This is a genomic window from Pseudomonas sp. NY15181, assembly GCF_048068055.1.
Lineage (GTDB): Bacteria > Pseudomonadota > Gammaproteobacteria > Pseudomonadales > Pseudomonadaceae > Pseudomonas.
The window spans coordinates 57352-112405 of the sequence record NZ_JBLUPT010000001.1 but is presented as its reverse complement, the minus strand read 5'-3'; the positions used below and the strand labels follow the sequence as shown (position 1 = coordinate 112405).

The 55054-nt window shown below is 66.1% G+C and carries 55 protein-coding genes (1 of these 55 cut by a window edge); 19 read left to right on the top strand and 36 right to left on the bottom strand.

Translation table 11 applies throughout. The annotated features are described in order from the left end of the window. A protein-coding gene (locus tag ACNFBT_RS00525) for a DUF58 domain-containing protein (protein WP_416745484.1) crosses the window boundary here: on the top strand, positions 1-1199 show its 3' portion. Its footprint begins 133 nt before the window's first position; the window shows 1199 of its 1332 coding nt (coding positions 134-1332); its start codon lies off the left edge, out of view; its stop codon occupies positions 1197-1199. Positions 1200-1844: 645 nt separating this feature from the next. Here ACNFBT_RS00525 and ACNFBT_RS00520 read toward each other — a convergent pair. The 3 genes from ACNFBT_RS00520 to ACNFBT_RS00510 form a co-directional block, all read right to left on the bottom strand. Beyond that, the gene (locus tag ACNFBT_RS00520) at positions 1845-2204 is read right to left on the bottom strand and encodes a PilZ domain-containing protein (RefSeq protein WP_416745482.1); all 360 of its coding nucleotides are present in this window, start codon (positions 2202-2204) and stop codon (positions 1845-1847) included. Positions 2205-2264: 60 nt separating this feature from the next. Next, on the bottom strand, positions 2265-2687 hold the full coding sequence (locus ACNFBT_RS00515) for a DUF4124 domain-containing protein (RefSeq protein WP_416745480.1): 423 nt from the start codon (positions 2685-2687) through the stop codon (positions 2265-2267). A gap of 76 nt (positions 2688-2763) precedes the next feature. Continuing rightward, on the bottom strand, positions 2764-3135 hold the full coding sequence (locus tag ACNFBT_RS00510; RefSeq protein WP_416745478.1) for a tetratricopeptide repeat protein: 372 nt from the start codon (positions 3133-3135) through the stop codon (positions 2764-2766). Positions 3136-3234: 99 nt separating this feature from the next. On the opposite strand from ACNFBT_RS00510, the gene ACNFBT_RS00505 reads away from it, so the two are divergent. From ACNFBT_RS00505 to pyk, 3 genes are all read left to right on the top strand, one after another. Then, positions 3235-4047 carry a tetratricopeptide repeat protein gene (locus ACNFBT_RS00505; protein ID WP_416745476.1) on the top strand — a complete coding sequence of 271 codons (813 nt, stop codon included), beginning with the start codon at positions 3235-3237 and terminating at the stop codon, positions 4045-4047. A gap of 91 nt (positions 4048-4138) precedes the next feature. Beyond that, the gene (locus tag ACNFBT_RS00500; protein WP_416745474.1) at positions 4139-5047 is read left to right on the top strand and encodes a universal stress protein; all 909 of its coding nucleotides are present in this window, start codon (positions 4139-4141) and stop codon (positions 5045-5047) included. 80 nt (positions 5048-5127) lie between these two features. Next, entirely contained in the window at positions 5128-6579 is a 1452-nt protein-coding gene (pyk, locus tag ACNFBT_RS00495; protein WP_416745472.1) for a pyruvate kinase, read from the top strand. 519 nt (positions 6580-7098) lie between these two features. Here the strand turns inward: pyk and ACNFBT_RS00490 are convergent. From ACNFBT_RS00490 to ACNFBT_RS00480, 3 genes are read right to left on the bottom strand one after another with little or no spacing between them, the layout of a single operon-like run. Next, on the bottom strand, positions 7099-7872 hold the full coding sequence (locus ACNFBT_RS00490; RefSeq protein ID WP_416745470.1) for an enoyl-CoA hydratase-related protein: 774 nt from the start codon (positions 7870-7872) through the stop codon (positions 7099-7101). A 48-nt stretch (positions 7873-7920) separates the two neighbouring features. Next, positions 7921-8859, bottom strand: coding sequence for an iron-sulfur-binding ferredoxin reductase (locus ACNFBT_RS00485; RefSeq protein ID WP_416745468.1), 939 nt, complete (start codon positions 8857-8859; stop codon positions 7921-7923). Beyond that, complete coding sequence (locus ACNFBT_RS00480) at positions 8852-9970, bottom strand: diguanylate cyclase domain-containing protein (protein WP_416745466.1); 1119 nt, start codon at positions 9968-9970, stop codon at positions 8852-8854. Before ACNFBT_RS00480 ends, ACNFBT_RS00485 begins: the two co-directional genes overlap by 8 nt. Positions 9971-10209: 239 nt before the next feature. Here ACNFBT_RS00480 and ACNFBT_RS00475 point away from each other — a divergent pair, with 239 nt between their 5' ends. Then, complete coding sequence (locus tag ACNFBT_RS00475; RefSeq protein WP_416745463.1) at positions 10210-11733, top strand: fumarate hydratase; 1524 nt, start codon at positions 10210-10212, stop codon at positions 11731-11733. A 55-nt stretch (positions 11734-11788) separates the two neighbouring features. Here ACNFBT_RS00475 and ACNFBT_RS00470 read toward each other — a convergent pair whose 3' ends face one another. The 3 genes from ACNFBT_RS00470 to ACNFBT_RS00460 all read right to left on the bottom strand — a co-directional run bounded on the left by ACNFBT_RS00470 (position 11789) and on the right by ACNFBT_RS00460 (position 13307). Then, the gene (locus tag ACNFBT_RS00470) at positions 11789-12289 is read right to left on the bottom strand and encodes a hypothetical protein (RefSeq protein WP_416745461.1); all 501 of its coding nucleotides are present in this window, start codon (positions 12287-12289) and stop codon (positions 11789-11791) included. Between the two features lie 97 nt (positions 12290-12386). Next, a complete protein-coding gene (locus ACNFBT_RS00465) occupies positions 12387-12692 on the bottom strand; it encodes a ribbon-helix-helix domain-containing protein (protein WP_416745459.1) in 306 nt (101 codons plus the stop codon). A gap of 33 nt (positions 12693-12725) precedes the next feature. Beyond that, positions 12726-13307 carry a DJ-1/PfpI family protein gene (locus ACNFBT_RS00460; protein WP_416745457.1) on the bottom strand — a complete coding sequence of 194 codons (582 nt, stop codon included), beginning with the start codon at positions 13305-13307 and terminating at the stop codon, positions 12726-12728. Positions 13308-13779: 472 nt separating this feature from the next. Here ACNFBT_RS00460 and ACNFBT_RS00455 point away from each other — a divergent pair, with 472 nt between their 5' ends. After that, positions 13780-14235 carry a glycine zipper 2TM domain-containing protein gene (locus tag ACNFBT_RS00455; protein ID WP_416745455.1) on the top strand — a complete coding sequence of 152 codons (456 nt, stop codon included), beginning with the start codon at positions 13780-13782 and terminating at the stop codon, positions 14233-14235. Positions 14236-14352: 117 nt separating this feature from the next. On the opposite strand, the gene ACNFBT_RS00450 is transcribed toward ACNFBT_RS00455, so the two are convergent. From ACNFBT_RS00450 to ACNFBT_RS00410, 9 genes are all read right to left on the bottom strand, one after another. After that, the gene (locus ACNFBT_RS00450; RefSeq protein WP_416745453.1) at positions 14353-15783 is read right to left on the bottom strand and encodes an efflux transporter outer membrane subunit; all 1431 of its coding nucleotides are present in this window, start codon (positions 15781-15783) and stop codon (positions 14353-14355) included. After that, positions 15783-18959: an efflux RND transporter permease subunit gene (locus ACNFBT_RS00445; protein WP_416745451.1), complete on the bottom strand. Its 3177-nt coding sequence runs from the start codon at positions 18957-18959 to the stop codon at positions 15783-15785. Before ACNFBT_RS00445 ends, ACNFBT_RS00450 begins: the two co-directional genes overlap by 1 nt. A gap of 10 nt (positions 18960-18969) precedes the next feature. Then, positions 18970-20136 carry an efflux RND transporter periplasmic adaptor subunit gene (locus ACNFBT_RS00440; protein WP_416745448.1) on the bottom strand — a complete coding sequence of 389 codons (1167 nt, stop codon included), beginning with the start codon at positions 20134-20136 and terminating at the stop codon, positions 18970-18972. Positions 20137-20210: 74 nt separating this feature from the next. Beyond that, a complete protein-coding gene (locus ACNFBT_RS00435; RefSeq protein WP_416745446.1) occupies positions 20211-20822 on the bottom strand; it encodes a hypothetical protein in 612 nt (203 codons plus the stop codon). Positions 20823-20882: 60 nt separating this feature from the next. Beyond that, positions 20883-21206, bottom strand: a complete 324-nt coding sequence (locus tag ACNFBT_RS00430; RefSeq protein WP_416745444.1) for a hypothetical protein — start codon at positions 21204-21206, stop codon at positions 20883-20885. A gap of 62 nt (positions 21207-21268) precedes the next feature. After that, positions 21269-21772: a transcriptional regulator gene (locus ACNFBT_RS00425; RefSeq protein ID WP_416745443.1), complete on the bottom strand. Its 504-nt coding sequence runs from the start codon at positions 21770-21772 to the stop codon at positions 21269-21271. Positions 21773-22093: 321 nt separating this feature from the next. Then, positions 22094-24394 carry an Orn/Lys/Arg decarboxylase N-terminal domain-containing protein gene (locus ACNFBT_RS00420; RefSeq protein WP_416745441.1) on the bottom strand — a complete coding sequence of 767 codons (2301 nt, stop codon included), beginning with the start codon at positions 24392-24394 and terminating at the stop codon, positions 22094-22096. Positions 24395-24492: 98 nt separating this feature from the next. Continuing rightward, complete coding sequence (adiC, locus tag ACNFBT_RS00415; RefSeq protein WP_416745439.1) at positions 24493-25989, bottom strand: arginine/agmatine antiporter; 1497 nt, start codon at positions 25987-25989, stop codon at positions 24493-24495. A 167-nt stretch (positions 25990-26156) separates the two neighbouring features. Further along, complete coding sequence (locus tag ACNFBT_RS00410; protein ID WP_416745437.1) at positions 26157-26708, bottom strand: DUF2846 domain-containing protein; 552 nt, start codon at positions 26706-26708, stop codon at positions 26157-26159. A gap of 188 nt (positions 26709-26896) precedes the next feature. On the opposite strand from ACNFBT_RS00410, the gene ACNFBT_RS00405 reads away from it, so the two are divergent. Both ACNFBT_RS00405 and ACNFBT_RS00400 read left to right on the top strand, forming a co-directional pair. Next, positions 26897-27166, top strand: coding sequence for a CopG family ribbon-helix-helix protein (locus tag ACNFBT_RS00405; protein ID WP_416745435.1), 270 nt, complete (start codon positions 26897-26899; stop codon positions 27164-27166). Beyond that, positions 27157-27444, top strand: a complete 288-nt coding sequence (locus tag ACNFBT_RS00400; RefSeq protein ID WP_416745433.1) for a type II toxin-antitoxin system RelE/ParE family toxin — start codon at positions 27157-27159, stop codon at positions 27442-27444. Before ACNFBT_RS00405 ends, ACNFBT_RS00400 begins: the two co-directional genes overlap by 10 nt. Here the strand turns inward: ACNFBT_RS00400 and ACNFBT_RS00395 are convergent. Further along, positions 27438-28328, bottom strand: coding sequence for a carbon-nitrogen hydrolase family protein (locus ACNFBT_RS00395; RefSeq protein WP_416745431.1), 891 nt, complete (start codon positions 28326-28328; stop codon positions 27438-27440). The genes ACNFBT_RS00400 and ACNFBT_RS00395 overlap by 7 nt on opposite strands. Continuing rightward, the gene (locus ACNFBT_RS00390) at positions 28328-28921 is read right to left on the bottom strand and encodes a GNAT family N-acetyltransferase (RefSeq protein WP_416745429.1); all 594 of its coding nucleotides are present in this window, start codon (positions 28919-28921) and stop codon (positions 28328-28330) included. Before ACNFBT_RS00390 ends, ACNFBT_RS00395 begins: the two co-directional genes overlap by 1 nt. Positions 28922-29030: 109 nt before the next feature. Between ACNFBT_RS00390 and ACNFBT_RS00385 the strand changes: the two genes are divergently transcribed. Then, the gene (locus ACNFBT_RS00385) at positions 29031-29429 is read left to right on the top strand and encodes a nuclear transport factor 2 family protein (protein WP_416745427.1); all 399 of its coding nucleotides are present in this window, start codon (positions 29031-29033) and stop codon (positions 29427-29429) included. A 248-nt stretch (positions 29430-29677) separates the two neighbouring features. Here ACNFBT_RS00385 and ACNFBT_RS00380 read toward each other — a convergent pair whose 3' ends face one another. From ACNFBT_RS00380 to ACNFBT_RS00365, 4 genes are all read right to left on the bottom strand, one after another. Next, the gene (locus ACNFBT_RS00380; RefSeq protein ID WP_416745425.1) at positions 29678-30958 is read right to left on the bottom strand and encodes an acyltransferase family protein; all 1281 of its coding nucleotides are present in this window, start codon (positions 30956-30958) and stop codon (positions 29678-29680) included. Positions 30959-31002: 44 nt separating this feature from the next. Beyond that, on the bottom strand, positions 31003-32160 hold the full coding sequence (locus ACNFBT_RS00375; protein ID WP_416745423.1) for a phospholipase D-like domain-containing protein: 1158 nt from the start codon (positions 32158-32160) through the stop codon (positions 31003-31005). Beyond that, the gene (locus ACNFBT_RS00370; protein ID WP_416745421.1) at positions 32157-32732 is read right to left on the bottom strand and encodes a YceI family protein; all 576 of its coding nucleotides are present in this window, start codon (positions 32730-32732) and stop codon (positions 32157-32159) included. The genes ACNFBT_RS00375 and ACNFBT_RS00370 overlap by 4 nt, the downstream gene beginning before the upstream one ends. A gap of 111 nt (positions 32733-32843) precedes the next feature. Further along, a complete protein-coding gene (locus ACNFBT_RS00365) occupies positions 32844-33749 on the bottom strand; it encodes a LysR family transcriptional regulator (protein ID WP_416745419.1) in 906 nt (301 codons plus the stop codon). Positions 33750-33856: 107 nt separating this feature from the next. On the opposite strand from ACNFBT_RS00365, the gene ACNFBT_RS00360 reads away from it, so the two are divergent. Continuing rightward, the gene (locus ACNFBT_RS00360; RefSeq protein ID WP_416745417.1) at positions 33857-35356 is read left to right on the top strand and encodes an MFS transporter; all 1500 of its coding nucleotides are present in this window, start codon (positions 33857-33859) and stop codon (positions 35354-35356) included. A gap of 594 nt (positions 35357-35950) precedes the next feature. On the opposite strand, the gene ACNFBT_RS00355 is transcribed toward ACNFBT_RS00360, so the two are convergent. From ACNFBT_RS00355 to ACNFBT_RS00340, 4 genes are all read right to left on the bottom strand, one after another. Beyond that, positions 35951-36289, bottom strand: coding sequence for an amidase (locus ACNFBT_RS00355; protein ID WP_416745415.1), 339 nt, complete (start codon positions 36287-36289; stop codon positions 35951-35953). After that, on the bottom strand, positions 36286-37428 hold the full coding sequence (locus ACNFBT_RS00350) for a serine hydrolase domain-containing protein (RefSeq protein ID WP_416745413.1): 1143 nt from the start codon (positions 37426-37428) through the stop codon (positions 36286-36288). The genes ACNFBT_RS00355 and ACNFBT_RS00350 overlap by 4 nt, the downstream gene beginning before the upstream one ends. Before the next feature lie 235 nt (positions 37429-37663). After that, complete coding sequence (locus ACNFBT_RS00345; RefSeq protein ID WP_416745411.1) at positions 37664-38449, bottom strand: MBL fold metallo-hydrolase; 786 nt, start codon at positions 38447-38449, stop codon at positions 37664-37666. A gap of 111 nt (positions 38450-38560) precedes the next feature. Further along, positions 38561-39457 carry an acyl-CoA dehydrogenase gene (locus ACNFBT_RS00340; protein WP_416745409.1) on the bottom strand — a complete coding sequence of 299 codons (897 nt, stop codon included), beginning with the start codon at positions 39455-39457 and terminating at the stop codon, positions 38561-38563. Between the two features lie 146 nt (positions 39458-39603). On the opposite strand from ACNFBT_RS00340, the gene olsB reads away from it, so the two are divergent. Then, positions 39604-40359 carry an L-ornithine N(alpha)-acyltransferase gene (gene olsB / locus ACNFBT_RS00335; protein WP_416745407.1) on the top strand — a complete coding sequence of 252 codons (756 nt, stop codon included), beginning with the start codon at positions 39604-39606 and terminating at the stop codon, positions 40357-40359. Then, the gene (locus ACNFBT_RS00330; RefSeq protein ID WP_416745406.1) at positions 40359-41138 is read left to right on the top strand and encodes a lysophospholipid acyltransferase family protein; all 780 of its coding nucleotides are present in this window, start codon (positions 40359-40361) and stop codon (positions 41136-41138) included. Before olsB ends, ACNFBT_RS00330 begins: the two co-directional genes overlap by 1 nt. A gap of 134 nt (positions 41139-41272) precedes the next feature. Here the strand turns inward: ACNFBT_RS00330 and ACNFBT_RS00325 are convergent, their stop codons facing one another. Beyond that, complete coding sequence (locus ACNFBT_RS00325) at positions 41273-42136, bottom strand: universal stress protein (RefSeq protein ID WP_416745404.1); 864 nt, start codon at positions 42134-42136, stop codon at positions 41273-41275. Between the two features lie 78 nt (positions 42137-42214). Next, positions 42215-42808 (bottom strand): ACP phosphodiesterase, encoded by a 594-nt coding sequence (locus tag ACNFBT_RS00320; RefSeq protein ID WP_416745402.1) that lies wholly within the window; start codon positions 42806-42808, stop codon positions 42215-42217. A gap of 502 nt (positions 42809-43310) precedes the next feature. Between ACNFBT_RS00320 and ACNFBT_RS00315 the strand changes: the two genes are divergently transcribed. From ACNFBT_RS00315 to ACNFBT_RS00305, 3 genes are read left to right on the top strand one after another with little or no spacing between them, the layout of a single operon-like run. Beyond that, positions 43311-43628 carry an ArsR/SmtB family transcription factor gene (locus ACNFBT_RS00315; protein ID WP_416745400.1) on the top strand — a complete coding sequence of 106 codons (318 nt, stop codon included), beginning with the start codon at positions 43311-43313 and terminating at the stop codon, positions 43626-43628. Positions 43629-43677: 49 nt separating this feature from the next. Next, positions 43678-44841, top strand: a complete 1164-nt coding sequence (locus ACNFBT_RS00310) for an MFS transporter (RefSeq protein WP_416745398.1) — start codon at positions 43678-43680, stop codon at positions 44839-44841. 30 nt (positions 44842-44871) lie between these two features. Next, positions 44872-45921 carry an alkene reductase gene (locus ACNFBT_RS00305; RefSeq protein ID WP_416745396.1) on the top strand — a complete coding sequence of 350 codons (1050 nt, stop codon included), beginning with the start codon at positions 44872-44874 and terminating at the stop codon, positions 45919-45921. Between the two features lie 327 nt (positions 45922-46248). Here the strand turns inward: ACNFBT_RS00305 and ACNFBT_RS00300 are convergent, their stop codons facing one another. The 4 genes from ACNFBT_RS00300 to ACNFBT_RS00285 all read right to left on the bottom strand — a co-directional run bounded on the left by ACNFBT_RS00300 (position 46249) and on the right by ACNFBT_RS00285 (position 50083). Further along, a complete protein-coding gene (locus tag ACNFBT_RS00300) occupies positions 46249-46518 on the bottom strand; it encodes a FeoC-like transcriptional regulator (RefSeq protein ID WP_416745394.1) in 270 nt (89 codons plus the stop codon). After that, a complete protein-coding gene (gene feoB, locus ACNFBT_RS00295) occupies positions 46518-48812 on the bottom strand; it encodes a Fe(2+) transporter permease subunit FeoB (RefSeq protein WP_416745392.1) in 2295 nt (764 codons plus the stop codon). The genes ACNFBT_RS00300 and feoB overlap by 1 nt, the downstream gene beginning before the upstream one ends. Positions 48813-48817: 5 nt before the next feature. Beyond that, a complete protein-coding gene (gene feoA, locus ACNFBT_RS00290; RefSeq protein ID WP_370600035.1) occupies positions 48818-49045 on the bottom strand; it encodes a ferrous iron transporter A in 228 nt (75 codons plus the stop codon). 198 nt (positions 49046-49243) lie between these two features. Then, on the bottom strand, positions 49244-50083 hold the full coding sequence (locus ACNFBT_RS00285; protein WP_416745389.1) for an ATPase: 840 nt from the start codon (positions 50081-50083) through the stop codon (positions 49244-49246). Between the two features lie 255 nt (positions 50084-50338). On the opposite strand from ACNFBT_RS00285, the gene ACNFBT_RS00280 reads away from it, so the two are divergent. Next, entirely contained in the window at positions 50339-50608 is a 270-nt protein-coding gene (locus tag ACNFBT_RS00280; RefSeq protein ID WP_416747143.1) for a hypothetical protein, read from the top strand. A gap of 166 nt (positions 50609-50774) precedes the next feature. Here the strand turns inward: ACNFBT_RS00280 and ACNFBT_RS00275 are convergent, their stop codons facing one another. Further along, positions 50775-51764: an NAD-dependent epimerase/dehydratase family protein gene (locus tag ACNFBT_RS00275; protein ID WP_416745387.1), complete on the bottom strand. Its 990-nt coding sequence runs from the start codon at positions 51762-51764 to the stop codon at positions 50775-50777. Between the two features lie 191 nt (positions 51765-51955). Between ACNFBT_RS00275 and ACNFBT_RS00270 the strand changes: the two genes are divergently transcribed. Beyond that, positions 51956-53017: a saccharopine dehydrogenase family protein gene (locus ACNFBT_RS00270; RefSeq protein ID WP_416745384.1), complete on the top strand. Its 1062-nt coding sequence runs from the start codon at positions 51956-51958 to the stop codon at positions 53015-53017. On the opposite strand, the gene ACNFBT_RS00265 is transcribed toward ACNFBT_RS00270, so the two are convergent. Continuing rightward, a complete protein-coding gene (locus ACNFBT_RS00265; RefSeq protein ID WP_416747141.1) occupies positions 53004-53909 on the bottom strand; it encodes a LysR family transcriptional regulator ArgP in 906 nt (301 codons plus the stop codon). The genes ACNFBT_RS00270 and ACNFBT_RS00265 overlap by 14 nt on opposite strands. 93 nt (positions 53910-54002) lie before the next feature. Between ACNFBT_RS00265 and ACNFBT_RS00260 the strand changes: the two genes are divergently transcribed. Both ACNFBT_RS00260 and ACNFBT_RS00255 read left to right on the top strand, forming a co-directional pair. Continuing rightward, positions 54003-54410: an ACT domain-containing protein gene (locus ACNFBT_RS00260; protein WP_416745382.1), complete on the top strand. Its 408-nt coding sequence runs from the start codon at positions 54003-54005 to the stop codon at positions 54408-54410. A gap of 3 nt (positions 54411-54413) precedes the next feature. Further along, a complete protein-coding gene (locus ACNFBT_RS00255) occupies positions 54414-55016 on the top strand; it encodes a LysE/ArgO family amino acid transporter (RefSeq protein WP_416745380.1) in 603 nt (200 codons plus the stop codon). The last annotated feature ends 38 nt before the right edge of the window (positions 55017-55054 follow it).

The window sequence follows — 55054 nt, the reverse complement described above, 5'->3', positions numbered from 1 at the left end:
CCCTGGGCCTGCTCGCCCTGGCCGACGCCCTGTGGCTGCGCCGCTTGCCGTCGCCGCGCCTGGAACGGCAGATGAGCGGCAACCTGCCGCTGGGGCGCTGGAGCGAGGTACGCCTGCAACTGCACCATCGCTACGCACAGGTACAGCGGGTGACCCTGTTCGATCACCTGCCTGGCGCCATGGAGTTCGAGCACCTGCCGCAGGTGGTCGAGCTGCGCCCGGGCGAGCAGACCGAACTGGGCTATCGCGTGCGGCCCCTGTCGCGCGGGCACTTCGTCTTCCCCCGTTGCGAGCTTGAACTGTCCAGCCCGCTGCGCCTGTGGAAGGGCCGGCGCTACCTGGAAGAACGCAGCGAAACCCGTGTCTATCCGGATTTCGCGCGCATGTACGGCGCCGAGCTGATGGCCGTGGACCACTGGCTGAACCGCATCGGCGTGCGCGCCGGGCAGCGCCGCGGCCTGGGCCTGGAGTTCCACCAGCTGCGCGAATTCCGCGACGGCGACACCCTGCGGCAGATCGACTGGAAAGCCACCGCACGCAAACGCACGCCGATCGCCCGCGAATATCAGGACGAGCGCGACCAGCAGATTCTCTTCCTGCTCGACTGCGGGCGGCGCATGCGCAGCCACGATGGCGACCTGTCGCACTTTGACCATGCCCTCAATTCCAGCCTGCTGCTGGCCTACGTCGCGCTGCGCCAGGGCGATGCCGTGGGCCTGATGACCTTTGCCGGCGACCAGCCGCGGCACCTGCCGCCGGGCAAGGGCAGCGCGCAGTTGAGCGTGCTGCTCAATGGCGTCTACGACCTCGACAGCAGCCAGCGCGCGGCGGACTACGCGGCGGCAGTGCAGGCCGTGCTCACCCGGCAACGGCGCCGGGCCCTGGTGGTGATAATCACCAACCTGCGCGACGAGGACGACGAGGACCTGGTGGCGGCAGTGAAGCGCCTGGGCCGGCAACACCGGGTGCTGGTGGCCAGCTTGCGCGAGGAAGTGCTCGACCGCCTGCGGCAGGCGCCCGTGGAGGGCTACGAAGAGGCGCTGGCCTACTGCGGCACCGTGGAGTACCTGAATGCCCGTGCCGGGCTGCACGAGAAGCTGATCGCCCACGGTGTCCCGGTACTGGACGCACGGCCCAGCCAGCTCGGGCCGGAGCTGGTCAGTCGCTATCTGGGGTGGAAGAAGGCGGGAGCGCTGTAGGGCGAATAACGCTTCTGGCGTTATCTGCCGTCTTGCTCGGAGTTACTGCGCCGCTTCGGCGTGTGCTGAAAGATTTTGTTTCGCCCCCTCGGGCGAGTCCCTTTTGGGGACCCAAAAGGAACCAAAAGGTCTTGCCCCTGCATCCGGGTCCCGCTTCGCGGGACTCCCCTCGCTCCATCGAAGTTTCAGGGACCCGCCGCGAAGGGCCATCCCTGGCCCATCGCGGCTCTCGCGGCATCCATGCCGCTCAACCCCTGAAACTCCTATTCCACTCGGCCTCCTGAAGGGGCGCTCCGGCGCGCGCGGATGTTTCCCTGGAAACCGCTTTGGCTTTTCGCTTTTTGCTTTTCGTAGGAGCGAGCTTGCTCGCGAACCGCCCAGTATCGATGCCGTCTGGAAACACTGTTCGCGAGCAAGAACTGGGTGTCCCCCTCATTCCTACAGGTTGGCCGTCTGCAAAGGATAAGAAGGAACGTAGGGCGTACAACCGTTCGCGGTTGTACGCCGATACTCCGTGCTTCGCCGCCCGCGACAAAACCAGGCTCAAAGCACGTTCGGATCAAGGTTACGCCCTGCTCTGACGGCGGGAATGCCCCGGCGTCCTGCCTTCCGCTACCGTCAGATCGGTTCAGCGCGTCCTGCGCTTCAGACCGACTCCACCTGACGGCGAAAACTGAAATAACGGCGTAGCGCATCGACCAGCTCGACGTACTCCATCGGCGGCGCCACCAGGCTGAAGCCGGAGTCGAAGTTGCCTGGATTGACGTCCTCGCGGCACCACTGGCACGTCGCGGAGAACTCGATCAACTGCAGCTTGCCGTCATGGCCGGGGATTTTCAGGCGCATGTCGAAGCGGCCGCCCACCAGCATCGGCAGCTGGCTGATCAGCAACATCCCGTCCAGCGAGACGTTGCCCAGGTAACCCATCGGTTTGTCGGTGATGCTGTTGAACACCTTCAGGTAGTAGGGCAGCTGATGGCGCTCGATGTGTCGTGAATGGCGCATAATGGCGTTTCGCTATGAAATATCGTCCAGTATGGCAATGCCGCCCACTTGGGGCCAGTCCTAACGACAACCTTCCGCCAGGCGCGCTTCCAGCTCGCGACGGGCGGCGTCGATCTGTGCATCGCTGTAGTAGGTGCGCTTACCGTCGCTCTCCTGCGTGAAGTAGCGACCGCCCAGACTGAGGTTGTTCAGGCTCTGCTGCCACTGCGCGCACTGGGCGCTCAGCTTGGCCTGCTGCTCGGTCGCCTTGGCTTGCGCGGCGGCCTGCTCGTCACGACGGGCATCGTAGAAGCGGGCGGTGCGCTTCTCCCGCTCGCGGGTCGCCGCGTCACGCTCGACGACCTGGGGCTTCACTTCGATGCGCTGCGCCCCCGGCGGTGGGGTTTCGCTGAAATGCACCTTGCCCTGCGCGTCAGTCCAGCGATAGATATCGGCACTCGCCAACAGGGGGAAACACCAGACGCAGAGCCACAGGGCACGCATTCCAACCTCCTCCGTGAAGTCACTCCATGAGAGTAGCCAGCGATCGGGAGCGCTCAAGTTCGCCACCGACCGGCGGTCAGGGCGTGACCGGATAACTGCGCGCGGTATCGCCGGGCAGACGGCCATTCAGGCGCAGCGTTTCCAGCCGTGCCTTGGCGCGGTAAGCATACTCGCTGGTCGGATAGCGGGCGATGATGAACTGGTAGGTCTGTGCGGCATCGACGAAGAATTTCTGCCGCTCCAGGCATTGCCCGCGCAGCATGGAGATCTCCGGCTGCAGCCAGGGGCGCGCGCGGCTCTTGCGCTCGGTTTCCGAGAGTTCGAGCATGACCCGGTCGCAATCACCGTTCTTGTACGAGCGATAGGCATTGTTCAGGTGGTAGTTCATCGACCAGCTGGTGCATCCGGTAACACTCAGGAGCAACAGCAGGGTGGCCAGGGTTCGCATGGGCATATCCTCCGTTGGGAAGTGTATCGGCCCGTCTTGGCCGTACTGAAGCCCACCACTAGACTGGCGCGGATCACGCCCCGGCGCCAAGGAGATGCCATGCGCTCAGCTTTCGCCCTGCCCTTCGTGGTGCTCCTCCCCCTGCTCGCCGCCTGCGCCCCCACCACGCCGCTGTTCGTCGCCCAGGTCACCACCGGTGAAGTCGCCGAATACAAGCAGCTGAAGAACAAGCGCATGACCGCCGCGGTGGAGGATGAAGGCGACCTGCTGACCTACAGCGCCCAGGCCATCCGCGACAACAAGAGTGCCGAGGCCGAACAGCTCTACCTGACCGGCTACGACAACACCCGCTACAGCCCGGAAGTGCGCGCCATCGCGCTGTACCAGATCGGCCTGATCTACATGAGCCGCTTCAACGACCAGCGCGACGATACGAAGGCGCTGCAGTACTTCGAGCGCATCGACCGCGAATTTCCCGGCACCCAGGCCGCCGCCCACGGCGACGCGCGCATCCTGGTGATCCGCCAGCGCGCCAAGGACCCGGTGCAGAAAAACGCCCGCGAGCTGCTGGCGGAATGGAAGCCGCAGTACAACCTCGACCTGAACAAGCCCAGCCTCGACCCGGACATGACCCTGCTGTCGCGCCGCGCGGTGCTCAAGGACCGCGTCAGCGAAGCCGCACAGCTTTACCTGCTGGGCGCCAACGACCCGGCCATCCCGCCGGACATCCGCGAAAAGGCGCTGTACCAGCTCGGCCTGATGTACATGGCGCCGGACAACCCACACGCCGACCGCGACCAGGCCATCGCCTACCTGCGCCGGCAACTGGCCGAGTACCCCAACGGCGATCTCGCCGACAAGGCGGCGCGCCACCTCGATCAGGCGCTGAACCAGAACAGCCGGCGCAACTGAGGGCTGCTTCCCGTGCGCAGCGCTGACCCAGGTCAAGCGCTACGCGCTAGGCTTGGACTGCAATGGTCGCAGCCCGCGCGAGGAAGCCGACATGAAACTCCAGCACCTGCTCGTCGTCATCGACCCCACCCGCGAAGACCAGCCCGCGCTCACCCGCGCCCAGTGGATCGCCGAACGCAGCGGCGCCCGCCTGGAACTGCTGGCCTGCGAGTTCAACCCGGCGCTGGACAACAGCCTGCTGCTGGACCCGAACGACCTCGAACGCGGCCGGCAGAGCCTGCTTGAGCAACGCCTGACCTGGCTCGAACAACTCGCCGCGCCGTTGCGCCAGGCCGGCGTCGAGGTGAAGTGCCAGGCGCGCTGGGGCAAACCGCTGCACCGGCAAGTCGTCCTGCACTGCGAGCAGAGCCAGCCCGACCTGGTGCTCAAGTCCGCGCACCACCACAGCCTGCTCAAGCGCCTGGTGCTGACCAATCACGACTGGCAACTGATCCGCCATTGCCCGCAGCCGCTGTGGCTGGTGCAGCATGGCCAGTGGCGCGGCGAACGCCTGTGCGTGGCCCTCGACCCGCTGCACGCCAGCGACAAGCCGGCGGCGCTGGACCACCGCCTGATCGGCGTGGCCCGCGAGTTCGAGCAGCACCTGAAACTGCAGGCGCACTACCTGCACGCCTACGTCGCGCTGCCGCAAACCCTGGCGTTCAACGCCGAATTGCTGGCCAACTACGACGACTACGTGCAACGCACCGCAACGCATCATCGCGAAGCCTTCGACGCCCTGCTGGCGCAGTACCCGGCCATCGACCGCACGCGCACCCAGCTGGGCCAGGGTTTTGCCGAAGAGGTGATCCCCGCCTGCGTGCGCGCCAAGGGCATCGACCTGCTGCTGATGGGCGCGGTCGCCCGTGGGCAGCTCGACAATGCGCTGATCGGCCAGACCGCCGAACGGGTGCTCGAAGAAGTGGAATGCGACCTGCTGGTGATCAGACCTGTCACCTGAAAGAGAGTAAGATGGCGCCCTGGCCGTCCCGGACCTGCTCCGGGGCCGGCCTGACCGCTGCTTTCCCCTAGGAGTCCCGCATGTCCCTTCGCCGCACCAAGATCGTCGCCACCCTCGGCCCAGCCAGCAACTCTCCCGAAGTGCTGGAGCAGCTGATCCTCGCCGGGATCGACGTCGCCCGCCTGAACTTCTCCCACGGAACTCCCGACGAACACCGCGCCCGCGCCAAGCTGGTCCGCGACCTGGCCGCCAAGCACGGCCGCTTCGTCGCGCTGCTGGGCGACCTGCAGGGCCCGAAGATTCGCATCGCCAAGTTCGCCAACAAGCGCATCGAACTGGCGGTCGGCGATACCTTCCGTTTCTCCACCAGCCACCCGCGCACCGAAGGCAACCAGCAAGTGGTCGGTATCGACTATCCGGACCTGGTCAAGGACTGCGGCGTGGGCGACGAACTGCTGCTGGACGACGGCCGCGTGGTCATGGCGGTCAAGGAAGTGAAGGCGGACGAGCTGGTCTGCGAAGTGATCATCGGCGGCCCGCTGTCCGACCACAAGGGCATCAACCGCCGTGGCGGCGGCCTCACCGCGCCGGCCCTGACCGAAAAGGACAAGGCCGACATCAAGCTGGCCGCGAGCATGGACCTGGACTACGTCGCCGTGTCCTTCCCGCGTGACGCCAAGGACATGGAATACGCCCGCAGCCTGCTCACCGAAGCCGGCGGCACCGCCTGGCTGGTGGCCAAGATCGAACGCGCCGAAGCCGTGGCCGACGACGAAGCCCTGGACGGTCTGATCCGCGCCAGCGACGCCGTGATGGTGGCCCGTGGCGACCTGGGCGTGGAAATCGGCGACGCCGAACTGGTGGGCATCCAGAAGAAGATCATTCTGCACGCGCGCCGCTACAACAAGGCTGTGATCACCGCGACCCAGATGATGGAGTCGATGATCCACAACCCGATGCCGACCCGCGCGGAAGTCTCCGACGTGGCCAACGCCGTGCTCGACTACACCGACGCCGTGATGCTCTCGGCCGAGAGCGCCGCCGGCGAATACCCGGTCGAAGCGGTCCAGGCCATGGCCCGTATCTGCGCCGGCGCCGAGAAGCACCCGACCACCAAGAAGTCCAGCCACCGCCTGGGCCAGACCTTCGAGCGCTGCGACGAGAGCATTGCCCTGGCGGCCATGTACACCGCGAACCACTTCCCGGGCATCAAGGCGATCATCTGCCTGACCGAAAGCGGCTACACCCCGCTGATCATGTCGCGCATCCGCTCCTCCGTACCGATCTTCGCCTACTCCCCGCACCGCGAAACCCAGGCCCGCGTGGCACTGTTCCGTGGCGTGGAGACCATCCCCTTCGACCCGGCAGCCCTGCCGCCGGAGCGGGTCAGCCAGGAAGCCGTCGACGCGCTGCTGCAGCGCGGCGTGGTGACCAAGGGTGACTGGGTGATCCTGACCAAGGGCGACAGCTACACCACCCAGGGCGGCACCAACACCATGAAGGTGCTGCACGTGGGCGACTTGCTGGTCTGATCCCTCGCTGTCTGCATGTAAAGAAAAAAGGCCGCCTCTCGGGGCGGCCTTTTCATTTCGGGTTGCTCAAAGGACAACCAATGCGCTGAAACCCAGGCGCAGTGCGGCTTAGGCACCTTGGCCCCAAGCTTATCCACAGCACCCTCCACACCTTATGTGGGCAACCTGCCGGATGTCGCTCAAATACCGCTCAATCCCCTGAAGGCCACGGCTGACGTGGGGTAGCCGGGTTGCCCCAAAGCTTATCCACAGCGCGTTCCACAGATTGTGTGGGCAACCGGGTGCATCCGTAGGGCGTACAACCGTTCGCGGTTGTACGCCGATACACCTCACTCCGTCCCTGACGCCAAGGCCAAGCCCGAAGCGCACTGAGACCAAGGCCAAACGGCGGATAACGTCGAACGTTATCCGCCCTACGTTCAGCCGTAACCTGTAGGGCCAAGGGGGACGCCCAGTCCTTGCTCGCGAACAGATTTCCCGGCAGCACAGGTGCCAAGCGGTTCGCGAGCAAGCTCGCTCCTACAGGAACTTCGAGAAGTCCGGCTGGCGACGCTGGGTAAAGGCGCTCAGCGCCTCCTGTGCTTCCGGCGAGTGCAGGCGCTCGACGAAGAGTTGTCCCTCCTCTGCCACCACCTGGCGCAACTGCTCGATGTAGGGCGCCTTGAGCAGGCGCTTGCTCAGGGCCACCGCCGCCGGCGGGAGTTGCTGCAGCGCCAGGCAGACCTCGCGGGCACATTCGATGGCGGCGGCGCCGTCGGCCAGCGCTTCGTTGGCGATGCCGTACGCCACCGCCTGCTCGCCGGTGAAACCTTCACCGCGCATCAGCAGGCTGGCTGCCTTCACCGGGCCAACCAGGCGCGGCACCAGGAAGCTGGAGCCGAACTCCGGGCACAGGCCGAGGTTGACGAAGGGCATCTTGAACTTGGTGGCCTGGGCGACGAAGACCTGGTCGCAGTGCAACAGCAGGGTGGTGCCGATCCCCACGGCGGGGCCGGCCACCGCCGCGACCACCGGCTTGGTGAAGTCCATCAGCGCGCGCATGAAGCGGAATACCGGGCTGTCCGGGCCGCTGGGCGGCTGCTGGAGGAAGTCGACGATGTCATTGCCACTGGTGAAGCATTCGGCGCCGCCGGTGATCAGCACCACGCGCACAGAGCGGTCCGTCTGCGCAGCCTCCAGGGCCTCGGCCAACGCGGAGTACATGGTGCGGGTCAGCGCATTCATCTTGTCCGGACGGTTCAGGCGCAGGGTCAGCAGGCCCTGTTCACGTTCGACGAGAATCTGTTCGCTCATGGCAAATCCTTCTTATTGGACTTCTATTTGTTGGGGCCGCGCACCGCTTCAGGCGTGCGGTAGGAATAGGTCAGCCAGCGTCTGGCCGCGCGGTACGCCACAGAGGTAGAGGCGGCGGGCGAAGGCATCGACGCTGTCGGGGTGGCCGCAGAGTAAGGCGATGCTCCGCCGCGAAACAAGCCGGAGTTGCGCCAAAACTTCGGCCGACTCGGCCGTGGTCATCAGCGTCACCTCCAGCTCCGGGTGCGCCGCGGCAAGCTCGCGCAGCGGTTCGGCGAGGTAGTGGCCGGCGTTGTCATGGGCCTGGTGAATGACCCGTATCGGACCGGCGTGATGCTGGCGCAGCGCCTCGCGCAGCACGCCCCAGAGCGGCGCCAGGCCGGTTCCGGAGGCCATCAGCAGCAGCGGTCGCTCGTGCCATTCGGGATCATAGTGCAGGGCGCCGCCGCGCAGCTCGCCCAGGCGTACGCTGTCGCCCGTCTTCAACTGGCGGGCAAAGTCGCTGAAGGCGCCGGGCAGACGGCAATCGATGTGGAACTCCAGCCAGGGCTCGACGCCCGGCACGCTGGCCAGCGAGTACGGCCGCGCCACACCCTCGGCGCTCCAGAGGATCAGGTGCTGCCCGGCGCGGTAGCGCAACGGGCGCTGCGGCGTCAGGCGCAGACGCAGTACGTCCGACGCCGGCCAGTCCAGCTCGGCGACGCTGGCGGGCAGGCCGTCACGCTGCGGGTCGAAGACGTCCACGGCCAGGTCTTCGATGACCCGGCACTGGCAGGACAACCGCCAGCCCTCGTCGCGCCGTGCGGCTTCCAGCGCGTCGGGTTGCGCGTCGAGCACTTCGCCCCGGGTGCAGCGCACCAGGCAGGCGTGGCAGCTGCCGGCACGGCAGCTGTAGGGCACGGCGACGCCGGCCCCGTGCAGGGCATCGAGCAGGTTGACTCCGGGGGTTACCGAAAAGCGTTGCGATCCGGCCTGTATCTCAGGCACGCGTCCACTCCCATGCGGCATCGCAGCGGTTACGTCCGCTGCGTTTCGCACGGTAGAGCGCCTGGTCGGCCCGTTGCAAGGCCTCGTCGAGATCGTCGGTCGGCTCCAGCAGGGTCATCCCCGCCGAGAGGCTCAGCACTTCGATATTCACCCCAACCGGCTCGGCGGCGGCGTAGGCCATGCGCAGCCGTTCGCAGCAAGTGCCCAGGCGGTCAGCGTCGGCATTGGGCAGCAGCAGGACGAACTCCTCGCCGCCGTAGCGCGCCAGGATGTCACCCTCGCGCAGGCAGGCCCGCGCCACCGCGGCGAAGGTCTGCAGCACGCGGTCGCCGGTGGCGTGGCCGTGGACATCGTTGATGCGTTTGAAGTGATCCAGGTCGATCAGCGCCAGGCCGTGGCGCTGGCTCGGCTGCATCTCGTCCAGCGCGCGGCCGGCCAGACGCAGGAAGTGGCGGCGGTTGAACAGGCCGGTCAGCTCGTCGGTGGCCACCAGGTCTTCCAGCTGGCGCATCATCCCACGCAGCGTGTCCTGGTGGGCCTGCAGCGCATAGCGGCGCTGGCGCATGCGCTGGCGCAGCGCCTGGACATAGCCGGCGAACAGGCTGAGCCAGACCAGCACGATGAACAGCACCAGCAGTTGCAGAATCGCCTGGGCGGGCAGCTCCAGGCGCTGCTGGAAGGCCTCCCCCAGGTTCAGGCCGGCGAAAGCGATGAATGCCAGCGCCGCGCAGCGGGCGAACACCCTGGGCCGCAGCTGGAATACGCCGAACAGCAGAATCAGCACGTAGAACACCATCAGGGTGCCCCGTGCGGTGTCGACGTTGGCCAGGAACAGCGTGTGCCAGAGGAGCGCGACCAGCACCTGCGGCTCGGTCATGCTGGGGTCGGAGAAGCGCTGGTTACGCCCGGTGAGGAACAGCCAGAAGAAGATCAGCTGGCTTGCCACCACCAACAGGGTGCAACCCAGCGCGAAGAAGATGGTGCCGCGAAAGAACTCACCGAATACCGCCATCCAAAGCAGCAGCTGCACCATCGCGTAGGTGCCGACGGCCATGCCGAATCGCCTGATGAGTAGTTTTTGTAAGGCGCGCTGTTTCAGCAGTGTGCTCATGGGGCTCCGTCCCGTAATGGCACCTGGCCTCCACTCTACTATCAAAGCGCCCCGGCGCCTAGCCGATCGGAATGTGGGCGATCACAGTCTCCTGTGACCAAGGTCGGATCACTGGCGCGTGCGCGGCAAGCGGCCGCAGCGGTATACTACGGCGCCTTTTTTCGCCGGAACCGTGCCGGCGAACTCCCGACGTAACAGGCCTCGCGCCTGTAATACCTGCCTGAAGAGGACCGTGCTCCATGGCCGTGATCAAGCAAGACGACCTGATCCAGAGCGTCGCCGATGCCCTGCAGTTCATCTCCTACTACCACCCGGTTGATTTCATCCAGGCCATGCATGAGGCCTACCTGCGTGAAGAATCGCCGGCCGCCCGGGACTCGATGGCGCAGATCCTGATCAACTCGCGCATGTGCGCCACCGGCCATCGCCCAATCTGCCAGGACACCGGCATCGTCACCGTGTTCGTCCGCGTCGGCATGGACGTTCGCTGGGACGGCGCCACCATGAGCGTCGACGACATGATCAACGAAGGCGTACGTCGCGCCTACAACCTGCCGGAGAACGTCCTGCGCGCCTCCATCCTGGCCGACCCGGCCGGCGCGCGTAAGAACACCAAGGACAACACCCCGGCGGTGATCCACTACTCCATCGTCCCGGGCAACACCGTGGAAGTGGACGTCGCGGCCAAGGGCGGCGGCTCCGAGAACAAGTCGAAGATGGCCATGCTCAACCCGTCCGACTCCATCGTCGACTGGGTGCTGAAGACCGTTCCGACCATGGGCGCCGGCTGGTGCCCGCCGGGCATGCTCGGCATCGGCATCGGCGGTACCGCCGAGAAGGCCGCGGTGATGGCGAAGGAAGTCCTGATGGACGAGATCGACATCCACGAACTGAAGGCCCGCGGCCCGCAGAACCGCATCGAGGAACTGCGCCTGGAGCTGTTCGAGAAGGTCAACCAGCTGGGCATCGGCGCCCAGGGCCTGGGCGGCCTGACCACCGTGCTCGACGTGAAGATCATGGACTACCCGACCCACGCAGCGTCCCTGCCGGTCTGCATGATCCCCAACTGCGCCGCCACCCGCCACGCGCACTTCGTGCTCGACGGCTCCGGCCCGGCCGAACTGGAAGCGCCGTCGCTGGACGCCTACCCGGAAATCGTCTGGGAAGCCGGCCCGAGCGCGCGCCGCGTCAACCTCGACAGCATCACCCCGGAAGAAGTGCAGAGCTGGAAACCGGGCGAGACCATCCTGCTCAACGGCAAGATGCTCACCGGCCGCGACGCCGCGCACAAGCGCATGGTCGACATGCTGAACAAGGGCGAAGAGCTGCCGGTGGACCTCAAGGGTCGCTTCATCTACTACGTCGGCCCGGTCGATCCGGTCGGTGACGAAGTGGTTGGCCCGGCTGGCCCGACCACCGCGACCCGCATGGACAAGTTCACCCGCCAGATTCTCGAGCAGACCGGTCTGCTGGGCATGATCGGCAAGTCCGAGCGCGGCCCGATCGCCATCGAGGCGATCAAGGACAACAAGGCTGTCTACCTGATGGCAGTGGGCGGCGCCGCCTACCTGGTCGCCCAGGCGATCAAGAAGTCCAAAGTCCTGGCATTCGCCGAACTGGGCATGGAAGCGATCTACGAGTTCGAAGTCAAAGACATGCCGGTGACCGTTGCGGTCGACACCAATGGCGAGTCGGTGCACATCACCGGCCCGGCCATCTGGCAGAAGAAGATCGCCGAGAACCTGGCGGTGGAAGTGAAGTAACCCTTCACCTTCGCGCCATGAAAAAGCCCGGCCATGTGCCGGGCTTTTTCATGGCTCAAAGTGCGGTTTCCAGTGTCGACTGGATGGCCTCGGTGCGCTCCTCGATCTGGGTCGCGGCCGAGGCCGGCTTGAAGTTGATATTCAGCACGCCTGACTCGAAGGCCACGCCGGCCCGATAGTCGCCAGTCCCAGCGCTGCCGGCGTCGTAGCGTATGACGATGCGCTTGAGCTTGTCCTTCATCGCCTGTTTGCCCTGGGCATAGGAAGTCAGCATCTCCAGCGCCTCGGCAAGCGGTACGAAGTAGACGTTGGTCCAGTAATCCTCGGTGCCATAGTGTGCCGCCTGCCCCGGCAGAGCGATGCTGTCCCAGTCCACCTCGACGGGCACGGCAAAGCCGGCGGAAACATGGATATCCCGCAACTGGGAGACAAAGGCCCCGCGCTGGTAGGCGGCGATGGCTTCGCGCTCGACGGCGGTGGGCTCGGCGACCGAGAGGCCTGCGATGCCGCCACCCAGCAGCACGGTAGCGAGTAACGAACGTAACCTGGATGACATGGGGAACTCCCGGGAAGGTAGCGATGGCCGAGTCTAGAAAGGCCACGCCACATTCCGGGATCGGATAATTCGGCAATATCCGTGAGCGGCGACCGAATCAGGAGGCGCTACGTGCCACCAGGCTCAGCTCCGTCACCCTGTCGCGCCGCTGGGCGAGGAAGCGCGTGCAGCTCACCCGCAGGAAGGAGGCGAAGTTCACCACCTCCCCGCGGTAGTCCATCACTTCGTCGTAGAGCTTGGCGATCAGCTGGTTGGTGGTCATGCCGTCCACCTCGGCGATCTCCCGCAGGATGTCCCAGAACTGGTTCTCCAGGCGCAGCGTGGTGACCACGCCACGGATGCGCAGCGAGCGCGAGCGCGACTCGTAGAGAATCGGGTCGGCCTTTACATAGAGTTCGCACATGGACGGCTTCTCCAGCGTCGAGGACGGGCCAGTTTACAGGCTGATCCTGGTGCCCAGCACTTCGAGGAACTTCGCCAGCCAGGCCGGGTGCGCCGGCCACGCGGGCGCGGTGACCAGGTTGCCGTCGACGTGGGCGGCGTCCACCGGGATGTCCACATACTCGCCACCGGCAAGCTTCACTTCCGGGCCGCAGGCCGGGTAGGCGCTGCAGGCGCGGCCCTTGAGCACGCTGGCGGCGGCCAGCAGCTGAGCGCCGTGGCAGACGGCGGCGATGGGTTTCTTCGCGGCGTCGAAGGCTTTCACCAGCTCGATGACCTTGGCGTTCAGGCGCAGGTATTCCGGAGCGCGGCCGCCGGGGATCAGCAGCGCGTCGTAGTCCTCGGCGCGCACTGCGGCAAAGTCAGCGTTGAGGGCGAAGTTGTGCCCGGGCTTCTCGCTGTAGGTCTGGTCGCCTTCGAAATCGTGGATGGCGGTACGGATGCTCTGGCCGGCCTTCTTGTCCGGGCAGACGGCGTGGACGGTGTGCCCGACCATCGACAGTGCCTGGAACGGCACCATGGTTTCGTAGTCTTCGGCGTAGTCGCCGACCAGCATCAGGATCTTCTTCGCGGCCATCGTGGGCATCCTCCCGGCAGGGCCCGGCCGTGGTGACCGGGCATGCGGAAGAGCTTAGTCAGTCGCGAAGACAGCGGGTAATACGCCGCTACTACACCGCCACCGACAGTCGAGCGAGGCGCTGCTTCCGATGGTATGCCCCACCGGCCAGGGAGAGAAAAACGCCGCACATAGGGGCACCGACAAAAAACGGCCAGGCTCCTGCCTCGCAATCGGAACCTGACCCAAGATCCGAGGTAAGAACGCCACAGGAGCAACCGCTCGCCCTCTTGCATGTCCCGATCGACGTGCCCCTGCATGCCTGAGCGTTGCCTGACCGTCCGCTGCCGGAAGCGTCCTAGAGTCCAGCACGATATTTCCGGTACCCATCCACCCCGGAGTAATCCCTCAAGACTTCCCCTTAACCTCGCAAGACAGGCGCACCAATGAAGGTGCGCCTGGGCAACAGCTCCCATTGTCGAGGTACAAATAAATGAAACCAGCAACATCCTGGATCACCGCCCTCCTGCTCGCCTTTTCCCTCAGCGCCTGCTCAACGGTGGATGCGGGCAATGGCGGACCAGGCGAGATGGAAATCCGCACGGGTCGCATCGAACAGATATCCCGGACCCAGATGCAGACCAACCACGACAGCGGCGTTGGCGCCGTGCTCGGCGGCGTGGGCGGCGCGGCGCTTGGCAGCCTGATCGGTCACGGTACGGGCCGGGATGTGGCGATGGTCGCCGGCGCACTCGGTGGCGCACTGGGCGGCAACTACGTGGAGAAGAAGCGCTATGACCAGCCCAAGGAAGCCCAGCAGGTCATCGTGCGCATGAAGAACGGCGTGCTGGTCTCGGTGACTCAACCGGTCAACCCGAGCCTGGCAACAGGTATGCCGGTGTTCATCGAGGGCAGCGGCAACGAGGCGCGAGTCGTTCCGCAGAGCTGACCGGCCAGGGCGCCTCCTCGTGATATCCGAAGAGGCGCCGCAGCCAGCCCCCCTCATTACTCACGGCGTCGCCACGGAAGACTCGAACCTCCACGTGACGACACCTGAGCCATGGCACTACCGCCCGCGCACCGCTATCGGCTTGAAGAGCAACGACGCATCCGATCCCGGATCGCCACCGACTGCCAGATACAGCGCATTGAAGGCATTCAGCGCCGCCAGTCGGCTGTTCACCTCCTGCAGTTGTCCCTGGAAGAGCTTTTCCTCCGAAGTGGTGACGTCCAGGTAGGTCGAATATCCCCCTTCGTACAACCGACGCGCCTGCTGCGCATAGGTTTGCAGAGCAGTAATCTGCTGTTCGACAGCCGCCAGCTGGGCCGCCGACTCACGCGTGTCGACCAGTGCGTCGTTCACATCCGCCAACGCCGACTGAACGGCCCCCTGATAGGCCAGCACCGACTGCTGGTATTGGGACTTCGCCTGCTGGACCTGCCCGGAGATCGCGCCGGCATCGAATACCGTCTGGTTGATGCCCAGGGCGAGGTTCCAGATTTTCGACGCGCTCTCGAACAACTGCCCGCTCTCCCCCCGGCTGAAGCCGATCATCCCCGACAGGTTCAGATCCGGCAGGTACAGCGCTTCTGCCGCGCCAACCTGCGCGTTGCTCGCGACCACTACCTGCTCCGCTTGCAGCAGGTCTGGTCGCCGCGACAACAGGCTGGCCGGCAGAACCTTCGGCGTTGCCGGCGCTTGCAAGGAAGACAGGCGCTCCGTGCGCGCGACAGGCCCCGGTAGCCGACCGAGCAATACCGACAACGAATTCTCCGCCGCCGCAATCTTGGCCCGCAGCGGAGGAATCGCCGCCTGGGTCGACCAGTAATCGTTCTGCGCCTGGCTGAGCTCGATCTGCCGGATCACGCCCCGGTCATAGCGCTTCTGGAAGATATCCAGAGCCTCCTTGCGCGCCTGTGCCGTTTGCTCCGCGATGGCGAGCTGCTCGTCCAGCGCAAGCAGGTTGAGATAGCCCTCGCTGATCGAACTCGCCAGGCTGAGCGCCACGCCGCGCTGCGCATACTGCGCGCCCAGTAGTTGCGCGTTGGCTGCTTCGCTCTGCCGACGCAGCTTGCCCCAGAGATCGATTTCCCAGCTGGCGTTCAGGCCTGTCTGGTACTGATTGGCGATGCCATCGAAGTTGGAGAGTGGCGTATCGACGAACTGGTCGCTACGTGCGCGCTGGGCGCCCAGGCCCAGACCGAGCTGCGGAAACAGCCCGGCACGAACGGTCTTCAGTTGTCCACGGAACTGCTCGATGCGCACCGTGGCGCGCTGCAGGTCGAGGTTGTTGCTCAGGCCTTCGTTGACCAGGCCGGCCAGTGTCGGCGAGCCGAACTGCGTCCACCAGGGCCCAGCGACGCCGGCGGAGGTATCCACCAGGTGGGCCCGGTATGTAGAGGGCATGGCGACCTGCGGACGTTGATAGTCCGGCCCGACCATGCAGCCCGCCACGCTGGAGACGGCCACTGCCAACAAGAGTTTTCTGGCGTCCATCAGTGTGCCTCCGAGGCAGAGTCGCTGCCGCTTCCAGGGGGGGAGACAGGCACCTGGACATCCGCCTTCTGCTTCTCACGCCGCTCGCCAAGCCGTTCGACGAGGTAGGAGAACAGCGGGACGAACAGCAGGGCCAGGCTGGTGGCCGCGAGCATGCCGCCGACGATGCCGGTGCCGATCGAATGGCGAGAGTTGGCCCCCGCACCGGTAGCGATGGCCAGCGGTACCGCACCGAAGATAAAGGCCAGGGAGGTCATGATGATCGGGCGCAGGCGCAGCTCCGCAGCCTTCAGTACCGCGTCCATCGGCGACAGCCCTGCTTTGCGCTGGAGGATGACGAACTCCACAATAAGGATCGCGTTCTTCGCCGCCAGCCCCACCAGGGTGACCAGGCCGATCTGGAAATACACGTCGTTGGGGATGCCCCGCGCCCAGATCGCCACCAATGCGCCGAAGATGCCGAAGGGCACCGCGCTGAGCACCGTCAGCGGCAACGACCAGGACTCGTACTGCGCCGCGAGGATCAGGAACACCATGACGATGCCGAAGATGAACACCAGCACCGTGGTGTTGCCCGACTTGTTCTCCTCGAACGCCTCGCCGCTCCAGGCATAGCTGTAGCCCGCCGGCAGCTCCTGGACGGAAAGTTGCTGCATGGCACTGATGGCATCACCCGAACTGTAACCCGGCGCCGCACTGCCAGTGATCTTGGCGGCGGGGAAGTTGTTGAAGCGGGTCACCAGGCTCGGACCGGAGGTGAACTCGGTCTTCACCAGCGCGGAGAGGGGGATCATCTTGTCGTTCTTCTGCTTCACGTAGAGGTAGCCCAGGTCGGTCGGCGAGCTGCGGTACTGCGGCGCGCCCTGCAGGATCACCTGCCACACCCGGCTGCCCAGCACGTACTGGCTGACATAGGACGAGCCGAACTGGGTTTGCAGCGCGCCGTAGACATCCGCCATCGGCACGCCCAGCGTTTCCGCCTTCGAGTTGTCCACGGCGATGCGCATCTGCCGGGTGGAGGCCTGGAAGGTACTGATCAGGCCGGAGAGTTCCGGCTGTTTGGCGCCGGTTCCGATGAGTTTCCAGGTGGCCGCCTGGAGCTCCTTGGCATCACCGTTGCCACGGTTTTCCACCCAGAACTCGAAGCCACCCTGGGTGCCCAGGCCGGGAATCGACGGCGGATTGATAGGGATGATCCGTGCCTGGGGAATGCTTGCCAGCTTGGGGTACAGCGCACGGATCACGCCGTCGGCAGACAGTGCGAAGCCCTTGCGCTGCTCGGACGGTTTCAGGTTGATGAACACCGTGCCCATGTTGGTCTGGTTCTGCCCATCGATGAAGCTGTAGCCGGACACGGCGGAGGCATCCTGCACAGCCGGGTGCACGCGGAACAGAGCGGCCACCTGTTCGGTGGTGGCCTCGGTGCGATCGAGGCTCGCCGAGTCCGGCATCATCACGGCCACCAGCAGATAGCCCTGGTCCTCTTCGGGAACAAAACTGGTGGGTATCCGTGAAAAGAGTGTCCAGATGCACAGCAGCATCACCGCGAACAGCGCCAGGGCCACGACCATGCGCCGCACCACCACGGACACCAGGCTGACGTAGCCATGGGTCAGTTTGTCGAAGGCCCGGTTGAACCATTGGAATCCTGTCCAGCGTGCATGCTGGCCGGGCTTGAGAATCAGCGAGGCCAACGCTGGCGACAGCGTCAGGGCGACGAAGCCGGAGATGGCCACGGAGCAGGCGATGGTCAGGGCAAACTGGCGATACAGCAGGCCGGTGGTACCACTGACGAAGGCTACCGGGATGAACACCGCGCAGAGCACCAGGACGATGGCGATCACCGGGCCGGTCACCTCCTCCATCGCGCGCCGGGTCGCCTCACGGGCATCGAGCTTGAATTGCTCCATGTTCCGCTCGACGTTCTCCACCACCACGATGGCATCGTCCACCACGATGCCGATGGCCAGTACCAGGGCGAAGAGGGTCAGCAGGTTGATGGAGAACCCGAGCGCCAGCAGGGCCCCGAAAGTGCCCACCACTGCCACCACCACGGCAGCAATCGGAATCAGCGTGCTGCGCACGCTCTGCAGGAAGAGGAACACCACCATCACCACCAGTGCGATGGCGATCAGCAGGGTCACCACCACCTCATGGATGGAGGAGCGCACGAACTCCGTGGTATCCAGGGACACGACGTAGTCAATGCCATGAGGGAAGGACGTGGACATCTCGGCCAGGGCTGCGCGGACGTTCTTCGATACCTCCAGCGCATTCGAACCGGCCTGCTGGTAGACCGCGATCAGCGTGGCGGTCTTGCCGTTAATCGACGACCGCATGGTGTACTGGTTAAGGCCGATCTCGGCCCTCGCCACGTCGCCCAGACGGACGATGGCGGTCCCCGTGGAGTCGGCGCGCAGGATGATGTCTTCGAACTCCTTGGCCGTCTTCATACGCCCCGGAGTGACCAGAGGGTAGGTCAATTCCATCCGCCCCTGGGACGGCGCCTGGCCGATATTTCCCGCACCGAACTGCTGGTTCTGCTGGCTGACGGCGTTCTGCACGTCGGCCGCCGTTATCCCCAGATCGGCCATCCGGTCAGGCTTGAGCCAGATACGCAGGGCAAGGTCGGCGTCCCCCATGATCTGCGCCTGGTTCGCGCCCTGGATGCGCTTGATGGCATCCAGTACGTAGAGGTTCGCGTAGTTGCCGACGTATTGCTGGTCGAAGCTGTCGTCGGGGGAATAGATGGCCAACAGCATGAGGAAACTGGACGAACGCTTCTGCACGTTGACGCCGTTCTGCTGGACGGATTGCGGCAACTGCGCCAACGCCTGGCTGACGCGGTTCTGCACCTGGACCTGGGCGATATCGGGGTCGGTGCCGATGTCGAAGTACACGTTCAGGGTCATCTGCCCTGTGGGCGAGCTGACCGACTGCATGTACAGCATGTTGTCCACACCGTTGACCTGGGTCTCTATGGGGGCCGCCACCGTGGAGGCGATAGTCTGCGAGTCGGCGCCGGGATAGGTCGCCGTCACGGTGATCTGGATGGGAGTGATGTCCGGGTATTGCGCCACCGGCAGGGCGAAGATCGATACACCACCGGCGATGATGATGATCAACGACAGCACCATGGCGAAGATCGGGCGCTCGATACAGAAGCGGGAAAGCATGGTCGGTTCCTCACTCTGACTTCGCGGCGGGAGCGCCAAAGCTGTTGGCCTGGGCCGTGCTGGTCACCTTCAGCGGCGCGCCGGGCATCAGCTTCCCCGCGCCATCGACCACCACCTGCTCGCCACCCTTGAGCCCGTCCTCGACCCGCCAGAACTCCCCGGACGGTTCGGCCATCTGCACCGGACGCACCTCAGCCTTGCCATCGACGCCAGCGACATACACGAAATCGCCCTTCGGCCCGTGCATGACCGCGCGCTGCGGCACCTGGATGGAATTGGCGTAGCTCGCCCCCTTGAGCGTGATGCGCACGAACTGTCCCGGATGCAACTCACCCTTGGGGTTGGCGAAGTCGGCGCGAACCATGAAGGTGCCGGTCTGCTGATTGAACGAAGTCGAGGCGAAGGTCACCACGCCGGTGTGCGAATAACCGGAACCATCCGCCATCAGCAGGTCGGCCTCCATCCGCCCATCGGCCGGCATGATTAGTCGTCCGCTGTCGCGCAGGTTGCGTATGGCGAGGAACTGTTCCTCGCTCACGCTCAGCACCACGCGCATGGGATCCAGCGTCGAGACCGTCGTCAGCAGGCTGTTGCTGGTATTCACGTAGGTGCCGTCGTTCACCCTCGCATAGTCGCTGACGCCATCCACCGGCGAGCGGATGTAGGTGTAGGAGAGATTCAGTTCCTGAGTCCGTACCTGTGCCAACGCCGCCTGCATGGAGGCCTCCGCCGCCTTGGCGGTGCCGATGGCGTCATCGCGGTCCTTCGGGCTCAGGGCATTTTCGGCGGCCAATGGCAGAACCCGATCCAGGTTGGCCTTGGCCCGCTCATAGCTTGCCTTCTGCGCCTCGTACTCGGCCTTGGCCGAGGCCAGGTCGGCCAGGAACGGCGCATGGTCGATCTCGAACAGCAGTTGGCCGGCCTTTACCACGGAACCTTCGGTGTAGTTGCGTTTGAGGAGGAAGCCATTCACTCGCGCACGGATATCCACCGCCTGGGGACTTTGCGTCTGGCCGACGAAGGTGATGCTCGCCGGCAGGCTCTCGAGCTTTGTTGTCACAGTGGTGACATCGACCGGTGCGGTGCCGGCGGGAGACTTACCGTCCGGCCCGCAGGCCGTCAGGCAGATGGCGGCGAAGAGTGCTGCGAAAGGGCAGCCGAGATCAGTCAGGCGCATGCTGGGTTCCGAGGGAATCGCTAGAGAGCGAGAGAGCGAAGTCCGGAGTTCCCGCAGGAACTCCGGAGGGGAGGTCAGTTGGTGGATTTAGCCGCAGCCGCGGCCTGCGCCACCGGGTGGGCGGTGACGATCTGCAGGGTGTCCTCATAGGTTACGACCAGCATCTGGCCGACCTTCAGCTCACCCATCCTGCTGCGCAGCTTCGGCTCGTCGACGGAGACCGTCTTGACCGCGCCATCCGGCCCTTCGAAGGTCAGCTCATGCTTCTTGAGGTTGATACCGACGATCTTCAGCTGCACGCGCGCCATGCGGAACGCATCGCCGCCCGGATGCGGATTGGTCGGAGTGGCCAGGGCAGCACCCTCCGCCTCGATGCCGCCCGGCGCCTGGCTCTCCACCTTGGTGTCCAGATCGAAGGCGGCGGAGTGAATGACCAGCGCGGCGATGGCATCGCCAGCTTTCAGATGTCCCAGGTCCTGGGCGGCATCGGTGACCTGGACGGTGACCGGTTTGCCTGCGGCGTCCTCGACGACGATGCGGCGATCCTTGGCGTCGACGGAGACGACTTTGGTCACCACCTCATCGGCTTCGACCGCTGTTCCCAACGGAATATCGGCGGCCATCACGGGGGCGGCAATCGCAAGAGCCAGGGCGCTGATCATCGGCAGGGATTTGAGGATATGCATGGTTGAACCCTCCTTGGGCTCGGTGTTGTGGAAACGCAGGAGCAACAGGCGATTTCGCCGCTACTCGGTAACCCGGGCGGTATCGCTGATTGCGTTGCAGGTGCTGGGGTCCAGGCAGTAGGTGATGTACACCGCCTGACGACCACAGCCGCGGGCGCCGATGGTGTATTCGGTGCGGTTGTTCATGTTGGCGAACTGCACCTGAGTGACCTTGCTCGACAGCACCGAGGCCGTCACATCGGGACAGTTGAGTTCGAACTTCGCGCGGGACACCGTGGCGTCGATCGCCGCGCTCTGGTTCTGCGCGAGAAATTGCTGGTCGTTCATGCAGCCGCCCAGCAGGGCAGAGGCCATCAGCACAGCCAGCAAATAGCGTGTATTCATGGGGCAACCTCTAGTGATGTAAGAGCGGGCCCACCGTGGGGCGGCCGGGGAGCAGGAAGCGATCACTCCGCCAGCGGCAGCGAGCGGGTGGTCTGGATCAGCGCCAGGGCGTCGAGCTGGTTCTCGATCTGCAGGAAGCGCAGCGCGCGTATCGGCGAAACCTCCTTGGCGATGCGCGAGACGTAGGTCTCCTTGAGTTGCTGGCGACGATCCTCAAGCTCGAAGACCCGCCGCTGCAGTTCGCGCGCCTGATCCTCGCTCACCGTCCCCTTCTGCAGGCTGCGGAAGAAGTCCAGGTCCAGCGCCAGGGCGTCTGTGTCGGCCTTGTCCGCTTCCGCGCGGTAATCGTTGTAAACGCCCCAGAAGGCTTCAGCCTCCGCGGGCGCCAACTGGATGTTGCGTTCGACGACGCGGCGGCGGTTGTACTCGACGTCGGCCAGTTGGTTCTTGATTTCCTCCTGGTGCTGGTTCATCTCGTCGCGGGTTTGTTCGCTGGTTGCATCGGCGAAGGCGAACAGGGGCAGACAACTCAGGGTCAGGGTGGCAACAGCAGGACGAAGGTGCATGGCGACTCCTTGTTGGAAGCAGGTCACCTACGGAGTGTCGTGGCGGCTGGAGAAGCTGCGCCGGACGGGCTATCCGAGGCTGGAGTCGCTACCTTAATCGGCATCCAGGGCGCTGAAATGGGGGCGAAATCGATAAGGACAGGCCCCCTATCGTTTACGCCAATTTCCTACAGGATCTGATCAAAATCCTGAGGAACCGCTATGCGCGGGCGGCCTCACGGCATATCACTATGCATGCGCGGCCAGCACGGCGTGCCCCAAGCAGCAGTCCCGCTGGAGACGGCGGTGGAACGTTGTCCACCGCCGACCATGCATCGGCTGTCAGCAGTCCTTCAGGCAGGCGATGCGGTAAACACCGTCCTCGATCTCAACGCCGTGGGTGTCGTGCCCGAAGCCAGGGAAGCGCCGGTCAAACGCCTCCAGTGCCTTCAGGTAGCCCAGCACCGGACCTGCGGCGAGCCCCGCGTTCTCACCCGGCATCAGCAGCGGAATACCTGGCGGGTAAGGCACTACGCCAGTCGCCACGGTGCGTCCGCTCATTTCCTCCAGGGTCAGCCACTCCACCTGGTTCTTCACCAATCGCTCGTATGCCACGCTCGGGCTCAGGCACGGTACGGGCAGGAGCGAGAACGCCTGTCCCATCAGGGCGGTGGTGTCGAGTTCGGCCATCGCCTCGAACATCCGGTCGGCGAGATCCTTCAGCCCCATCTCGCCATAGCGCTCCGGCCAACTGGCCACGAGTTGCGGCAGCGCGCGTGACAGTGAAAGGTTTGCGTCGTAATCACGCTTGAAGGCCAGCAGGGCATTGATCAGGGTGCCCCATTTGCCCTTGGTCACGCCGATGGAGAAGAGGAACAGCAGAGTGAAGTCGGTGGTTTTCTCCACCACGATGCCCTGCTGGGCCAGGTAGGCGGTGAGCACCGAGGCGGGAATGCCCACCGGCATCAGGCCACCTCCGGGTGCAACGCCGGGGGTCACCACCGAGACCTTGATCGGATCGAGCATGCAGTAGTCGGCCTCGATGTCGCCGAAGCCGTGCCACTGCGCGCCGGGCGCCAGCGTCCAGCACTGCGGATCGCTGGCCAGCAGCTGCGCGTCGGCCTCGAAGAAGGCGACCTTGCGCCCCGTCCGGGAGTCGCGCACCTCGTCGGGTTGCCAGGCGTCGAAGAACCAGTCGCCCTTCTCGGCGAACTCGTTGTTCAACCGCGCCAGCAACTGGCGGAAGGCCACGGCCTCGCGGATCGAGTCGGTGGTCAGGGCAACCCCGCCCTGCCCGTCCATCATCGCCGCCGACACATCGTTGGAGGCGATGATCGCGTACTGCGGCGAGGTGGACGCGTGCATCATGAAGGATTCGTTGAAACGCGCATGGTCGATCGGATTGCGCCCATCACGGACATGGATGAACGACGCCTGGGACAGTGCCGCCAGCAGCTTGTGGGTGGACTGGGTGGCGAAGACCGTGGGCCGCTCCGCCGTGTGCTCGGCCGGGTCGCCGTGCATGGCATGGCGCTGGTGGTACAGCGGATTGAAGCGCGCGTAGCCATACCAGGCTTCGTCGAAGTGCAGGCGGTCGACGCTCTGCCCGAGCAGCTCCTCGACCCGCGCCACGTTGTAGCACAGGCCATCGTAGGTGGAGTTGGTGATGATCGCGTGGTGCGGCGTGGGATCGATGTCGCCACTCACCAATGGGTTGTCGGCAATGTGCCGCTTCACCGCCACCGCCGTCAGTTGCTCGGGACGGATCGGGCCGATCAGGCCGAGGTGGTTGCGCGACGGCATCAGGTAGGTGGGAATCGCCCCGGACATGGTCATCGCATGTTCCGCAGACTTGTGGCAGTTGCGGTCACACAGGGTGACCTGGTCGCGGGTCACGCTGGCCATCAGGATGACCCGGTTGGACGTCGAGGAGCCGTTGGTGACGTGGTAGCTGCGATGGGCGCCGAACACCCGGGCCGCGTAACGTTCGCTCTCGCCGATGGGCCCGCTGTGGTCGAGCAGCGAGCCCAGGTCGCCGACGGAAATCGACAGGTCCGAACGCAGCAGCTCCTCGCCGAAGAACTCGAAGAAGGCCCGCCCGGCCGGCGATTTCAGGAAGGCCGTGCCTCCGGTATGTCCGGGCGTATGCCAGGAGTATTCGTAGACGCGGGAGAACTTCATCAGCGCCTTGAACATCGGCGGCAGCAGGGTCTGACGATAGCGCTCGATAGCCGCGACGATACGCCCGCCGATGAAGTCGGCGGTGTCCTCCAGCAGCCAGATGAAATCATCCGACTGACGCAGTGCCTCCAGCCCGATGGACGCCGCATCGTTGCGTGAGGCCATCAGGAACGCCGGCATCGCCTCGTTGCGCTGGCGCAGCGCTTCGAGCACGGCGTGCGCTCCGCCTCGGCCGTCCTGCGGCAGGTCCCAGCTCAGCAGCAGGCATTGCACCGCCGGGTTGGAGGTGATCACCGCGCAGGCGTCCTCGGCGGAGGCTGCGGCCAGCACGACCAACCCACGGCGTTCGAGGTCATCGATCAGGGCCCGTACGGCTCTACCCGCCGCCGTGCCCCGGCCCAGTTCCTCATGAACCATCAGTACCACGGAATCGAGGGTGTTCTTGGTTGCGGATTCAGACATGGAAGCTCCTTGAATCGGCTTCCGGCTCGAGCCGGAAGCCAGGCAGGCGCCTGCCCCGCCTTCAGCGCCATCGGAGAAGGCGCGTGCAGGCGAAGGGATCAGTTGGGCGCTTGTGCCGGAGCGGAGGGGACAGTAGCAGCGGCAGGCTGGGGCACGCGCGGACGCAGATTGAGGTTGTCGTGGCGACCGACCGACACCCAGAACATCAGCACCAGCGCGACGATGGTCAGCGCCAGGGTGCCGAAGCGGATCCAGCCCGGCGACACACCGCCCGGATGAACGCCGGTTTCCTCGACCGTACGCATGCTGTTGATCGACAGCTCGTAGAAGATGATCGTGGAGACCACGAAGATCAGCGACCAGCGGGTCTGCTCGCCATCGGAGCCGACCATCGCCCAGAGGCTGTAGATCGCCGCAATGATGCCGACGAAGGTGTAGAAGCCGTACTGCCGGGCCGGCATTTTCTGGTAGCCGAGCACCTTGATGGCGATGGCCGAGTAGATGTACGGCAGCAACGTCATGATCACCGCTATCGAGGCGATCTTGCCGAACTGCTCGCTGGCGGTGGGCGACATGGTCGCCAGTACCTGGATGCTCATGATCGCCGCGACGATGGCCAGTCCGGCCGAAGGCACGCCCTTGGCATTGACCTTGGCGAACACCTTGCCGAACAGGCCGTCGTCCGCCGCCGCCTTGGCGGTCTGCCCGACCAGCAGCGTCCAGCCGGCCAGCGAACCGAGGCAGCCGATCGCCGCGCACAGGGCGACGACGTTGGCGGCGGTATCGCCCAGCGCCAGACGGGCCGCATCGGCGAAGGGAGCGCTGGAGACCAGCAGGTCCTTATTCGGGATCATGCCCATGATCGCGGTGGAGCTGAGCACATAGCACACAGCCGCGATCAGCACCCCGCCCACGGTGGCGATCGGCACGTTACGCGCTGGATCACGCACCACCCCCGCCGATACCGAAGCGCTCTCCACACCGATGAAGGCCCACAGCGTGTAGTTCAGCGTCGAGCCCACCGCCTCGAAGCCGCTCTTGCCGGACACGTTCCAGCCCGCCTCGTAGATGTCGCCGCTGAACCAGAACCAGCCCAGCAGCGCCATGCCGAGAATGGGGAAAAGGGCGAAGACGGTGGTGAAGGATTGCAGCTTGCCGACCACCGAGGGGCCGAGAATGTTGGCGTAGGTGAAGAACCAGATCACCGATATCTGCGCCAGGGCGGAAACCAGCGGGTCCTTCAGGCTGGGGAAGAAGTGCGACAGATAGCCCAGGCCCGCCACCGCCAACCCGACGTTGCCCACCACGTTGGCCAGCCAGTAGATCAGGTTGGTCTGGTAGCCCATGTAGTTGCCGAAGGACTTCTTCGTATAGGCGTAGGGCCCGCCCGCGGCGGGGTCGATCGCCGCCAGCTTGGCGAAGACCAGGGCCAGCGCGACCGCGCCGACGATGGTGATGAACCACCCGTAGAGGGCAATGCCGCCGGTGGTGGCCAAGTTGGCCGGGAGCATGAACACCCCCGACCCCATCATGTTGCCCGCCACCATCAGGGTGGCGGCTACCACGCCGATCTTGTTGCTGTCCTGCTGTTCCATCTCGTGACACTCCGACCAGAGAGTCACGATTCTTCTGCCGATTGAACGGGTCGGAATACCGGGCCGCTTCCCAAAGCCGGCGTTGAACTTTCTTACCCTACCCTCAACCTACGGAGTGCTCTACGACGGGCATATGGCAGGAGCCGGAATGACTCGAGAAACAACGCCTAGCGCGGGAGTTCCTTGCCGTCGGCAGCGATGCGCACCGGCTCCTGCACCTGCCGCGTGGCGGGAATCTCCCGCGAGCCCAGCTCGTTGCCCACCAGGTTCAGCGGGCCGGCGCCCTCCCCCGCGTTGTGCTGGAACTTGGGCGCCGTATGGGTTTCGTCGTAGCGCAGGTAGTAGACCTCGCCCGCCTTGGCCTCCAGGGCGAAGCCGGCGATCAGGGTGAAATCCAGGGTGCCGCCGGCGAAGAAGGTCCAGAAGCTGCCCAGGAGCGGGCGGCGCATCTGCAACGGATAGCTGCCCGGCTCGAAGGTCATGGCGAAATAGCCGTTGCTCGGCAGGCTGCCGATCAGCTCGTTGTTGAGGAACAGCCCCGGCGCTTCCAGTTCCTCGTCGGACCACTGGTTCTGCGGACGGTAGATGTACACCGTCGCATACTGCGGGGCGCTCGGCAGTGCGCTGAACATCGGGCCGTCGAGTGCACCGAAGAAGGCGCCGGGCGTGCTGCAGCCAGCCAGCATGAGGAGGACGGCGCACAGGGCCAGTCGGAGCATGGAGTGTCCCTCTTATGGTTATGCCCGGAGCATAACCACGGCGCTGTGCCTTGCCACCCGTCGAAAGTCCGGGTCGATGAATTCACAGTTACACCAGTAGCGTGCCCCACTCATCCCCTGATGTTTGACACTGTTCCTCTTCGGACGAAGTATTACCTGGTATTACCTTTCACTACAGAGGTGCCGCCATGGCCACTTCGGTCAAACTCGATGACGAAATGCTTGCCCGCGTACGCGAGCTGGCCGAGCTGCGCCAGCGCTCGCCGCACTGGATCATGCGCGAGGCCATCGGTCAGTATGTCGTGCGCGAGGAGCAGCGGGAGAAGCTCAAGCGCGACACCGAGCAGGCCTGGGAAGAGTTCCAGGCAACCGGCCAGCACGTCACCGCCGAAGCCGTGGAAAACTGGCTGAACAGCTGGGGCGATGAGGACGAGCAAGCCGCACCGAAATGCGAGTGATCTACGCACCCGCCGCGCTTCGCGATCTCGAGCGCTTGCGCCGATTCCTCCGCGAGACCAACCCAACTGCCGCACGCCGCGCCGGCCAGATCATCCTCCAGGCCACCCAGGCACTGGGCGCACATCCGCAGATGGGCCGGCTGATCGATGACCTGCCCGTGGATTATCGCGAATGGCCCATCGACTTCGGCGACAGCGGCTACCTAGCCCGCTACCGAATCGATGGCGACACCCTGGTGATCCTCGCCATCCGCCACCAGCGCGAAGCCGGTTACTGATCCAGCACCTTTAGCCGCCCCGGCGTGAACTGCTCCGGCCAGTCGCGGCGGGTGAACACCTGCCCTTCGCGGCGCACGCGGCGTACTTCGTCCAGATCCAGGTCGTACACCAGCCAGCGGCTTTCCGAAGGTGTCAAATCCTCGCTCAGCGCCAGCACGCCGTCGGCGGGCATGCCGTAGTCCGGCGGCACGTAGAGGCCCGCGCGGCCGACATTCTCGTCCAGCGCCGGCGACCAGGGTGCAAGCCCCACGGTAGGCGAATGCAGCACCGCGATCTGGTTCTCCAGCGCACGGGCCTGGGCGCCGATGCGCACGCGGTGGTAGCCCGCCTCGGTGTCGGTGCAACTGGGCGCAAGGATCAGATCCACCTCCTGCTCGGCGAGGGTGCGCGCCAGCAGCGGGAATTCGTTGTCGTAGCAGATCAGGATGCCCAGCCGGCCGAACTCGGTTTCGAACACGCGCAGACCTTCGCCGCCGGCGATGTTCCACTGCTCGCGCTCGAAGCGCGTCATCAGCAACTTGTCCTGGGTACCGAGCAGGCCCTGCGGGCCGAACAGCCAGGCGCGGTTGCGATAGAGGCCGTCCGCATCGAGTACCGGTGCGGAGCCTGGAACGAAATAGAGATTCAGGCGCCGCGCGATGGATTCGCAAAGCGTCAGCCACTTCGGCAACCACGGCTGCAGGCCGGCGATGGAGGCGTGCAGATCGCTGCGCTGTGTTTCCGGCAGCAGGCCGCTGAGCACCAGGCCGGCGTATTCGGGCAGCACCAGCAGACGCGCGCCTTGCGCTGCTGCCTCAGCGCACAGGCTTTCGAGGTGCCGTGCGTAGGCGTCCCAGTTTTCGTGCAACTCGATGGCGTACTGGCAGGCGGCAACGCGAATCATCAGGTCAGCTCCTTGAGCCAGAAGGACATGGTCTTAGCGCTCTCGCACGACTCGCCGACGTTGCGCCAGTGGTATTCGGTGTGCAAGTCCGGACGAGGGCTGAAGCCCCGGCGTCGCCAGAACTCATCCAGCGTCCGGTAGCCAGCGGGGCGCGCAGGGTGCTCCTGCGGCCTCTGCACCGCGCAGAAGGCACACCAGTCGAAGCGCTGCAGCCCGCGCGCATAGCGCTCGCGCTCCTCGAAGAAGCGCAGGCCCAGGCCGGTGTTGCGGTAGGCCGGCAACAGCACCGATTCGCCGAAGTAGAAGACACGCTCAGGGTTCCATCCCTGTTCGAGGAAGGGCCGCTGGAACTCCTCGGTTTCATCCTGCAGCGGCAGTCCGGTGGAGGCACCGACCACCCGGTCTTCGTCGAGCACCAGCACGCACAGGCTCCACGGCGAGCGCACGTAGGTATCGAGGTAGGTCGCCTCGTACTCCGGGCTGCCGTCGTAGAGGTAGGGAAACTCGCGGAACACGGTGATGCGCAGGCGCGCCAGGTCACCGATGAAGGGGTGGATGGCGCTGCCGCTGAGCAGGCGGATGTCCGTGGGCATGGTCGTTTTCGTCCGCTGGATGCCGCAAACGGCAAAGTGATGGCCGACGGGTCAACCTATCATGGCCGGCGAACCGACCTTAAGCCCCACCCGCGACAGGAGCATACCCATGCACGCCAAGTCCCTGATCAGTGCCTACTACGCCGCCTTCAACGCCGGCGACATGCCCACCTTCCTCGGCCTGCTGCACGACGAGGTGGTACACGACATCAACCAGGGCGAGCGCCAGCATGGCAAGGCGGCTTTCGCGAGCTTCATGGATCACATGAACCGCTGCTACCGCGAACGCCTGGCGGACATCGTGGTGATGGCCAGCGAGGACGGCACGCGCGGCGCGGCCGAATTCGTCGTGCATGGGCAATACCTGAACACCGACGAGGGCCTGCCGCCGGCCAACGGGCAGACCTACGTGCTGCCAGCCGGCGCCTTCTTCGAGATTCGCGATGGCAAGGTCGCGCGGGTGACCAACTACTACAACCTCAATGACTGGCAGGCGCAGGTGGGTTGAGGGCGCTTCCAGCAGCGGGCGGGGCTCCTCGTAGGAGCAGCTGTCTTCATCCGGACAGCCTGTGCCTGCGCTTTCCCCCTCACCCCAACCCTCTCCCTCAGGAGAGGGAGCCATCCATACCGGCTGACACTATGGTTTCATCCTGCACACAACGGTCCCCTCTCCCTCCGGGAGAGGGGTAGGGTGAGGGGCTCTTGATCTCGTAGGAGCGGACCTTGTCCGCGAATCCCGCCGGCTGATTCCAGCGCTCAGCTCTCCGTCACCATCCGCGCCCGCGACGGCGGCGCCGGCAACAAACGGCTCACCAGCCACTTGCGCACCGGCACCACGCAGCGCTCCTGCACCAGCACGCAGCTGGTCACCATGAACAGCAGGAACAATGGGTACAGCCACAACGACAGCGGCTGGCGGGTCGCTTCGTCGACGCAGAAAGCCCAGTCGGACAGGCAGTCCCCCGGCGCGCGGACCAGCTTCTCGGTCCGCGAGAACAGGGTGAACAACGGCACGTGCAGGGCGAACAACGACAGCGACGCCGCCCCCAGGCGCGGCGACCAGCGGCGGATCAGGCTACTGCTCGGGTCGCGCGGCAACGCGCTGAGATACACCAGCATCAACTGCGCCGGCAGCAGCAAGCCGTTGTGCAGCAGGAAGTACCAGAACTTGGCGCCGTGGGTGTAGAGGTAGTCCGCCACCAGGAAATTCACCAGCACGAATGCCCCCATGGCCACCGTCAGCCCGCGCCCCGGCATGCGGCCGGCATCCTTGTACTGGCGGAACAGCCCATAGGCGACGATACCGCTGAGGAACTCCGGCAGGCGCAGCAGCGGGTTGCGGTGCAGCAGGCCGGTCCACGGCATGCCGTATTCCTGGCTGGCCACTACCAGCAATGGCGGCACCAGGTACAGCAGCCAGAGGATGATCAGCAGCCGCCACTTGTGCCGCACCCGCGCCAGCCGTGGCGCGAAATAGGGGAAGCAGAGGTAGAAGAAGAACAGCGTCGAGAGTGACCAGAGCGGCGCGTTGAAGGTCAGGTAGTACGGGTTCCACGCCTGCATCATCGTGAGCTGCAGGACGCTGTTGAGCAGCAGCTCGCGGTCGCTCATCCAGTGATGGAACAGCTGCGGCTGGAGGCGCCCGATCAGCTCGTTGGTGTCGTAGACGACGAAGCGCGGCGTGGCCTGGTCAAGGTCCGGGCCTATGCCCAGGCCGCTCACCGTCAGCAGCACAACGATGGTCAGCAGGATCGAGAAGATATGCAGCGGGTAGAGGTTGGACAGGCGCTTGGTGAAGAAGCTGCGCGGGCTCTCCCGCAACTGTCCGTCGCTGACGTAGACGTGGCAGAGCAGAAAGCCCGACAGCACGAAGAAGGTGCTGGTGGCGAAGAAGCCCAGGCTGGTCAGGTCGTCGAGACCCGCGAACTTCTGCTCCGCCGGGTAGCTGTGCAGGGTGTGGTAGACCACCACGTAGAGGCCCAGCAGGAAGCGCAGCCACTCAAGGCCAATGAAGCGTTCCTTCTGACTCGTACTCAACGCCACTCTCCTTTTCGAAAAATCGGTTCGGGCGCTCCGTCGGATCAGCGCCGGCGGTCGAGAAAAGTCACCACCAGGCGGTCAAGGGAACCCCATAGCCGTTCACGCAGGCGCTTCCACCAGGGCCGGGCATGCCAGCTGCCGAGGTCTATCTCGCGGCTCTGCTCGAAATCCGCGCTAAAACACTCGACGACCGCCGCAGTGAACTGCGGATCGAACGCTTCTACATTGGCCTCCAGATTGAAGCGAAGGTTCCAATGATCGAAGTTGCAGGAGCCGACGCTCGTCCATTCGTCGACCACTACCATTTTCAGGTGAAGGAAGCGTGGCTGATACTCGAAGATCCGCACGCCCGCGCGTAACAGGCGCGGGTAGTAACGCTGGCCGGCGTAGCGTACCGGCGCATGGTCGGTGAGCCGGCCGGTGAGCAGCAGGCGCACGTCGATGCCGCGCAGGGCGGCCTTGCGCAGCGCGCGGCGGACCTTCCAGGTCGGCAGGAAATACGGCGTCGCCAGCCACACCCGCTGGCGCGCGCCACGCAATGAACGCACCAGCGATTGCAGGATGTCGCGATGCTGGCTGGCGTCCGCGTAAGCGACCCGCGCCATGCCGCCCCCGGCAATGGGTAGCGGCGGCAGGCGGGTCAGCAGTACCTCCTCGCGAGGCTTCCACGCACGCACGCCAAAGGTGGCGTGCCACTGGCGCTCGAACAGGCGCTGCCAGTCGGCGACGATGGCGCCGCTCATCTCCACCATCACCTCGTGCCAGTCGCTGCGGTTTTCCCGCGCCGACCAGAACTCGTCGGTGGCGCCGGTCCCACCCACATAGGCGATGCGCTCATCCACCAGCAGCAGCTTGCGATGGTCGCGGTAAAGATTGCGCAGCCCGGCCTTCCAGTTCAGCGGGTTGTACTGGCGCAGTTCGCCGCCGGCCTCCAGCAACTGCCGCGTCCAGGCGCTGGAAAGCTTCAGGCTGCCGAAGGCATCGAACAGGCAGCGCACCCGTACACCCCGCACACGCGCGGCCAGCAGGCGGTCCAGCAGCGCCTCGGCGCAGCTGCCGCTCTCCACCAGGTAGAGCTCCAGTTCGATATGCCGCTCGGCACTGTCGATGGCTTCGAACATGCGCGGAAAGAAGCGCTCTCCGTCGCAGAGCAAGGCGAAGCGGTTAGCGCTTCGCCAGGGGAAGATGGGTCCGCTCACCGCGAGACGAAGATCAGCACGGCGCCCACCGGCACCGACAGGCCGATGCTCTTCAGCCCGGCCAGTTTGCGCAGCTCGGCCACGCCCGGCGCCAGGCCGAAGTCGGCGGCATTGACCACCAATGGCGAGAGGGTCACCACCTGGAAGCGGTGCTCGTCCAGGCGGGTGATCAGCACATCGGTGCGGTACTCCTTCGTCTGCCCGCGCAGCTCAAGGCGCAGCGGCAGGCGCATCTCCATCTGCACGCCGTTGGCCAGATCGGTGATCGGCCGCAGGTCCAGACGGGCGGTGATCCGCGCATCCGGGTACTTCTCGGTATCGAACAGCTTCTCGCGGACCCGCTCGTCGCGCAGAGGAATACCGGTGCTCACCGAATCCATCTCGATGCGCAACTCGGCCTGCCCCTGCTCGTCGACCTTGCCGTGCATCACCAGGAAGCGGCTCACCTCGGCGACGTCGGTGTTCTTGCTGGTGACGAAGGTCAGCCGCGACGACTCGTAGTCGAGGTACCAGGCAGCCTGGGCGGAAGCGGCGAAGCAGGCCGCGAAGAGGAAGGCGAACAGCGAGCGCATGAAATCCCTTACATGAAAACCGGATGGATCAACGGCCAACGATAGCGGCCCGCCGTCGGCTTGCAAACCGGCCGACTGGCGAGCCCTTGGGCAGGCGTCAGCGATATTGGTTCAGTCGGCCAGCAAGGCGGGAATCCCGGCCACCAGCGCATCAATGGCGCAACGGATCTTCGACGGCATGTAGCGGCTCTTCGGCCACACCGCATGGATATCCAGCGGCGGCAGGTTGCAGCGCCCCTTCACCAGCACCAGCTCGCCCAGCTTCACATGCCGGGCCAGCAGCCAGGATGGCAGGCGCGCCAGTCCGAAGCCGGCCACGGCCGCCGCGGTGATGGCCTGCAGGTCGTCCATGCTCAGTTGCGGGTCGATGTCGATGCGCTTCGCCCGGCCGTCGTCGTCGCGCAGGTCCCAGGGCGAGGTGACGCCAGCGACGGAGTAACTGATCGCCGCATGACCGGCGAGATCGTCCAGGTCATCGGGCATGCCGTGCTCGGCGATATACGAGGGCGCCGCGCCGATGCTTGTGTACTGCACGCCCAGCTTGCGCGCAGCGAGGGTAGCGCTGTCGCCCAGCGGGCCGATGCGCACGGCGAGGTCGAAGCCCTCCTCCACCAGGTCGACGCGGCGGTCGGTGAAGGACAGGTCGATCTTCAGCGTCGGGTGCTGCCGCGCCAGCTCCAGCATCAGCGGCACCACGCAGAGGTGGCCAAAGGAGATCGGCACGCTGACCCGCAGGCGCCCGCGCGGCTCCATCCGCCCGCCTTCCAGCACGGTATGTGCGGCGTCCAGTTCGGCCAGTGCGCGCACGCAGCTGTCGTAGAACACCTGGCCGTCGTCGGTGAGGTTCTGGCTGCGCGTGGTGCGCTGCAGCAGGCGCACGCCCAGACGCGCCTCCAGACGGGCGATGGCCTTGCCCACCGCCGAGCGCGTGAGGTTCAGGCGCTCAGCCGCCAGGGCGAAGCTGCCGGCGTCCACCACCTGGACGAAGGTGGCGATGCCATCGAGTCGGTCATCCATCGGCCTGCCCATTTGAATCCTGACAAGCCCCAATGATGGGACGAAATGGAGCCAATGGGGAACCCTGTTCTTTTCCAGAATGGAGGCTCTGAATCGGAGCCTCCCCCATGACTGCCATCCACAATCCCCGCAACCTCATCGCCCTGGCCGCGGTGTGCCTCTCCTCGATGATGTTCGGCCTGGAGATTTCCAGCGTGCCGGCCAGCCTGCCGGCCCTGGAGCGCGTGCTGCACGGCGACTTCCAGGACCTGCAATGGGTGATGAACGCCTACACCATTGCCGTCACCAGCGTGCTGATGGCCGCCGGCACCCTGGCCGACCGCTTCGGCCGCAAGCGCCTGTTCGTCATCAGCCTGACGCTGTTCGGCCTCACCTCGCTGCTCTGCGGGTTGGCGAGCAACATGCCGACCATGATCGCCGGGCGCTTCCTGCAGGGCGCCGCCGGCGGGATCATGCTGATCTGCCAGGTGGCGGTGCTGACCAGCCAGTTCAGCGATCCGAGCGAGCGCGTGCGCGCCTTCGCCGCCTGGGGCGTGATCTTCGGCATCGGCCTGGGCTTCGGGCCGATCATCGGCAGCGCCATCGTCGCCCTGGCCAGCTGGCAATGGGTGTTCCTGGTGCACGGACCGATCGCCCTGCTCACCCTGGCCCTTGCGCAATACGGCGCGGTGGAGTCCCGCGACCCGGACGCCGAACGGCTCGACCTGGGCGGCATGCTCACCCTCTCGCTCGCCGTGCTCGGCACCGTCTTCTACATCACCCAGGGCGCCGACATGGGCTTCGCCAGCCCCGCAGCGCTGGCAATCCTGCTGGCCAGCCTTGCCTGCCTGGCGGCCTTCATCGCCATCGAACGCCGCGCAGCCCACCCGATGTTCGACTTCTCCGTGCTGCGCATCCGCGCCTTCTCCGGCGCGATGTTCGGCTCGGCGGGGATGAACGTGAGCTTCTGGCCGCTGATGATCTACCTGCCGGTCTACTACCACGGCGTACTCGGCTACGACGATGTGAAGGCCGGCTGGTCGCTGCTGGCCTACACCCTGCCGACCCTGGTGGTGCCGCCCATTGCCGAGCGCCTGGCGCACCGCTTCCAGCCGGGCTGGGTGATTCCCGGCGGCCTCTTAGTGATCGGCGCTGGTTTCTTCCTCATGCTCTGGGGTAGCGCCGTGGCCCACGCCAGCTGGCTCACCCTGCTGCCCGGCTGCGTACTGGCCGGCATCGGCCTGGGGATGACCAACACCACGGTGACCAATACCTCCACCGCCGCCGTCCCCGCCGCCCGCGCCGGGATGGCCTCGGGCATCGACATGAGCGCGCGGATGATTTCCCTGGCGCTCAACATCGCGGTGATGGGGCTGATCCTCCTCTGGGGCGTCGCCGCGGGACTGCCGGGCGTGGAAGGCGGCGAGCGCCTGCAACTGGCGGCGACCATCGCCAGCGGCCAACTGGGCACCGCCGATCCCTTCGCCGCACGGGCAGCGCTGGTGCAGGGCTTCGGTTGGGTGCTCGGGTATGGCGGTACCAGTGCCTGGCTGTTCGCGGCGGGCAGTTTCCTGGTCTTCGGCGCGCATCGGACGACGGGGCGTAGACTGGAAGTCGCCCGATCCTGAAACACAGGAGAACCGCCATGAAGATTGCCTTGCTGTTCGCGCTCATCCTCGCCACCTCCGCCAGCTGTGGCTTCGGCTTCCAGGTACAGCATCAGGCGCCTTCTTTCACGGTCAGCACGACGGCTTGATGGCACTCCCCATAGGAGCGGGCTCCGTCCGCGATAGGCGTCGTGACGCGAGAAGCACGAACAAGGGCTAGCGCCCCGCCTCTCCGGCGAGATCAAGAGGCCCTCACCCTCACCCTAACCCTAACCCTCTCCCGCAAGCGGGATAGGGGACCGTTCGGCGCAGGAGGAAACCATGGTGTCAGCCGGAACGGACGGCTCCCTCTCACTTGGGAGAGGGTTGGGGTGAGGGGAAAGCGCAGACACAGACCTTCCAGAAGAAGACAGTTGCGCCTACGAGATCCACTCAGCCACGCGCCATCTTGCCGCGCTTGACTGAGACGAAGCTGATCCGTGACGTGCCGCCGTCCAGTTGCCACTCGGCCAGCGCCAGGGGCTGGCCAGAATCGGCAGCGCCCCCATCAAGGCACATTTCAGAGAAGGCATCGTTCCTCCAGAGCGGGTCGCCCCGCTCCGTGGAACGTACCCGTCATTGGTTGGGCAACTCATCCGCCTGGGGCATCAGCTGGCATCCTTCGCGCGCGCCGAGCCAGGCGGCAGTCTGGGTACTGCCGAGGCCGCGGGCGGTCACCCGCTTGCGCGCTTCGTCGTCGAAGAATCCACTGGTCGGCACGTACTGCTTCGTATAGGCCCGGCAATAGTCCGTCGTGTTCCCCATGACGTAACGGCAGGAGCAGTACTCCTTGGCGGTGTAGGCGCCGATGATGCCGGGGAAGGCCGCCAGGTGGACGCGGTTCTGCCAGGCCGTGGCGGCGAGCATGAGCAACAGCAGGACCAGTGCGGTGAGGACCGGATGACGGCGGATCATGGCTGCACCTCCCCGTGGGCGAAGGCCGCCTGGGCGAGCTTGAGGAAGGCGTCGTGCTGGTAGCTGCCGTCGCGGTCGTCGGCGTAGCGCACGATCACCAGTTTGTCCTCGGGAATCACGTAGAGCGCCTGGCCCCAGTGGCCGAGGGCGGCGAAGGTATCCTCCGGCGCGCTTGGCCAGGGCGCCGGGGCGCCGGCCATCGCGCGGTTCAGCCACCACTGGCCGCCGGGTACCGCTTCGCCGGGCTTTTCCGCCTGCGGCTTGTAGTGGGGGAACGGCGCGAGGACGAACTGCATCCAGGCCTGCGGCAACAGCTGGCGATCCTTCCAGCGCCCGCCGCGCTGCATCAGCAGGCCGATGCGCGCCATGTCGCGGGCGGTCATGTAGGCGTAGGAGGAGCCGACGAAGGTGCCGCTGGCGTCGCGTTCCCACACCGCCGACTGGATGCCCAGCGGCTGGAACAGCGCTGTCCAGGGATAGTCCGCGTAGGCCTGCGCTCCGACCATCTGCCTGAGGGTCGCCGAGAGCACGTTGCTGTCGCCGCTGGAATAGCGGAAGCGCTGCCCCGGGATCGCGTCGAGCGGGAAGTCGGCGGCGAATTTCGCCATGTCGTCGCGACCACGGGTGTAGAGCATCGCCACCACCGAGGAACGCACCGGGGCGTACTCGTAGTCCTCCTGCCAGGCCAGGCCCGAGGCCCAGTTGAGCAGGTGGCGCATGTGGATATCGCGGTGCGCGGCGAACGGCGCATAGTGGCTGGCCACCGGGTCGTCGAGCTGGAAGCGGCCCTCGCCGAAGGCCACGCCGAGCACGCTGGCCATCACGCTCTTGCTCATCGACCAGGCCAGGTGCGGCGTCTGCGCGCTGGTCGGGCCGGCGTAGCGTTCGTAGATCAGTTGGCCGTCGCGGATCACCACCACGGCGTCGGTGCGCACGCCCTTGCGGGTCGCGTCGTCGCGGGTGGGGAAGGCGTAGTTTTCGAAGGCCTGGACGGCGGCGCCACTGGGCGTGGCGCCGTGGGGCCAGTCGGCCTCGGGCCAGGTATCGGCGCCATGGGCATGGCCACCGAGCAGGCAACTGGCGAGCGCCAGGGCACGCAACAGCGGCCTGCGCGGGGAAAAGCGCGGGAAGGTGGGCATCGGGGGGCCTCTTGTTATCGGGTCGGCCCGCACCCTAGCACGGCGAAGATGACGGAATAAGCGCCGATCGTGCCGAGTTCAAGGACGATTGGCGCAATCGGTCAGCCCCCGTTCACGATCTCGCGAGCTGGAGCAGAACAAGGCAGAAACAGGCGAGGATGCGGAGGGTAAATAAGCAGTACTCGCCTGTTGCCAACGCAGTTATGCCGACGCGCAGCAGATCGTGGACTGGGGCTCAGCGCGGTACCTGATAGTCCTCCGGCCCCAGCAGGTCCATGCCGCACTGCAGGTTTTCGATCCAGTAGAGGAAGGCGCTGATCATTGCCTTGCCGACGAAGGGACGGCCGTGCTGCGGGACGATCATCTCGACTTCCATGCCGCGCACCATCGAGGCCCACAGCCGGGCGACCTTGTTGGAGGCCATGTAGCGGCGGTGGAAGCCTTCCATGTGCGGCAGGTGGGCGGCGAAGTCCTGCACGGGGCTGGCGTCGTCCACCAGGGAGGCGCCCATGTCGCCGGAGAAGAGGATCTTGCTCACCGGGTCATAGACCTGGAAGTTGCCCACCGAATGCAGGAAGTGCGCGGGGATCATCTTCAGCTGGCAGCGCCCCAGTTGCACGGACTCGCCACGGTCGGGCAGCGGGATGACCCGGTCATAGGTGGAGATGCCGTGGCTGACCGCCAGGTAGTTGGCCGTCAGGTGCGGCAGGAAGCGAGCCCAGAGCTTGGAGCAGATGACCTTGGCGCGGGTGTGCAGCAGCCACTTGTCGAGCGCGGCGATGATGTCCGGGTCCTGGTGCGAGGCGAAGATGTAGTCCAGCTCCTGCAACGGGAACAGCTTGGACAGCTCGAGCGACAGCGGTGTGTAGGTGAGGTCGCCGCCCGGGTCGAGCAGCAGGCGCTTTTCGTGATCGACGATCAGGAACTGGTTGGACTGCACCCCATCGCCACTCACCAGATCGTCGAAACACAGGCACTGGTGTTTGCCGTCGTCGAACAGCACGATGGGTTCGCGTCGCATGGGGGGATTCCTGTCGAGAGTAGTGGGCGGGAAACAGTGGGTAGCCGTGCGGAAATTTCTGAGTACGACCGCAGAAACGGCCGCAAAGGCTAACCACCCCGCCCCCGGCGCTCACTGACCTGGATCAAGCCCCAACGCCACGCGCGCTTTCTCCAGGCGCTTGGCCCGCGCCGCACCGGCGATCGCCAGGACGCCCCGGTCGCGCTTCCAGGCCGTCGCCAGCGCCGGATCGGCCGTGGCGAACGCGGCATCCAGCGCCGCCGACAATCCCTCGAACTGGCTGAACACCCCAGCCAGCAACAGGTGGGTTTCCGCCTGGCTGGCCGACTGCCGGCTCACTTCCGCACAACCGGCCAGCACACCAACCAGGCGCAGCGTCAACTCCGCCGGCCAGCGCAGCTCGTTGGCCAGGCCGTAGAGCCAGGCGCAGATGGCCGCCAGTACATGGGTGTCCTCCAGGGTGCGGAAGGGTTTGCTGTAGCTCTCCCAGCCATCGCCGGGCAGGCGCTCGCAATGGGCGCCGTCGAGTAGCAGGCGGGCGTGGGGAATGTCCGGCAGCAACGGCAGGGCAGGCAGCGGCGCAAGCTTCGCCCCGGGCGCGCCGGCCTGCACCACGGTCATCGCCAGGCGCGGGGCTTCGCCCTCGTATTCATCGCGCGCCGCCACCAGCCACCAGGCCGCGCGGTCGGCGGCGGTGGCGAAGTCTTTCTGGCCGTGCAGCACCAGGCCGTCGAGGCGGGTCTGCAGGTCCGCCGGGCGCACGCTCTTCTTCTCGGTCACGCACAGCGCCCCCAGGCTCAGCGGCGCCGCCGGCCAGAGTGCGCGCAAGGCGCCCTGGTAACCGGCGAGAAAGGCCAACCCCGGGGTAGCCGCCAGGCGCCCGCCGAGCACCGCCAGTTCGAAGCTGCCGACAGTGCCGGCACGCTCGAGCAGCTCGGCGTACCAGTCGTCCAGGGGGACTCCGGCGGGCAGTCGTTCCTGCGGGCCGAGCAGGCATTTCCAGGGCATTGCGGCGCTCCTTCTTCAAGCCATTCGTCGTTGTCATACAAGCATCACCGCGCCGTCATGGGGGTGACACCGCTCATTCCTAGCCTGAGCTTGCACAACAAAGCCGACCGGCCGCAACCCGCATGGCCGGCTCACGGAGGCCTCGCATGAGCCAGATCGCCCTCTCCTGTGACACCCCGGCAGAACGCCGTCTAAAGGCCGTGCGTCTGCGCGGCGCTCGCGCCCTGCGCGAAGCTCAGGCCCTGCGTTACCGCGTGTTCAGCAGCGAGTTCGATGCCCAGCTCAAGGGCGCGGACCAAGGCCTGGACATGGACGACTACGACCGCCACTGCGCCCACATCGGCGTGCGCGACCTGAACACCGGCGCGCTGGTGGCCACCACCCGCCTGCTCGACCACCGCGCCGCGCAGCGCCTGGGCCGCTTCTACAGCGAGGAGGAGTTCGCCCTCGACGGCCTGGACAACCTGCAGGGCCCGGTGCTGGAAATCGGCCGCACCTGCGTCGCCCCCGACTACCGCAATGGCGGCACCATCGCCGTGCTGTGGAGCGAGCTGGCGGAAGTGCTCAACGAAGGCGGCTACCGCTACCTGATGGGCTGCGCCAGCATCCCCATGCGCGACGGCGGCATCCAGGCCCGCGCCGTGATGCAGCGTCTGCGCGACCGTTACCTGTGCCAGCAGAACCTGCGCGCCGAGCCCAAGACTCCGCTGCCGCCCATGGAGGTGCCGGACAACCTCACCGCCGAGCTGCCGCCGCTGCTCAAGGCCTACATGCGCCTGGGTGCGAAGATCTGCGGCGAGCCGTGTTGGGACCCGGACTTCGGCGTCGCCGACGTGTTCATCCTGCTCAAGCGCGACGAGCTCTGCCCGCGCTACGCCCGCCACTTCAAGGCGGCGGTGTGATGCGCAGCCTGCGCGCCTGGCTGCGCGTCGCCCGCCTGATGCTGGTGCTGACGCTGGGCCTGGCGCTGGCCTGCTTCGTCAGCCTGCTGGAACGCCTGCCCGGCTGCGACTGGATGCCCCTGCGCCAGCGCCTGACGCGCTGGTTCCTGGCGCGCCTGAGCGCCGCCCTGCCCTTCGAGGTCAAGGTGCACGGCGAATTGCCCGGCCAGCCGATGCTGTGGGTTTCCAACCATGTGTCCTGGGTCGATATCCCGCTGCTCGGCGCGCTACTGCCGCTGACGTTTTTGTCCAAGGCGGAAGTGCGCCAGTGGCCGGTGGCCGGCTGGCTGGCGGATAAGGCCGGCACCCTGTTCATCCGCCGCGGCTCGGGCGATTCGAGGATGATCAACGCGCAGTTGGCCACGCACCTGTCGCGCGGCCGTTCGCTGCTGGTCTTCCCGGAAGGCACGACCACCGACGGCCAGGGCCTGCGCACCTTCCACGGCCGCCTGATGGCCAGCGCCATCGAAGCCGGGGTATCGGTGCAGCCGGTGGCGCTGCGCTACCGCCGCGACGGCCAGGCGTGCGAGCTGGCCCCCTTCATCGGCGACGACGACCTGGTCAGCCACCTGCTGCGGCTGTTCGGCAATGATCGGGGCGTGGTGGAAATCCATCTGCTGCCGGCGCTGTCCAGCGCCCACCAGGACCGCAATCTGCTGGCGCAGCAGGCGCGCAGCGCGATCCACGCAGTGGTTTGCGAAGCTCAGGAAGAAACGGCCATCGCGGCCGCTGCGGCTTGAAGAAATCAGGGAAAGCAGGAAGGAATTGGAGCCCGCCGTAACCGACGGCCGGCGGGTTCCCACTCTGACGAAACGGCTTTCGAACTGCGCCGGGCGGCACCCTCGAGCCGCCCGGTGAAGCCTGAAAACAGCCTCTAGGCGCCGGCCTCCGGCGGCACGACCAGGATGTCACAATCCAGCTCGCGCAGAGCGTAGTCGGCAACACTGCCGATCAGGGCACGCTTGATCCCGCCCATGCCCCGAGTGCCCATGACCAGCAGATCAGGCCGATGCTTGTCGACCATCCGCTGCAGCACATTGCCCGGCAGCCCGACGGCCACCAGTTGTTCATCGATGCGATCTTCCAGCTGCTCGTCGCGCAGGAAGGCCTTCAGCTCGTCCACGGCCTGGCGCGTCTCGGTGCTGACGAACTCGTCGACCCGCTCCTCGCTGACCCCGGAGTACTGCATCATGCCCTTGGCCATCGGGCTGAAGGCGTAGATCCCACGGCGCACGGCACCGTCGAGCAGGCCCAGCGCCCCCGCGACATTCACCGCGTTGGCCGAAGCATGGGATGCGTCCAGCGCCAGCAGCAGGTCGCGGTATTCACCGTTCGCCGGCTGGTTGACCACCAGCACCGGCAACTGGCCGGCACGCAGTACGCGTTCCACCGTGGTGCCGACGAAGATGTCGCGCAGCACGCTCTTGCGATGGGCGCCCATCACCAGCAATTCGACATTGCGGCTCTTGGCTGCGGCGAGAATCTCCTGATTCGGATCGCCGCGCTCGACCATCAGTGTCGGGCTGCTGCCAGCCAGTTCGGTGAGCTCGACGAGGCGCGCCTCCAGCATCATCTTGACCTGGGTCGCCTCCTGCTCGACCAGTGCGGCCGGCTGGTCCTCATCGACTACGTAGAGCACGGTCCAGGGACAGGCGAAGCGTTTGGCGAGTGCCGCCGCGCGGTGCAGAGCCTTTTCCGAACGGCCAGACAGATCCGTTGCGACCATTAACGACTTCATATTGCTGCTCCTCTCGTCGTCCTTCAGATGCATCCATTGCACACGCTCCGGCGCGTCAGGAGGTTGACGCACATCAAGTCAGGCCGGACCGCCCATCGATTCCGGCAGACTTCTGACGAAGGACTGCAGTTCAGGGTAGAACTCGCGGAAGTCAGCGCTCAAGGGCAGGTACAAGCGCTCCAGTTCTTCCCAGGCGCCGTCCAGCAGGGACGGACGCGACAGGCGCCGGGACATCCCGAACACCACGTCCTGCAGCACCTCGAACTGCCGATAACTGCCCAGCCAGTCCTGCGCGGCCATGCGCGGTGCAATGCGCGCCAGACGCTCCGGCAGGCCGGGCGTGCGGCCCAGTACACCGTAGACGCGATGGGTGAACTGCTCCAGCGGCTCCTCGGAGAAACGCCCCCAGTCGCGGGCCAGGCAATGGTCGAAGAACACGTCGAGAAGCACGCCGGCCATGCGCCGGCGCTCCTGCGGGAAGCGCGTCTTGGCAATGTGTATCAAAGGGTGACTGTCGGTGAAGGCGTCGATGCGCCGGTGCACCCGGATGGCCGCCTCGATGTCCGCGGGCCATTGGCCGGCAAGCGGGCCTTTGACGAAGTCGCCGTAGAGGCTGCCGAGCAGTTGGGCGGGCCGGTCGCCACCCAGATGGAGATGCGCGAGGTAGTTCATGGGAAAGAGAGTAACGCGGAATCATCCAGCCCTGCGCGAATGAATGCCCTCGCGAAACAGGTGGGCGGGATTCGTAGGAGCAACTGTCTGCTTCTGGACAGCCAATGCGTAGGCTATCCCCCTCACCCCAACACTGGCAGCGCGCCCCGCTCCCCAGGGAGAGGGAGCTGTCCGTGCCGGCTGAGGCCGAGAATTCCTCCTGCACCGAACGGTCCCCTCTCCCCCTGGGAGAGGGTTAGGGTGAGGGCCGACCCGAGCGCAGATGTATCTCGCAGGAGCAGACCTTGTCCGCGAAGCGTTCAGCGTGCGCCGGCTTCGCGGAGAAGCTCCGCTCCTACAAAAGCACGCCCGGCACGAGGGAAATCATCGCGGACGAAGTCCGCTCCTACGACGGTGCCGAAGGCTAATATCACGTGTGTCGATCATTACTATCGCGCCAAACGAATTCATATCGTTTTTCACCGATATATAGTTCGTCTCAACGCGATATACCGATGTGCCCATGACTGAACACACCAATCTCGATCTCGACGAAATCTTCAAGGCCCTGGCCCACCCGGTGCGGCGCGACATGCTGCACTGGCTCAAGGACCCGGAGCGCTACTTCGTCGAGCAGGAACACCAGTCCTTCGAGATCGGCGTCTGCGCCGGCAAGTTCGACCAGCGCACCGGTCTGTCGCAATCCACCGTCTCCGCGCATCTGGCCACCCTCCAGCGCGCGGGCCTGGTGACCAGTCGAAAAGTCGGCCAGTGGAACTTCTTCAAACGCAATGAAGAAACCATCCAGGCCTTTGTTCGCCACCTGAGCGAAGCGCTGTAACCCCGGCTACTGCCAGCCACCACACAATTCATTTTCCAGGAGCAGGCGCATGCCCACTTCGCTTCTCGTCCTCGCTTTGTCCGCGTTTGCCATCGGCACCACGGAATTCGTGATCATGGGCCTGTTGCCCGAGGTCGCGGGCGACCTCTCCGTGACCATTCCCGCCGCCGGCTGGCTGGTCAGCGGCTATGCCTTCAGCGTTGCCATCGGCGCGCCGATCATGGCCCTGCTCACCGCCCGCCTGCCGCGCAAGACCGCCCTGCTGATGCTCATGGGCATCTTCATCCTCGGCAACCTGCTCTGCGCGGTGGCCGCTAACTACGGTCTGCTGATGCTGGCGCGGATCATTACCGCGCTGTGCCACGGCGCCTTCTTCGGCATCGGCTCGGTGGTCGCCGCCAGCCTGGTGCCGGCCAACCGCAAGGCTTCCGCCGTCGCCCTGATGTTCACCGGCCTGACCCTGGCCAACGTGCTCGGTGTGCCGGCTGGCACCGCGCTGGGCCAGGTCGCCGGCTGGCGCTCGCCCTTCTGGGCCGTGACCCTGATCGGTGTGTTCGCGCTGATCGGCCTCTGGCGCGTATTGCCGAAAAAGCACGACGAGGAAGCCGTGGACATGCGCAAGGAAGTCGCCGCGCTGCGCAACGGCCCGCTGTGGCTGGCGCTGGGCACCACCGTGCTGTTCTCGGCGGCCGTGTTCGCCCTGTTCACCTACGTCGCGCCGCTGCTGGGCGAAGTCACCCAGGTGTCGCCGCGCGGCATCACCTGGACCCTGGTACTGATCGGCCTCGGCCTGACCCTGGGCAACATCATCGGCGGCCGCCTCGCCGACTGGCGCCTGGGCACGACCCTGGCCGGTGTGTTCGCCACCATGGCAGTGGTCTCCACCGTGCTGAGCTGGACCAGCGCCTCGCTGATCCCGGCCGAGATCACCCTGTTCATCTGGGCCGCCGCCGCCTTCGCCGCGGTGCCCGCCCTGCAGGTCAACGTGGTGCGCGTCGGTCAGTCCGCACCGAATCTCGTCGCCACCCTGAACATCGGCGCCTTCAACGTCGGCAACGCCATCGGCGCGTGGATCGGCGGCAGCGTCATCGACCACGGCCTGGGCCTGACCCGCGTGCCCCTGGCCGGCGCCGTGCTCTCCGTACTCGCGCTGATCGCGGTGATGATCGCCTTCAGCGGCAAGCCCAACCAGACCCAACCCGTCCTCGATTGATCCTCCACCCTCACGCCCCGGAGTAACGCAATGACCACGCTTTTCGACCCTATCGTCATCGGTGACCTGGAACTGCCCAACCGCATCGTCATGGCCCCGCTGACCCGCTGCCGCGCCGACGAAGGCCGCGTGCCCAACGCGCTGATGGCCGAGTACTACACCCAGCGCGCCGACGCTGGCCTGATCCTCAGCGAGGCCACCTCGGTGACCCCGATGGGCGTCGGCTACCCGGACACCCCCGGCATCTGGTCGGACGACCAGGTGCGCGGCTGGAGCAACATCACCAAGGCCGTGCACGCCAACGGCGGGCGCATCATGCTGCAGCTGTGGCACGTGGGCCGCATCTCCGACCCGCTGTACCTGAACGGTGAAACCCCGGTGGCGCCGAGTGCACTCAAGCCGGCCGGCCACGTCAGCCTGGTGCGCCCGATCAAGGAATTCGTCACCCCGCGCGCCCTGGAAACCGAAGAGATCGCCGACATCGTCGAGGCCTACCGCCAGGGCGCAGAGAATGCCAAGGCCGCCGGTTTCGACGGCGTGGAAATCCACGGTGCCAACGGCTACCTGCTCGACCAGTTCCTGCAGAGCAGCACCAACCAGCGCACCGACCAGTACGGCGGCTCCGTCGAGAACCGCGCCCGCCTGCTGCTGGAAGTCACCGACGCCGCCATCGAGGTATGGGGCGCCGGCCGCGTCGGCGTGCACCTGTCGCCGCGCATGGACATCCACGACATGGGTGACACCGACCCGCTGGCCACCTTCGGCTATGTGGCCCGCGAGCTGGGCAAGCGCGGCGTGGCCTTCATCTGCACCCGCGAGAAGGCCGGCAACGACAGCATCGGCCCGAAACTGAAGGAGATCTTCGGCGGCGTGTACATCGCCAACGAGAGCTTCACCAAGGAAACCGGCACCCAGTGGCTGGCGAGCGGCAAGGCTGACGCAGTCGCCTTCGGCGTTCCCTTCATCGCCAACCCGGACCTGGTGACCCGTCTGCAGAAAGACGCCGCCTGGAACGAGCCGCGCCCGGAAACCTTCTACGCCAAGGGCCCGGTCGGCTACCTGGATTACCCGCGCCTGTAACGGCGGGTTCCAGCGTCAATGAAAAGGGCGCCTTCTTTTGAAGGCGCCCTTTTTGTTTTCCGAGCCGGGCGTCTCAGGAAGCGTCGTTTTGTAGGAGCGGATCTTATCCGCGAAATCGGCGCCATCCTGCGGGACTTCACGGACAAGGTCCCTCCTACAAGATCAAAAGCCCCTCACCCTAACCCTCTCCCGCAAGCGGGAGAGGGTACCGTTCGGAGCAGGATGAAGCCTAAGCGTCAGCCGGCACGGACGGCTCCCTCTCCCTCGGGAGAGGGCTGGGGTGAGGGGAAACGCAGACACGAACTTTCCTGAAAAAGGCAGATGCCCCTACACCCAACGCATTGGCACGACGCAGTCGTTGCGGCTCCTGGACAACCGATACCCCGTCGTCGCACACCGAGTCGCCTCCGCACAGCCCTTGCAACTCCCGCAGGCCGCCGGCTCGGGCGCGATCTTTTCCACCACGCCCATCGCCAGCAAGCGCTCCAGCAGCGCTTCGAGCAGAGCCCTCGAGGCACCAAGACGTTGGGCCAGGATCGGCACGTCCGCCTCGCCCATCTCGCCGAGCAGGTTGCGCACCGCGATTGCCGTGGCCATCAGTGGCAACTCCCCGCCGGTGCAGCGCGCAACTTGCGCTCGCCATCCAGCTCCAGCCCACGCCGACCGACCCAGCGCAGAATCAGGAACAGCACCAGATTGAACGCCAACACCAGACCGATGGCCACGATGCTGTACTGCGGGTGCTCGGCAAAGCTGAAGACCTGGTAGCAGAGGGTCGCCAGCGAGTACGCCACGTTCAGGCCCCAGAACACCGCGAAGGTCATCCAGCCGCGGCCGCTTTCACGGGTCAGCGCGCCAAGGGTCGCCACGCAGGGCACGTAGAGCAGCACGAACACCAGGTAGCTGTAGGCGGCCAGGGGGCTACCGAACTTGGCGGCGAAGGTGCCCATGGAGCCCGCCTCCATCTCGCCATCGGCCATGCTCGCGGCCACCGGGTTGGCCAGCACGCTGAGGCTGAAGGCGTCGTGCAGGCCGTCCAGCGTATCCGCGCCGGCCTGCTTCAGCTGGCCCCAGAGGTCGTAGGCGTCGGCATCGAAGGCTTCGCCCTGGATGTGCTCGGCGGTGTACAGGGTGTTCAGCGTGCCGACCACCACTTCCTTGGCCAGCGCACCGGTCACCAGGCCGACCGTGGCCTGCCAGTTGTCCTCGTGTACGCCCATGGGTTTGAGCAACGGCGTGACCTGGTGGCTGAGGCTGGACAGCGCCGAGTCGGCGATGTCGCCCTGCACCGGGCGGCCGTCGAGGGTGACGCTGTTGAGCCCGCCGATCACCAGGCTGACCAGGATGATCACGGTGCCGGCGCGGACCACGAAGGCGCGCAGGCGCATCCAGGTCTGCAGCAGCAGGCTGCGCAGGTGCGGCACGTGGTAGAGCGGCAATTCCATGACGAAGGGCGAGGCATCGCCACGCATCAGCGTGTGCTTGAGCAGCAGCCCGGTCAGCACCGCGACGACGATGCCCAGCAGGTACAGCGAGAAGATCGCCAGCGCACCGTTCTGGCCGAAGAACGCAGCGGCGAACACGGCAAAGATCGCCAGCCGCGCGCCGCAGGACATGAACGGCGCCATCATCGACGTCATCAGGCGCTCGCGCGGGTTGTCCAGGGTGCGGGTGCCCATGATCGACGGCACGTTGCAGCCGAAGCCGACGATCAGCGGCACGAAGGATTTGCCCGGCAGGCCGAGGGCCTGCATCAGCCGGTCCATGACGAAGGCGGCGCGGGCCATGTAGCCGGAGTCTTCGAGCAGGGCGAGGAACAGGTACATCAGGCCGATCTGCGGGATCAGCGGCAGCACCGCGTTGATCCCGCCGCCCAGGCCCTGGGCCAGCAGCGCGGTGAGCCAGTCCGGCGCGCCGGTACGGGCGCCCAGCCACTGGATGCCGTCGATGAACAGCGCCGAGGAACCCTGATCGAAGATCGGCTGCAACGCACCGCCCAGGGTGATGGCGAAGAAGAACATCAGGTACATCACCAGGAGGAACACCGGGATGCCCAGCCAGCGGTTCAGCGCGAAGCGATCCAGCACCAGGGTCAGACGGTGCGGCGTGGCCTCGCGGTGGTTGCTGGCGCGTTCGCAGAGTTCGCCGATCAGCCGGTAGCGCGCGTCCACCAGCAGCAGCTCCGGGTCTTCTCCGCAGGCGCAACGGATCGCGTCACGGGCGGCCAGCAGGCGCGCAGGGTCGAGCTTGAGCTGGCGGGCGCTGTGCAGGTCGCCTTCCAGCGCCAGCAGGGCCAGCCAGCCGTCGGAGGCAGGCGCGCCGGCCGGCAGCAATTGTCTCACTGCCTCGCGCAGTGCCTGTGGATAAGGCACCTGCAAGGGCTGTTGCGGCGCCAGCGCGTCGATGGCGGCCTTCAACGCGTCGATGCCTTCGCCACGGGTCGATACCAGCGGCACCACCGGGCAGCCGAGCTCCCGCGCCAGCGCCTCGCGGTCGATGTTCAGACCCTGGGTGCGGGCGATGTCGAGCATGTTCAGGGCGACCACGCAGGGCAGGCCCATCTCGCGCAATTGCACGGTGAGGTACAGGTTGCGTTCGAGGTTGGTGGCGTCCACCACGTTGACCAGCACGTCCACTTCGCCATCGACGATGCAGCGCCGGGCGATTTGCTCGTCGAGGGACGCCTGGGTGGAAATCGTGGTCAGCGAATAGGTGCCGGGCAGGTCGATCAGCCGTACCGGCTGGCGCGCCGTGCGGAAGCTGCCTTCCTTGCGCTCCACGGTAACGCCGGCCCAGTTGCCGACCCGCTGGCGGGCGCCGGTGAGCTGGTTGAACAGGGTGGTCTTGCCCGCGTTGGGGTTGCCGATCAGGCCGATGCGCAGTTCGTCCATGTGGCTCAGTCCTGCGGGGCGAGGTCGAGGAAGGCCAGGTCGCGGCGGCGCAGCACCAGGCTGCACTGGCGGGTGTCCACCTGCACCGGATCGCCCAGCGGCGCCACGCGACGCACGTGCAGCTCCGCGCCGGGCAACAGGCCCATGGCGAACAGACGCTGGCGGAAGGCCGCGCCGATTCCGGGCCGATACCCCGTGATGCGGTAGCGGCGATGCGCTTGAACAGGGTGCATGGGATGCCTCCGGGCGAAAGTGCCTGCTGAGGAGAATCGGAATGACTCTCATTTGTCAGGCATTATTCGCCTCGTCTGCCGGCCGAAAACTGATCTGCGGCAAAACTTGCGGTCGGTACTCACAAGGGGGGATCGCACAAACAAAAAGCCCCCGCTCCGGAAGAGCGAGGGCCTGTGCGATTGCGCCAGCGCTTCGGGTCAGCGCGTGCTGAGCTGCTGCTGGAGGTTCTGCACCTGCTGCTGCAGGGTGTTGATGTTGCGCATCACCTGAATGCGGAAGACATCGAACTCCTTGGTGTCGCTGTTAGCCTGGCCCTGGCGGCCATCGACCTCGGAGCGCAGCACCAGCAGATCGTCCTGCAGGCTCTTGATCGCCTGGCTCTGGTTGCCCTGCTTCTTCAGGCTGGCGATCTCGGTGTTGAGCCCCTGAATCTGCTGGTTGGCGGCGGCCAGGTCACTCTGCATGTTCTTGAACTTGGCCTGTTCGTCGGAGAGGGACTTGAGCTTGCCGTCGAGCTGGGCAATCAGCTGCGCGGCGCTTTCCTGCTGAGCCTTGAGGTCGGCACTGACCTGCGCCAGACGCTTGCCCTGGGCGCCATCGAATTCGGACAACGAGGTCTGCTGCGCCTTGGCCTGCTCGGCCAGGCGGCCCTGCAGTTGCTTGACCTGCAGCTTCAGCGCCTCGCGGTCGCTGGTGCCGTTGGATTCGTTGGCAACGAACTTGCCGCGGATGTCATCCAGGCGGCCGGCGGCCTCCTCGCTGATCTTGGCGAAGCTCTCCTGCGTGGCGATCAATTGCTGCTCCATCAGCATCAGCTGTTGATGGCTCCACCAGGCCACGCCGCCCAGGGCAATCGCCATCGCGGCGACCAGCGCCCACAGCGGGCCGGTGCTGCCGCCGCGCTTCACCGGCTGGGGCAGCGGGCGACCGCTGGGCTCGACCACACGGCGCGGGTGATGCCCGAACTCGTCGCGGTCGGAGGCGTCGGTGGAGAGGCTGGGCACATCATCGAATTCGTCGAACGAGTCGTTACGCATGGAGTAAACCTGTGGGGATAAAGCGGCGTGTTGCCTGCGCAACGCGCAGTATATCCGTTCAGGCACAGGCGTGAGCAGCGTGCCATCACGGAGCGCGACGCACCGCGTCGGCGCACAGAAGACCGCATTGTGCGAGGCGCAGTTCCCTGGACGACCCGCCAGTAGTGGCTTTGCGACACCGTGGCACGCGCCTTGCTCCCGCTCCAGGTACTCGGTGCCGCTTGGGCGCCCTTCGCGAGGGGAGGAAGTCGGGTGATCGAACTCAACAAGGCCATCCTGGACTGCATGCGCGACCTGCGCCGCCGTCTGCGTGAAGAACAGGCGCTGGACATCCAGTTCCAGCACAGCGATGCCATCGAGCGGATGCTGCGTGCCTGCGCCGGATCGGAGCGGGAGGACACGCGCCAGCTGGGCGAGCGCCTCAGCGCACTGAGCGGCGTGAAGCTGCCCCGCGTGGTGCAGGAGCCGAGTTTCCTGCCGATGCAGGGCGGCGAGCGGCACTACACAGGGCCATTGCGGGGCTGAACGTAGGGCGCATAACGCTCCGCGTTATACGCCGATTGGCCTTGGTGCTGCGTCGCTCGGGATCGGGCAGGAATTGATTGGCCAGGTTCAGCCATGGCGACGGATTTGAGTCGGGTGTATCGGCGTATAACCGCGAACGGTTATACGCCTTACGCCAGCCAACCTTTCACGCGCCGCGCAGACGCCACCAATCGCAGAACTCATCCAGCGCGTCCCACAGGCTGGCCTGTGGGTCATAGTCGAGGTACTGGCGGGCGCGGGAAATATCCAGGGAGAAATCCTTGGCCATCACCGCCATGCCAAGGCGATGCAGGGTCGGCTCTGGGCGCCCCGGCAGCACCTTGCACACGCCTTCGTTGAGCAGCGCCAGCGTGTACGCCAGGGGATAGGGCATGTGCTGCGTCACCGGTGGCAACTCCAGGCGGCGCATCACGTAATTGACCACATCCCACAGCGGCAGCGGCTGGCCATTGCTGATGTTGTAGGCCTGGCCGAGCGCGGCGTCGTCCGCCATCAGGCTGGCGAACAGCGCATCGTTGAGGTTCTGCACGCTGGTGAAGTCGACCTTGTTCAGGCCCTGGCCGATGATCCGCAGGCGGCCCTTGCGGTGCGCGGCGATCAGGCGCGGGAAGATGCTGGTGTCGCCGGCGCCGGTAACGAAGCGCGGGCGCAACGCCAGCACTTCCAGGCCGAATTCCTGCGCTCCTAGGGCGACCAGTTCGGACTGGTACTTGGTCGAGCCGTAGTGGTTGGCGAAGCGCTTGGGCACCTGCTCTTCATTGATGCCGACATGGGACTGGCCGTCGAAGTAGATCGACGGCGACGACAGGTGCACCAGGCGCCGCACCTTCTGCTTCAGGCAAGCCTCGACCACCGACTCGGTCATCACCACGTTGGCCTGGTGGAAATAGTCGTGACTGCCCCACACGCCCACCGCACCGGCGCAATGCACCACGGCATCGACGTCGCTGCACAACGAGCGCACCAGCGCCGGGTCCGCCAGATCGCCGGCCATGAACTCGGCGCCACGCGCCACCAGCGGCTGCAGCGCCTCGGCGCGCCGTCCGTTCACCCGCACCGCCAGCCCCTGCTCCAGGGCGAAGCGGGCAAAGCGCCCGCCAATGAACCCGCTGGCTCCGGTGACCAGAATCTTCATGCACGCCACTCCTGTTCTTCTAATGCGGCGACTCTAGCAGCCGCCACAGCGTACTACCCTGGCCTTGTACGCCAGAAACGAATCCTTGCAGACCGCACGGCCGCTCCAGGGTTGCACGACTTGCGGTCGGTGACAGCCAGGGGGCGAATGGAACTACGCTCTAGGAATTGGTTTTTCACCGAGAGCAGACCATGAGCAAGCCCCACTGGATGATCTACGGCGCCAACGGCTACACCGGCCGGCTGGTGGCCGAACAGGCGCAGCGCGAGGGCCTGGCGCCAATCCTCGGCGGCCGCAACCCCGCCAGCCTGCACGCCCTGGGCAGCACGCTCGGCCTGGAGTGCCGGGTCTTCGACCTGAACGACAGCGCCGCCACCCAGGCCGCGCTGGCGGATGTCGCGGTGCTCGCCAACTGCGCCGGCCCCTTCTCCGCCACGGCCGCGCCGATGATCGAGGCGTGCATCGCCAGCGGCACGCACTACGTGGACATCACCGGCGAGATTGCCGTGTTCGAGCACGCCCACGATCTCGACGAGGTCGCCCGTGCGGCGGGCATCGCGCTCTGCCCCGGGGTGGGCTTCGACGTGATCCCCACCGACTGCGTGGCCGCCTGCCTGAAGGAGGCCATGCCGGAAGCCATCCACCTGGCCCTGGGCTTCGACAGCGGCAGCGGGCTGTCGCCGGGCACCGCCAAGACCACCGTGGAAGGCCTCAAGCTGGGCGGCAAGGTACGCGAGTCCGGGCGCCTGCGCGAGGTGCCGCTGGGCTACAAGCGCCGCGACATCGACTTCGGCCGGGGCCTCAAGCACGCCGTGACCATTCCCTGGGGCGACGTGGCGACGGCGTTCTTCTCCACCGGCATCGGCGACATCGAGGTCTACCTGCCGGTGCCTCCCGCCGCCGCCATCGGCATGCGGGTGATGGATACCTTCCGTCCGCTGCTGGGTCACGACCGAGTGCAGAACTGGCTCAAGGAGCAGGTGGACAAGCGCGTCCACGGCCCCGACGAGATGGCCCGCGGCAAACTGCGCACCTGGGTCTGGGGTGAAGTGCGCAATGCCCGTGGCGAGCGCCGCACGGCGCGGCTGGAAACCGCCAACGGCTACGACGTGACCATTCACGGCGTGCTGTTCGCGGTCCGTCACCTGCTCGCCCAGCCCGAGTCCCGCGGCTACTTCACCCCGTCGAAACTGTTCGGTGCACGCTGCATCGAGCAGTTGCCGGGCAGCGGCAAGATCGTCATTCGGGGTTGATCGGCACCAGCAGCCTCGGCGCCTTCGCCAGCAGGTGCCGGGTCAGGGCGGCGAGCAGTTCGCCGCCGTTGCGCCAGTGGTGCCAGTAGAGTGGCACGTCGATCACCCGCCCCGGCAGCATGTCCACCAGTTCGCCGCGCTCCAGTTCGCCCCGTACCTGCTGTTCGGGCACCAGCCCCCAGCCGAGGCCGCCGCTGGTCATGCGCACGAAGCCTTCGGACGACGGGCACAGGTGATAGCTGAAGTGGCCGTCGACGCCGAGGCTCTGCAGATAACGGTGCTGCAACTGGTCGTCCGGGCCATAGACGATGGCCGGGGCGCGCACCAGGTCCGTCGGCGTCACGCCCTTGGGGAAGTGCCGGGCGATGAACCCGGGGCTGGCGAGACCGCGATATCGCATCGCCCCCAGCGGCTCGCTGCGCCCGCCGGCCACCGGTCGCGGGCTGGCGCAGACGCACCCGGCCACTTCGCCGGCGCGCATGCGCTTGAGGCCGACCTCCTGGTCCTCCACCACCAGATCCAGCAGTACGTGGCGCTCGCCGCAGAAGTCGCCCACCGCCTTCGCCCACCAGGTCGCCAGGCTGTCGGCATTCAGCGCCAGGCGCAGGCGCTCGGGCGCCGCGCCGTCGTCCAGCGCCGGCACCCACTGCTGCAGGTCGCCCTCCAGCAAGCGCACCTGCTGCACATGGTTGAGCAGACGCCGGCCCAGATCGGTCGGCTGCGGCCGCGCCGCCCGCACCAGCACCGGTTGGCCGACCCGCGCCTCGAGCAGCTTGATGCGCTGGGAAATCGCCGACTGCGACAGCCCCAACACCTGGGCACCGCGCTCGAAGCCACCCTGCTCCACCACGGCGGCCAGGGCGGCGAGCAGCTTGTAGTCGAACATGATCAGTTTCCCTAATGAGACATCAGCAACATTGGTTTTTCTTATACAACCGAACACTCGACAATCGCCAGCATTCCCCTTCTTCGATGGACCTTCCCCATGGCTGGCGAAACCTCCCTGGCCGCGCTGCTGCGCGGCATGACCCCGGTACTCAACGACGGCGAGTACGTGTTCTGCACTCTGCCCGACGGCCGGCTGCCGGTCGGTTTGCAGCCGCTGGGCAGCTTCCGCGAGCGCGAGGGGCTGACGCTGATCCTGCCGCGCGCCGAGGCCGAACGGGCCGGGCTGGGCTTCGACTACGTCGCCGCCTGGCTGACCCTGGAGGTGCATTCCGCGCTGCAGGCGGTTGGCCTCACCGCGGCCGTGGCGACCGCCCTGGCGAAGGCCGGGATCAGCTGCAACGTGATCGCCGCCTGGTACCACGACCACCTGTTCGTCGCCCACGCCGACGGCCCGCGCGCGCTGGACGTGCTGCGCGCCCTCGCCCTCAATCCAGAAGGAATCTGAGCCATGTGGCAGAGCTACCTGAACGGCCTGCTGGTCGCCGCCGGCCTGATCATCGCCATCGGCGCGCAGAACGCCTTCGTCCTCGCCCAGAGCCTGCGTCGTGAGCACCACCTGTCGGTGGCGGCGCTGTGCGTGCTGTGCGACGCCATCCTGGTCAGCGCCGGGGTATTCGGCCTGGCCAGGATCCTCGCCGAGAACCCGACGCTGCTGGCCGTCGCCCGCTGGGGCGGGGTGACCTTCCTGCTCTGGTACGGGCTCAAGGCGCTGCGCCGGGCCATTGCCCCCGAGGCCATGGGCGATGGCGGGGAGACCGGTCCGCGCTCGCGCCGTACCGTGCTGATGGCGGCGCTGGCGGTGACCTTGCTCAACCCCCACGTCTACCTCGACACCGTGCTGCTGATCGGCTCCCTCGGCGCCCAGCAGGCAGCCCCCGGCGCCTACGCCATGGGCGCGGCCAGCGCCTCGCTGCTGTGGTTCTTCACCCTTGCGCTGGGCGCCGCCTGGCTCGCCCCCTGGCTGGCGCGGCCAGCCACCTGGCGCCTGGTGGACCTGATGGTGGCGGTGATGATGCTGGGCATGGCGGCGCAACTGGTGTTCGCAGCCTGACGGGGAAAAAGGTCGAACGACGATTCGTCATCCCGGTC

Bases quoted from the DNA above. Each gene is read 5' to 3' on its own strand.
- ACNFBT_RS00385 (WP_416745427.1), top strand. From the start codon at position 29,031: ATGCACGCCAAGTCCCTGATCAGTGCCTACTACGCCGCCTTCAACGCC.
- ACNFBT_RS00340 (WP_416745409.1), bottom strand. From the start codon at position 39,457: ATGCCCTGGAAATGCCTGCTCGGCCCGCAGGAACGACTGCCCGCCGGA.
- ACNFBT_RS00345 (WP_416745411.1), bottom strand. From the start codon at position 38,449: ATGCGACGCGAACCCATCGTGCTGTTCGACGACGGCAAACACCAGTGC.
- ACNFBT_RS00440 (WP_416745448.1), bottom strand. From the start codon at position 20,136: ATGCGCCTGACTGATCTCGGCTGCCCTTTCGCAGCACTCTTCGCCGCC.
- ACNFBT_RS00365 (WP_416745419.1), bottom strand. From the start codon at position 33,749: ATGGATGACCGACTCGATGGCATCGCCACCTTCGTCCAGGTGGTGGAC.
- ACNFBT_RS00390 (WP_416745429.1), bottom strand. From the start codon at position 28,921: ATGCCCACGGACATCCGCCTGCTCAGCGGCAGCGCCATCCACCCCTTC.
- ACNFBT_RS00325 (WP_416745404.1), bottom strand. From the start codon at position 42,136: ATGAAGTCGTTAATGGTCGCAACGGATCTGTCTGGCCGTTCGGAAAAG.
- ACNFBT_RS00305 (WP_416745396.1), top strand. From the start codon at position 44,872: ATGACCACGCTTTTCGACCCTATCGTCATCGGTGACCTGGAACTGCCC.
- ACNFBT_RS00260 (WP_416745382.1), top strand. From the start codon at position 54,003: ATGGCTGGCGAAACCTCCCTGGCCGCGCTGCTGCGCGGCATGACCCCG.
- ACNFBT_RS00310 (WP_416745398.1), top strand. From the start codon at position 43,678: ATGCCCACTTCGCTTCTCGTCCTCGCTTTGTCCGCGTTTGCCATCGGC.
- ACNFBT_RS00465 (WP_416745459.1), bottom strand. From the start codon at position 12,692: ATGTGCGAACTCTATGTAAAGGCCGACCCGATTCTCTACGAGTCGCGC.
- ACNFBT_RS00475 (WP_416745463.1), top strand. From the start codon at position 10,210: ATGGCCGTGATCAAGCAAGACGACCTGATCCAGAGCGTCGCCGATGCC.
- ACNFBT_RS00400 (WP_416745433.1), top strand. From the start codon at position 27,157: ATGCGAGTGATCTACGCACCCGCCGCGCTTCGCGATCTCGAGCGCTTG.
- ACNFBT_RS00515 (WP_416745480.1), bottom strand. From the start codon at position 2,687: ATGCGTGCCCTGTGGCTCTGCGTCTGGTGTTTCCCCCTGTTGGCGAGT.
- feoA (WP_370600035.1), bottom strand. From the start codon at position 49,045: ATGCACCCTGTTCAAGCGCATCGCCGCTACCGCATCACGGGGTATCGG.
- ACNFBT_RS00300 (WP_416745394.1), bottom strand. From the start codon at position 46,518: ATGGCCACGGCAATCGCGGTGCGCAACCTGCTCGGCGAGATGGGCGAG.
- olsB (WP_416745407.1), top strand. From the start codon at position 39,604: ATGAGCCAGATCGCCCTCTCCTGTGACACCCCGGCAGAACGCCGTCTA.
- ACNFBT_RS00320 (WP_416745402.1), bottom strand. From the start codon at position 42,808: ATGAACTACCTCGCGCATCTCCATCTGGGTGGCGACCGGCCCGCCCAA.
- pyk (WP_416745472.1), top strand. From the start codon at position 5,128: ATGTCCCTTCGCCGCACCAAGATCGTCGCCACCCTCGGCCCAGCCAGC.
- feoB (WP_416745392.1), bottom strand. From the start codon at position 48,812: ATGGACGAACTGCGCATCGGCCTGATCGGCAACCCCAACGCGGGCAAG.
- ACNFBT_RS00435 (WP_416745446.1), bottom strand. From the start codon at position 20,822: ATGCATATCCTCAAATCCCTGCCGATGATCAGCGCCCTGGCTCTTGCG.
- ACNFBT_RS00520 (WP_416745482.1), bottom strand. From the start codon at position 2,204: ATGCGCCATTCACGACACATCGAGCGCCATCAGCTGCCCTACTACCTG.
- ACNFBT_RS00460 (WP_416745457.1), bottom strand. From the start codon at position 13,307: ATGGCCGCGAAGAAGATCCTGATGCTGGTCGGCGACTACGCCGAAGAC.
- ACNFBT_RS00510 (WP_416745478.1), bottom strand. From the start codon at position 3,135: ATGCGAACCCTGGCCACCCTGCTGTTGCTCCTGAGTGTTACCGGATGC.
- ACNFBT_RS00370 (WP_416745421.1), bottom strand. From the start codon at position 32,732: ATGCGCTCGCTGTTCGCCTTCCTCTTCGCGGCCTGCTTCGCCGCTTCC.
- ACNFBT_RS00355 (WP_416745415.1), bottom strand. From the start codon at position 36,289: ATGATCCGCCGTCATCCGGTCCTCACCGCACTGGTCCTGCTGTTGCTC.
- ACNFBT_RS00255 (WP_416745380.1), top strand. From the start codon at position 54,414: ATGTGGCAGAGCTACCTGAACGGCCTGCTGGTCGCCGCCGGCCTGATC.
- ACNFBT_RS00270 (WP_416745384.1), top strand. From the start codon at position 51,956: ATGAGCAAGCCCCACTGGATGATCTACGGCGCCAACGGCTACACCGGC.
- ACNFBT_RS00470 (WP_416745461.1), bottom strand. From the start codon at position 12,289: ATGTCATCCAGGTTACGTTCGTTACTCGCTACCGTGCTGCTGGGTGGC.
- ACNFBT_RS00395 (WP_416745431.1), bottom strand. From the start codon at position 28,328: ATGATTCGCGTTGCCGCCTGCCAGTACGCCATCGAGTTGCACGAAAAC.
- ACNFBT_RS00350 (WP_416745413.1), bottom strand. From the start codon at position 37,428: ATGCCCACCTTCCCGCGCTTTTCCCCGCGCAGGCCGCTGTTGCGTGCC.
- adiC (WP_416745439.1), bottom strand. From the start codon at position 25,989: ATGGAACAGCAGGACAGCAACAAGATCGGCGTGGTAGCCGCCACCCTG.
- ACNFBT_RS00315 (WP_416745400.1), top strand. From the start codon at position 43,311: ATGACTGAACACACCAATCTCGATCTCGACGAAATCTTCAAGGCCCTG.
- ACNFBT_RS00450 (WP_416745453.1), bottom strand. From the start codon at position 15,783: ATGGACGCCAGAAAACTCTTGTTGGCAGTGGCCGTCTCCAGCGTGGCG.
- ACNFBT_RS00420 (WP_416745441.1), bottom strand. From the start codon at position 24,394: ATGTCTGAATCCGCAACCAAGAACACCCTCGATTCCGTGGTACTGATG.
- ACNFBT_RS00480 (WP_416745466.1), bottom strand. From the start codon at position 9,970: ATGAGCACACTGCTGAAACAGCGCGCCTTACAAAAACTACTCATCAGG.
- ACNFBT_RS00410 (WP_416745437.1), bottom strand. From the start codon at position 26,708: ATGCTCCGACTGGCCCTGTGCGCCGTCCTCCTCATGCTGGCTGGCTGC.
- ACNFBT_RS00505 (WP_416745476.1), top strand. From the start codon at position 3,235: ATGCGCTCAGCTTTCGCCCTGCCCTTCGTGGTGCTCCTCCCCCTGCTC.
- ACNFBT_RS00275 (WP_416745387.1), bottom strand. From the start codon at position 51,764: ATGAAGATTCTGGTCACCGGAGCCAGCGGGTTCATTGGCGGGCGCTTT.
- ACNFBT_RS00490 (WP_416745470.1), bottom strand. From the start codon at position 7,872: ATGAGCGAACAGATTCTCGTCGAACGTGAACAGGGCCTGCTGACCCTG.
- ACNFBT_RS00430 (WP_416745444.1), bottom strand. From the start codon at position 21,206: ATGAATACACGCTATTTGCTGGCTGTGCTGATGGCCTCTGCCCTGCTG.
- ACNFBT_RS00500 (WP_416745474.1), top strand. From the start codon at position 4,139: ATGAAACTCCAGCACCTGCTCGTCGTCATCGACCCCACCCGCGAAGAC.
- ACNFBT_RS00285 (WP_416745389.1), bottom strand. From the start codon at position 50,083: ATGCGTAACGACTCGTTCGACGAATTCGATGATGTGCCCAGCCTCTCC.
- ACNFBT_RS00330 (WP_416745406.1), top strand. From the start codon at position 40,359: ATGCGCAGCCTGCGCGCCTGGCTGCGCGTCGCCCGCCTGATGCTGGTG.
- ACNFBT_RS00425 (WP_416745443.1), bottom strand. From the start codon at position 21,772: ATGCACCTTCGTCCTGCTGTTGCCACCCTGACCCTGAGTTGTCTGCCC.
- ACNFBT_RS00455 (WP_416745455.1), top strand. From the start codon at position 13,780: ATGAAACCAGCAACATCCTGGATCACCGCCCTCCTGCTCGCCTTTTCC.
- ACNFBT_RS00405 (WP_416745435.1), top strand. From the start codon at position 26,897: ATGGCCACTTCGGTCAAACTCGATGACGAAATGCTTGCCCGCGTACGC.
- ACNFBT_RS00360 (WP_416745417.1), top strand. From the start codon at position 33,857: ATGACTGCCATCCACAATCCCCGCAACCTCATCGCCCTGGCCGCGGTG.
- ACNFBT_RS00445 (WP_416745451.1), bottom strand. From the start codon at position 18,959: ATGCTTTCCCGCTTCTGTATCGAGCGCCCGATCTTCGCCATGGTGCTG.